General features: G+C 62.1%; 54 protein-coding genes, 3 tRNA genes and 1 riboswitch (1 of these 58 only partly in view). Of the genes, 24 read left to right on the plus strand and 33 right to left on the minus strand.

Features of this window, described 5'->3' with window-relative positions:
- The first annotated feature begins 398 nt into the window (after window positions 1-398).
- On the plus strand, window positions 399-1271 hold the full coding sequence (locus tag EU811_RS18065) for an NAD-dependent epimerase/dehydratase family protein (RefSeq protein ID WP_142939698.1): 873 nt from the start codon (window positions 399-401) through the stop codon (window positions 1269-1271).
- Between the two features lie 147 nt (window positions 1272-1418).
- Here EU811_RS18065 and EU811_RS18070 read toward each other — a convergent pair whose 3' ends face one another.
- Genes EU811_RS18070 through pdhA form a run of 3 tightly spaced genes read right to left on the minus strand, consistent with a single transcriptional unit; the run spans window position 1419 to window position 5064 of the window.
- On the minus strand, window positions 1419-2888 hold the full coding sequence (locus EU811_RS18070) for a dihydrolipoamide acetyltransferase family protein (RefSeq protein WP_142939699.1): 1470 nt from the start codon (window positions 2886-2888) through the stop codon (window positions 1419-1421).
- Window positions 2885-3895, minus strand: a complete 1011-nt coding sequence (locus tag EU811_RS18075) for an alpha-ketoacid dehydrogenase subunit beta (protein WP_024820294.1) — start codon at window positions 3893-3895, stop codon at window positions 2885-2887. Before EU811_RS18075 ends, EU811_RS18070 begins: the two co-directional genes overlap by 4 nt.
- Window positions 3895-5064: a pyruvate dehydrogenase (acetyl-transferring) E1 component subunit alpha gene (gene pdhA / locus EU811_RS18080; RefSeq protein WP_142939700.1), complete on the minus strand. Its 1170-nt coding sequence runs from the start codon at window positions 5062-5064 to the stop codon at window positions 3895-3897. The genes EU811_RS18075 and pdhA overlap by 1 nt, the downstream gene beginning before the upstream one ends.
- A 195-nt stretch (window positions 5065-5259) precedes the next feature.
- Between pdhA and EU811_RS18085 the strand changes: the two genes are divergently transcribed.
- The 5 genes from EU811_RS18085 to EU811_RS18105 all read left to right on the plus strand — a co-directional run bounded on the left by EU811_RS18085 (window position 5260) and on the right by EU811_RS18105 (window position 8909).
- The gene (locus EU811_RS18085) at window positions 5260-5730 is read left to right on the plus strand and encodes an Lrp/AsnC family transcriptional regulator (RefSeq protein WP_024820292.1); all 471 of its coding nucleotides are present in this window, start codon (window positions 5260-5262) and stop codon (window positions 5728-5730) included.
- Window positions 5731-5878: 148 nt separating this feature from the next.
- Window positions 5879-6607, plus strand: a complete 729-nt coding sequence (locus EU811_RS23815; protein WP_238703456.1) for a hypothetical protein — start codon at window positions 5879-5881, stop codon at window positions 6605-6607.
- A gap of 128 nt (window positions 6608-6735) precedes the next feature.
- Complete coding sequence (locus tag EU811_RS18095) at window positions 6736-7143, plus strand: DUF4383 domain-containing protein (protein ID WP_062067466.1); 408 nt, start codon at window positions 6736-6738, stop codon at window positions 7141-7143.
- Window positions 7144-7207: 64 nt separating this feature from the next.
- Window positions 7208-7813: a hypothetical protein gene (locus tag EU811_RS18100; RefSeq protein WP_142939701.1), complete on the plus strand. Its 606-nt coding sequence runs from the start codon at window positions 7208-7210 to the stop codon at window positions 7811-7813.
- Between the two features lie 76 nt (window positions 7814-7889).
- Window positions 7890-8909 (plus strand): PHP domain-containing protein, encoded by a 1020-nt coding sequence (locus EU811_RS18105; protein ID WP_142939702.1) that lies wholly within the window; start codon window positions 7890-7892, stop codon window positions 8907-8909.
- Window positions 8910-8988: 79 nt separating this feature from the next.
- On the opposite strand, the gene EU811_RS18110 is transcribed toward EU811_RS18105, so the two are convergent.
- Window positions 8989-10608, minus strand: a complete 1620-nt coding sequence (locus tag EU811_RS18110) for a solute symporter family protein (protein WP_142939703.1) — start codon at window positions 10606-10608, stop codon at window positions 8989-8991.
- Entirely contained in the window at window positions 10605-10985 is a 381-nt protein-coding gene (locus EU811_RS18115) for a DUF485 domain-containing protein (RefSeq protein WP_142939704.1), read from the minus strand. The genes EU811_RS18110 and EU811_RS18115 overlap by 4 nt, the downstream gene beginning before the upstream one ends.
- A gap of 208 nt (window positions 10986-11193) precedes the next feature.
- Here EU811_RS18115 and EU811_RS18120 point away from each other — a divergent pair, with 208 nt between their 5' ends.
- From EU811_RS18120 to EU811_RS18140, 5 genes are read left to right on the plus strand one after another with little or no spacing between them, the layout of a single operon-like run.
- Window positions 11194-12390 (plus strand): sensor histidine kinase, encoded by a 1197-nt coding sequence (locus tag EU811_RS18120; RefSeq protein ID WP_142939705.1) that lies wholly within the window; start codon window positions 11194-11196, stop codon window positions 12388-12390.
- A gap of 21 nt (window positions 12391-12411) precedes the next feature.
- A complete protein-coding gene (locus tag EU811_RS18125; RefSeq protein WP_142939706.1) occupies window positions 12412-13131 on the plus strand; it encodes a LytR/AlgR family response regulator transcription factor in 720 nt (239 codons plus the stop codon).
- Window positions 13128-13490 carry a hypothetical protein gene (locus tag EU811_RS18130; protein ID WP_142939707.1) on the plus strand — a complete coding sequence of 121 codons (363 nt, stop codon included), beginning with the start codon at window positions 13128-13130 and terminating at the stop codon, window positions 13488-13490. The genes EU811_RS18125 and EU811_RS18130 overlap by 4 nt, the downstream gene beginning before the upstream one ends.
- A complete protein-coding gene (locus EU811_RS18135; protein WP_142939708.1) occupies window positions 13487-14953 on the plus strand; it encodes a sodium/solute symporter in 1467 nt (488 codons plus the stop codon). The genes EU811_RS18130 and EU811_RS18135 overlap by 4 nt, the downstream gene beginning before the upstream one ends.
- 48 nt (window positions 14954-15001) lie before the next feature.
- A complete protein-coding gene (locus EU811_RS18140; RefSeq protein ID WP_142939709.1) occupies window positions 15002-15697 on the plus strand; it encodes a hypothetical protein in 696 nt (231 codons plus the stop codon).
- A 19-nt stretch (window positions 15698-15716) separates the two neighbouring features.
- On the opposite strand, the gene EU811_RS18145 is transcribed toward EU811_RS18140, so the two are convergent.
- The 6 genes from EU811_RS18145 to rpsB all read right to left on the minus strand — a co-directional run bounded on the left by EU811_RS18145 (window position 15717) and on the right by rpsB (window position 20622).
- Window positions 15717-16301 carry a DivIVA domain-containing protein gene (locus EU811_RS18145; RefSeq protein ID WP_142939710.1) on the minus strand — a complete coding sequence of 195 codons (585 nt, stop codon included), beginning with the start codon at window positions 16299-16301 and terminating at the stop codon, window positions 15717-15719.
- A 21-nt stretch (window positions 16302-16322) separates the two neighbouring features.
- On the minus strand, window positions 16323-17258 hold the full coding sequence (locus EU811_RS18150; RefSeq protein ID WP_142939711.1) for a phosphatidate cytidylyltransferase: 936 nt from the start codon (window positions 17256-17258) through the stop codon (window positions 16323-16325).
- The gene (gene frr / locus EU811_RS18155; RefSeq protein WP_011774219.1) at window positions 17258-17815 is read right to left on the minus strand and encodes a ribosome recycling factor; all 558 of its coding nucleotides are present in this window, start codon (window positions 17813-17815) and stop codon (window positions 17258-17260) included. The genes EU811_RS18150 and frr overlap by 1 nt, the downstream gene beginning before the upstream one ends.
- Window positions 17816-17931: 116 nt before the next feature.
- Window positions 17932-18669 (minus strand): UMP kinase, encoded by a 738-nt coding sequence (pyrH, locus tag EU811_RS18160; RefSeq protein WP_014921238.1) that lies wholly within the window; start codon window positions 18667-18669, stop codon window positions 17932-17934.
- A 121-nt stretch (window positions 18670-18790) separates the two neighbouring features.
- Complete coding sequence (gene tsf / locus EU811_RS18165; RefSeq protein WP_142939712.1) at window positions 18791-19627, minus strand: translation elongation factor Ts; 837 nt, start codon at window positions 19625-19627, stop codon at window positions 18791-18793.
- A gap of 122 nt (window positions 19628-19749) precedes the next feature.
- Window positions 19750-20622 (minus strand): 30S ribosomal protein S2, encoded by an 873-nt coding sequence (gene rpsB / locus EU811_RS18170; RefSeq protein WP_142939713.1) that lies wholly within the window; start codon window positions 20620-20622, stop codon window positions 19750-19752.
- Between the two features lie 407 nt (window positions 20623-21029).
- Between rpsB and EU811_RS18175 the strand changes: the two genes are divergently transcribed.
- A complete protein-coding gene (locus EU811_RS18175) occupies window positions 21030-21524 on the plus strand; it encodes a M23 family metallopeptidase (RefSeq protein WP_142939714.1) in 495 nt (164 codons plus the stop codon).
- 39 nt (window positions 21525-21563) lie between these two features.
- On the opposite strand, the gene EU811_RS18180 is transcribed toward EU811_RS18175, so the two are convergent.
- Window positions 21564-22754: an acyl-CoA dehydrogenase family protein gene (locus EU811_RS18180; protein WP_142939715.1), complete on the minus strand. Its 1191-nt coding sequence runs from the start codon at window positions 22752-22754 to the stop codon at window positions 21564-21566.
- Between the two features lie 242 nt (window positions 22755-22996).
- On the opposite strand from EU811_RS18180, the gene EU811_RS18185 reads away from it, so the two are divergent.
- Window positions 22997-25771: an AAA domain-containing protein gene (locus tag EU811_RS18185; RefSeq protein WP_142939716.1), complete on the plus strand. Its 2775-nt coding sequence runs from the start codon at window positions 22997-22999 to the stop codon at window positions 25769-25771.
- A 54-nt stretch (window positions 25772-25825) separates the two neighbouring features.
- Here EU811_RS18185 and EU811_RS18190 read toward each other — a convergent pair.
- From EU811_RS18190 to EU811_RS18210, 5 genes are all read right to left on the minus strand, one after another.
- A tRNA-Ile gene (locus EU811_RS18190) sits at window positions 25826-25899 on the minus strand.
- An 84-nt stretch (window positions 25900-25983) separates the two neighbouring features.
- Complete coding sequence (locus EU811_RS18195; RefSeq protein ID WP_142939717.1) at window positions 25984-27180, minus strand: glycosyltransferase; 1197 nt, start codon at window positions 27178-27180, stop codon at window positions 25984-25986.
- Window positions 27181-27275: 95 nt separating this feature from the next.
- Window positions 27276-28193: a DMT family transporter gene (locus tag EU811_RS18200; protein WP_142939718.1), complete on the minus strand. Its 918-nt coding sequence runs from the start codon at window positions 28191-28193 to the stop codon at window positions 27276-27278.
- On the minus strand, window positions 28193-28816 hold the full coding sequence (locus EU811_RS18205) for a CDP-alcohol phosphatidyltransferase family protein (RefSeq protein ID WP_142939719.1): 624 nt from the start codon (window positions 28814-28816) through the stop codon (window positions 28193-28195). Before EU811_RS18205 ends, EU811_RS18200 begins: the two co-directional genes overlap by 1 nt.
- 45 nt (window positions 28817-28861) lie before the next feature.
- Entirely contained in the window at window positions 28862-29710 is an 849-nt protein-coding gene (locus tag EU811_RS18210; RefSeq protein ID WP_142939720.1) for a phage holin family protein, read from the minus strand.
- Window positions 29711-29882: 172 nt separating this feature from the next.
- Between EU811_RS18210 and EU811_RS18215 the strand changes: the two genes are divergently transcribed.
- The 5 genes from EU811_RS18215 (at window position 29883) to EU811_RS18235 (ending at window position 35742) form a co-directional block, all read left to right on the plus strand.
- Entirely contained in the window at window positions 29883-31112 is a 1230-nt protein-coding gene (locus EU811_RS18215) for a multidrug effflux MFS transporter (protein ID WP_142939721.1), read from the plus strand.
- Between the two features lie 50 nt (window positions 31113-31162).
- Complete coding sequence (locus EU811_RS18220) at window positions 31163-31342, plus strand: glycine zipper domain-containing protein (protein ID WP_142939722.1); 180 nt, start codon at window positions 31163-31165, stop codon at window positions 31340-31342.
- Between the two features lie 143 nt (window positions 31343-31485).
- Window positions 31486-33984, plus strand: coding sequence for a bifunctional lysylphosphatidylglycerol flippase/synthetase MprF (locus tag EU811_RS18225; RefSeq protein ID WP_142939723.1), 2499 nt, complete (start codon window positions 31486-31488; stop codon window positions 33982-33984).
- Window positions 33985-34006: 22 nt separating this feature from the next.
- A complete protein-coding gene (locus EU811_RS18230) occupies window positions 34007-35290 on the plus strand; it encodes an alpha/beta hydrolase (RefSeq protein ID WP_142939724.1) in 1284 nt (427 codons plus the stop codon).
- Window positions 35291-35334: 44 nt separating this feature from the next.
- Window positions 35335-35742 (plus strand): hypothetical protein, encoded by a 408-nt coding sequence (locus EU811_RS18235; protein WP_142939725.1) that lies wholly within the window; start codon window positions 35335-35337, stop codon window positions 35740-35742.
- Between the two features lie 50 nt (window positions 35743-35792).
- Here EU811_RS18235 and EU811_RS18240 read toward each other — a convergent pair.
- The 9 genes from EU811_RS18240 to EU811_RS18280 form a co-directional block, all read right to left on the minus strand.
- A tRNA-Asn gene (locus tag EU811_RS18240) sits at window positions 35793-35865 on the minus strand.
- A 116-nt stretch (window positions 35866-35981) separates the two neighbouring features.
- Window positions 35982-36054, minus strand: a tRNA-Asn gene (locus EU811_RS18245).
- A gap of 53 nt (window positions 36055-36107) precedes the next feature.
- Window positions 36108-37970 (minus strand): DNA primase, encoded by a 1863-nt coding sequence (gene dnaG / locus EU811_RS18250; protein ID WP_142939726.1) that lies wholly within the window; start codon window positions 37968-37970, stop codon window positions 36108-36110.
- Window positions 37971-38029: 59 nt separating this feature from the next.
- Complete coding sequence (locus tag EU811_RS18255) at window positions 38030-39346, minus strand: deoxyguanosinetriphosphate triphosphohydrolase (RefSeq protein WP_142939727.1); 1317 nt, start codon at window positions 39344-39346, stop codon at window positions 38030-38032.
- A 64-nt stretch (window positions 39347-39410) separates the two neighbouring features.
- Window positions 39411-40592, minus strand: a complete 1182-nt coding sequence (gene dusB / locus EU811_RS18260) for a tRNA dihydrouridine synthase DusB (RefSeq protein WP_142939728.1) — start codon at window positions 40590-40592, stop codon at window positions 39411-39413.
- 113 nt (window positions 40593-40705) lie between these two features.
- Window positions 40706-42211: a YibE/F family protein gene (locus EU811_RS18265; protein ID WP_142939729.1), complete on the minus strand. Its 1506-nt coding sequence runs from the start codon at window positions 42209-42211 to the stop codon at window positions 40706-40708.
- A 115-nt stretch (window positions 42212-42326) separates the two neighbouring features.
- Entirely contained in the window at window positions 42327-43289 is a 963-nt protein-coding gene (locus EU811_RS18270) for a GNAT family N-acetyltransferase (RefSeq protein WP_142939730.1), read from the minus strand.
- A 2-nt stretch (window positions 43290-43291) separates the two neighbouring features.
- Window positions 43292-44677, minus strand: coding sequence for a glycine--tRNA ligase (locus EU811_RS18275; RefSeq protein ID WP_142939731.1), 1386 nt, complete (start codon window positions 44675-44677; stop codon window positions 43292-43294).
- Window positions 44678-44788: 111 nt separating this feature from the next.
- Window positions 44789-45793, minus strand: coding sequence for a DMT family transporter (locus tag EU811_RS18280; RefSeq protein ID WP_142939732.1), 1005 nt, complete (start codon window positions 45791-45793; stop codon window positions 44789-44791).
- Window positions 45794-45816: 23 nt separating this feature from the next.
- Here EU811_RS18280 and EU811_RS18285 point away from each other — a divergent pair, with 23 nt between their 5' ends.
- Window positions 45817-46044, plus strand: coding sequence for an RNA-binding S4 domain-containing protein (locus EU811_RS18285; protein WP_062067368.1), 228 nt, complete (start codon window positions 45817-45819; stop codon window positions 46042-46044).
- A 67-nt stretch (window positions 46045-46111) separates the two neighbouring features.
- Here EU811_RS18285 and EU811_RS18290 read toward each other — a convergent pair whose 3' ends face one another.
- Window positions 46112-46762, minus strand: a complete 651-nt coding sequence (locus EU811_RS18290) for an alpha/beta hydrolase (protein ID WP_142939733.1) — start codon at window positions 46760-46762, stop codon at window positions 46112-46114.
- A gap of 70 nt (window positions 46763-46832) precedes the next feature.
- On the opposite strand from EU811_RS18290, the gene EU811_RS18295 reads away from it, so the two are divergent.
- The 3 genes from EU811_RS18295 (at window position 46833) to EU811_RS18305 (ending at window position 49432) form a co-directional block, all read left to right on the plus strand.
- A complete protein-coding gene (locus EU811_RS18295) occupies window positions 46833-47696 on the plus strand; it encodes an SGNH/GDSL hydrolase family protein (RefSeq protein WP_238703455.1) in 864 nt (287 codons plus the stop codon).
- 29 nt (window positions 47697-47725) lie between these two features.
- Window positions 47726-48901, plus strand: a complete 1176-nt coding sequence (locus tag EU811_RS18300; protein WP_142939734.1) for a winged helix DNA-binding domain-containing protein — start codon at window positions 47726-47728, stop codon at window positions 48899-48901.
- Window positions 48902-48982: 81 nt separating this feature from the next.
- Window positions 48983-49432 (plus strand): hypothetical protein, encoded by a 450-nt coding sequence (locus tag EU811_RS18305; RefSeq protein ID WP_142939735.1) that lies wholly within the window; start codon window positions 48983-48985, stop codon window positions 49430-49432.
- A 54-nt stretch (window positions 49433-49486) separates the two neighbouring features.
- Here the strand turns inward: EU811_RS18305 and metX are convergent, their stop codons facing one another.
- Window positions 49487-50608: a homoserine O-acetyltransferase MetX gene (gene metX / locus EU811_RS18310; protein WP_142939736.1), complete on the minus strand. Its 1122-nt coding sequence runs from the start codon at window positions 50606-50608 to the stop codon at window positions 49487-49489.
- 15 nt (window positions 50609-50623) lie between these two features.
- A riboswitch (SAM riboswitch) is annotated at window positions 50624-50740 on the minus strand.
- A 163-nt stretch (window positions 50741-50903) separates the two neighbouring features.
- Window positions 50904-52244 carry a bifunctional o-acetylhomoserine/o-acetylserine sulfhydrylase gene (locus EU811_RS18315; protein WP_274595840.1) on the minus strand — a complete coding sequence of 447 codons (1341 nt, stop codon included), beginning with the start codon at window positions 52242-52244 and terminating at the stop codon, window positions 50904-50906.
- A gap of 200 nt (window positions 52245-52444) precedes the next feature.
- Here EU811_RS18315 and EU811_RS18320 point away from each other — a divergent pair, with 200 nt between their 5' ends.
- Window positions 52445-53083, plus strand: a complete 639-nt coding sequence (locus EU811_RS18320; protein WP_043469963.1) for a VOC family protein — start codon at window positions 52445-52447, stop codon at window positions 53081-53083.
- An 86-nt stretch (window positions 53084-53169) separates the two neighbouring features.
- Here the strand turns inward: EU811_RS18320 and EU811_RS18325 are convergent, their stop codons facing one another.
- Window positions 53170-53943 (minus strand): CPBP family intramembrane glutamic endopeptidase, encoded by a 774-nt coding sequence (locus EU811_RS18325; RefSeq protein ID WP_142939739.1) that lies wholly within the window; start codon window positions 53941-53943, stop codon window positions 53170-53172.
- A gap of 89 nt (window positions 53944-54032) precedes the next feature.
- On the opposite strand from EU811_RS18325, the gene EU811_RS18330 reads away from it, so the two are divergent.
- Window positions 54033-54713, plus strand: coding sequence for a histidine phosphatase family protein (locus EU811_RS18330; protein ID WP_142939740.1), 681 nt, complete (start codon window positions 54033-54035; stop codon window positions 54711-54713).
- Window positions 54714-54733: 20 nt separating this feature from the next.
- Here EU811_RS18330 and EU811_RS18335 read toward each other — a convergent pair whose 3' ends face one another.
- The 3 genes in view from EU811_RS18335 to EU811_RS18345 are tightly spaced (at most 24 nt apart) and all read right to left on the minus strand, a layout consistent with a single transcriptional unit that may run on beyond the window.
- Entirely contained in the window at window positions 54734-55525 is a 792-nt protein-coding gene (locus tag EU811_RS18335; RefSeq protein ID WP_142939741.1) for a DeoR/GlpR family DNA-binding transcription regulator, read from the minus strand.
- 24 nt (window positions 55526-55549) lie between these two features.
- The gene (locus tag EU811_RS18340) at window positions 55550-56404 is read right to left on the minus strand and encodes a class II fructose-bisphosphate aldolase (protein ID WP_142939742.1); all 855 of its coding nucleotides are present in this window, start codon (window positions 56402-56404) and stop codon (window positions 55550-55552) included.
- A protein-coding gene (locus EU811_RS18345) for a 1-phosphofructokinase family hexose kinase (protein ID WP_142939743.1) crosses the window boundary here: on the minus strand, window positions 56386-56589 show its end. Its footprint extends 765 nt past the window's final position; only the last 204 of its 969 coding nucleotides appear in the window; its start codon lies beyond the right edge, outside the window; the stop codon is at window positions 56386-56388. The genes EU811_RS18340 and EU811_RS18345 overlap by 19 nt, the downstream gene beginning before the upstream one ends.

Here is a 56589-nt window from a genome sequence, read left to right on the forward strand (position 1 = left end):
GCGGGGCCTGACCCGAGGGGACGGGCGCCTGACGCGGACTTTGGGGAGGGCGATCGGTGCATAGCCTGTACCGGGCCCTCATTTCCTCATCGCCGCTAGCAGCTGACTACCGCCTACTGCTCGCTGCCCACTGCCCGCCGCCCGCCGCCCGATGACTGCCGCCTCTGATTTGACGTGGGTTCTCCGGCAACACGCACGCCCGCGGGTTGTTCCGGTTTTCCTAGGACTCACAGGGCCTGCCTTAAGGGCTGCACTCAACAGATGTGCCACCTAGGCTGGAAAACCTAAGCCTTGCTGAACCGGCGAGGAATCGCGGGTTAGGTCCGGCCCCATAGCCAGGAGCACAAAATGTCCAGGAGCACCAAAAGTCTAGGAGCACAAATGTCGAGGAGCGGTAAATGAGGATTGCTGTCACGGGCGGAAGCGGGAAACTGGGCAGAAGCGTGGTTCGGCGGCTCACGCAGGACGGCCACCAGGTGCTCAACATGGACCGAGCCGGCATCCGCGGGAAGGGCTACGTAAGCGTTGATCTGCGCAACTATGGGCAGGTCGTGGATGTCATCCTGGGCTTGGACGACCAGCACCATGGCTTGGACGCAATTGTTCACTTGGCCGCCATCCCCGCTCCGGGTCTCGCCCCCGACGCCGCGATTTTCGAGAACAACATGGTGTCCACGTACAACGTGTTTCAAGCGGCACGAAGGGCAGGCATCAAGAAGGTGGTTTATGCCTCCAGCGAGACAGTCCTGGGGCTCCCTTTCGACATCGCACCTCCCTACATTCCCGTGGATGAGGAGTACGCGGCCCGTCCGGAAAGCACCTACTCACTGGTCAAGCATCTTGAGGAGCAGATGGCCATCCAGCTCACACGATGGGATCCGGAACTGAGCATCACGGCGCTGCGCTTCTCCAACGTCATGGACCCCGAGGACTACGATGCCTTCCCGTCCTTCGACTCTGACGCAAACCTTAGGAAATGGAATCTGTGGGGCTACATTGATGCCCGCGACGGTGCCCTGGCTGTGGTCAGGGCCTTGGAACATGGTGAACCGGGCTTTGAAACTTTCATCATTGCCGCGGCCGATACTGTGATGAGCCGGAGCAGCGCTGATCTGGCTGCGGAAGTATTTCCCGGCGTCGAGGTCCGCAAAGAACTGGGCGAGCACGAAACCATGCTGTCCATTGACAAGGCGCGCAGGCTGCTGAGTTTTGAACCGGAGCACAGCTGGCGCACGTACCACTCCAACCGGACGACCCCCACGGAAGACTGAGCCACCGACGACCGAGCCAGCGAAGAACCGACCCTCCGAAGACTGACGCGGGCTTTAGTTCAGGCTTAACGCGCGACGGCCCACCCCTTAGCTGCAGTTTCCTGCGAGCACTCGTAAAGGGATGGGCCGGCGCAGCTTCGGTTACCGCTAGATCATGGTCATCACCATTGCGGGGTCGGCAAGGATTGCCCCGAGGTCGGCAAGGAATCGCGATCCCTGTTCCCCGTCCACCAGGCGGTGGTCGAAGGACAGGCTAAGTGACATGACCTGCCGGACAGCGAGTTGGTCATTCACCACCCACGGCGCCTTCCGCACAGCACCCAACGCCACAATGGCGGCCTCGCCCGGGTTCAGGATGGGGGTGCCGGCGTCGATTCCGAACACGCCGATGTTGGTGATGGAGATGGTGCCGCCGGACAGCTCCGACGGCGACGTCTTGCCTGCACGCGCGGTATCCGTCAGTTCAGTCAGCGCCGTGGAAAGCTCACGAAGGGTAAGCCGGTCCGCATCCTTGATGTTCGGGACCGTCAGGCCTCGGGGCGTGGCGGCCGCTATGCCCAGGTTGACGTAGTTGAACTGGACAATTTCCTGGCTGGCGTCATCCCACCGCGAGTTCAGCGACGGGTTGTTCCGCAGCGCCACCAGGACCGCCTTGGCCGCAAGGGTCAGCGGAGTGAGCTTGTAGCCTTCGAACGCCTTGTTGCCCTTCAACCTTGCCAGCAACTCCATGGTGGCCGTGACGTCCACCGTGAGGAACTCGGTAACGTGCGGCGCAGTGAAAGCGCTCTGCACCATGGCCGCGGCCGTGAACTTCCGGACTCCCTTTATGGGAGTGCGGGTTTCGCGCTCAGCCCCTGCCTCAGAAACCCGGCCTTCGGCCGGGGCTGCGGCTGCCGTTGCACCGGAGAAGTTCTGAACATCCTCGCGGGTAATGAGCCCGCCCATGCCGGTTCCGGGGACGAGTTTCAGATCAATGCCAAGATCGCGCGCCAGTTTTCTCACCGGCGGGGTTGACCGCGGACGTTCGGAGGTGTCCCCCTCTGCCAGACGAGCCACCGCAGGCTCGATTGGCGCCGGAGCCGCGGGCGGTGCGGAATGCGCGGGCGGTGCGGAATGCGCGGCCAGAACGTGACCGCGGGCACGGCGGGCCGGGCGGCCGCTGTGCTCGACGACGGCGCCATACCCCACCAGGTTCGGCTCACGTTTCGCCGGGGTCCCCACCGCTTCAACGCCGGCGGTTGCCGCCGAACCATTGGCAGATGTTTCGACGGCGACGCTGACTCCAGCGGATGGAGCGCCAGCAGATCCAGCACCAGCAGACCGGTCACCGCTGTCCGGCAAGCTACGCCCGCTGGAGGACCCGGCGTCGTCAACCTCGAACGACACGATGGGCTTGCCAACTTCCACCACAGTGCCGGGCTGCTCATGAAGTTCTGCTACCACTCCCGCGAACGGAGAGGGTAACTCCACAACTGCCTTGGCGGTTTCAACTTCGGCGATGACCTGGTTCAGTGTGACGGTGTCCCCCACCGCTACCTTCCAGCTCAGGATTTCCGATTCGGTCAGGCCCTCGCCAAGGTCCGGCAGCCTGAATTCCTTGATCATGGTGGCGGTCATCCTTCCAGTCCACTCAAAGAGTTGCGCCGACCCAGGGCGCGGTCCACGCCGTCGAGAATCCTGTCCAGATCCGGCAGGTGGTGCATCTCGAGTTTCGAGTAGGGGTACGGAACATCGAAACCGGTGATGCGGACCGGGGCGGACTCCAGATAGTGGAAGCAGCGCTCCGTGATGCTGGCGGCGATCTCGGCGCCCAGGCCACCGGACTGCCCCGCCTCGTGGGTGATCACCAAGCGTCCGGTCTTGCGGACAGAGGCCTCCACTACCGGGTAATCCACGGGGGCCAGCGAGCGCAGATCGATGACTTCCACCGAGATGCCTTCGTCGGCGGCAGCCATGGCAGCATCCTTGGCAGTCTTCACGAGGGGACCGTAGGCCACCAGCGTGACATCCGAGCCGGCGGTCACCACGGCAGCCTTATCCAGGGGAAGGGCAGTGGAGAGGTCAAGGGTCTCGTCCACATCGCCCTTGTCGTGATAGCGGCGCTTAGGCTCGAAGTAGAGCACAGGATCATCGGAGGCAATGGCTTGCTGAATCATCGTGTACGCATCCTGCGGGTTGGAAACCGCCACCACACGCAACCCGGAAGTGTGCGTGAAATACGCTTCGGGTGATTCGGAGTGGTGTTCCGGCGATCCGATTCCGCCACCAAAAGGAACACGAATGGTGATGGGCATCTTCACCCGACCCTGCGTGCGGTAGTGCATCTTGGCTACCTGGCTGACAATCTGGTCGAACGCCGGGTAGATGAAACCATCGAACTGGATCTCGCACACCGGCCGGTAGCCGCGGTAGGCCAAGCCAACCGCGGTGCCGATAATGCCTGACTCGGCCAGAGGGGAATCGATGACCCGGTGCTTCCCGAAATCTTTCTGCAGCCCGTCCGTGACGCGGAAGACGCCACCGAGCGAGCCGATGTCTTCTCCCATGAGGACCACTTTGGGGTCGTTTTCGAGGGACTTCCGGAGACCGGCGTTGATGGCCCGGGCAAAAGTGAGCTTGGACATCAGAGTGCACCTTCCTCGGCGGGCTGGTTGAAGCTGTTCAGGTAGCGCGAATAGTGGTCCCTCTGGCGTTCAATCCAAGGGTTGGGGGTGCTGTAAACGTGGTTGAAAACGTCCAGCGGTTCAGGGTCCGGCATATCAATACAGCTGGATCGCAGTTCCGCGGCCACAGCATCGGCCTTGGACTTCACCCTGGCTTCCACGTCGTCAGTCAGCAAGCCCTTGGCTTCGAGCAGCTTGCGCAGCCTCAGAATGGGGTCCTTGGCGGCCCAGTCCTCCAATTCGATGGGGTCACGGTACCGGGTGGGATCATCGGCGGTAGTGTGCGGACCCATGCGGTATGTCACAGCCTCGATAAATGTAGGTCCGCCACCCTTGCGGGCCCGGTCCAACGCCACACGGGTTGCAGCCATGACAGCCAGCACATCATTGCCATCAACCCTCATACTGGGGATGCCGAAGCCGGTGGGCCTGTCAGCCAACTGGACGTGGGACTGCACGCGGACGGGCTCGGAGATGGCCCAATGGTTGTTCTGGCAGAAGAACACCACGGGAGCCTGGTAGCTCGCTGCGAAGACCATGGCCTCGTTGACGTCGCCTTCACTCGTGGCGCCATCGCCAAAGTAGGCAAGTACCGCGGTATTGGCACCATCCAACTGAACGCCCATGGCATAGCCGGTGGCGTGGAGACTTTGCGAACCAATAATGATCTGGGGCGTCGCTAGGTTGATGCGCATTGGATCCCACCCATAGGAGGCGTTTCCGCGCCATACCCGGGCAATCTCGGACAGGTGGGCGCCACGTACGTAGGCCACCCCGCTTTCGCGGTAGCTGGGGAAAACGAAGTCATCGTCCCGGAGCGAGCGGCTTGAGCCGATCTGCGCTGCTTCCTGACCCAGCAACGGCGGCCACAGTGCGAGCTCTCCCTGACGCTGGAGGGCCGTGGCCTCCGCATCGATACGGCGAATGACTGTCATGTCCTCGTACAAGGAGCACAGGTGTTCGTCGCCAATGTCCTTGACCCAGATATCGAATTCTGGATGGCTGATGCGTTCGCCCTCGGGCGACACCAACTGGAGCAGCTCTCCGCCAGTCCTCAAGGGAATTTGTGCACTATGTTCCGGGCTTGGAGTGTGGTGGTGCACTCCCTTGCCTGCCTGATCCGTCAACACAGGTGATCGCAACCTTCCGGCTCGTTTTTGTCGGCGCTGGCTGGACTTGTGATCCTGCCGCAGACCGGCCCTCCGGCACCTTCGCCGGAGTTAAGTGTGACCCTACTCACAACGGGCATCGGGTACAACTACCCTCGCCGAAGTTGAGCATTATGCCCTGTTTAGAGAAGCTCGGCCGTGCTAATCTTGCGCATTATGCAACCCTTGGATGGCACTGATACCCGTCTCCTTTCGGCCATGGCCAAGGATCCCCGAGGTACTGTAGTGGCCTTGGCGCAGAAGCTGGGCCTGTCCAGGAACACTGTCCAAGCCCGGATGGCACAACTGGAGAAGAAACACGCCTTTCTCTCCTTCGAGCGGCGCATCAATCCCGCGGCGCTGGGGTACCCGCTCACCGCCTTCATTACTGTCCATGTGCAACAACAAAAACTGGCCTCGCTCTCCGAAGACCTCGCAGACATCCCTGAAATCCTTGAAGGCTTCGGCCTGACCGGCTCCGCGGACTTGCTATTGCGCGTGGTTGCCCTGGACGCGGAGGACCTCTACCGCATCAACGGAAAGATCCTCGGCTGTGATGGGGTGGAACGGACAGACACGGCACTGGCTATGCGGGAGATGATCCCGTACCGGGTGCAACCGCTGCTGGGGAGACGCTCCGGCGAATGAAAATGACTCTTCACCTGCCGTAATGGGCGGTGCATCACTTGCCCGCAGAACCGGCATGCGATTTGATGCAAGTGGACGCATCGGGGGCCGGCCAGAGGTCCCCGGCCAGGTGGTGGCGCTGCCGAAGGCTACCGAAAGGGGCACTACCGTGAGCAACCCGCAACAACCCAACCAACCCGAGCCGAACAACCATGGCCAGAACCCGCCGCCGGTTCCCCCTGGCCCCGGGTATCCCCCGCAGACAGGCGGCCCGTATCCCCCACAGCCCGGGGCGTCGCCGCAGTGGCAACAGCCGCCGTCGTCCGCTTCTCCCCAAGGCGGCCCCCACTACGCTGCACCCGGCCACGAACCGTACGCCCAAAACCCCTACCCCCAGGGACAGAATGCGTATACCCAAGGCCAAACCCAGCCCGGGCAGTACCAACCCGGCCCGTACGGTCAGCAGCCCCCGAAGAAGAGCCGGAAAGTATTGTGGATTGTCCTCGGCATCGTCGCGGGAGTGATCGTCCTGGCAGTGGTGGGTGTACTGCTGTTGGTCAACCTGGTAGGGAATGCGACGTCCAAAGCCAGATCACTGGCGGACGAGTTCACTAATCTGGTGGTCTCGGGCCAAACAGAGCAGGCCTATGACACCTACCTGAGCCAGCCCTTGAAAGACGAGCTGGACAAGCAGTCCTTCCTAGACGGCATCGAAAGCCTGAACCTGGATAGCTCGTGCAAGCCGAACTACAACTCAGTCAACGTGAACTCGGAAAACGGAAACAACAAAGCCAACCTCGGGGGCACGTTGCAATGCGACGGCAAGACAATCGACCTCCAGTACGTTTTCGAAGGCACCGACGACCTCAAAATGACCAGCATCCGCCTCCGCCCCTGAACGTCCGGGAATTTATCCGGTCCACCACCCATCCGCCTGCGCATATGGTCCGAATCACTGCTTGAGAGCCCCAACCGGGGCTCAGCAGGACGGCCGGATTTTCCGGCCATCACCGGAAGGTTCGGACCATGCGTACTTCGCCCAATCGCCTGATCGCCACCATCTTCGGAGCCGTCTACCTCCTGGTAGGCGTCCTCGGATTCTTTGTCACCTCGGGAATCGGCTTCTTCGCCACTGAGGGCGCCAACCTGATCATCTTCGCCGTCAACCCGCTTCACAACATCATCCACCTGGCCATCGGCGCCGCACTGCTCTACGCCGGAATGAACAGCGTCACGCTGTCCAAGGGCGTCAATACTGCCGTGGGTGGCGTCTACCTCCTGGTGGGCATCCTTGGACTCTTCCTGGTGGGTTCCTCGCTGAACATCATTGCTCTCAACGGTGCGGACAACGTCCTGCACCTTGCCAGCGCCGTAGTCCTGTTGGGCGTTGCCCTGTCGCAGGACAAGGCCGCCGTAGCGTCCGCCCGCGCCTGATCAGCTTCTGAATCGTCTGAACATCATCTGATCACCGCTTGTTAAGCGAGAGGACTGCACAGCCATGGAACGCAAAAATCACCCCACGCTCAGCGCAGCGACCCTGCTGTTCGTGTACTTCGCAGCAATGGCCGCCGGGATGGTGGAGCTTTCCCTGGCAGCCGGATATCTCACCGGAACTGAAGCGGTGACACCCGGCCTGATTGTTGCCGGCGTGGCAACCCTCACAGGCGGCCTGGCATTTTTGGCTTGGTCCCTGTGGGGGCTGCACCGCAACACCTTGGTCCTTGCCCGCTATGCACTTCCTGTCCTCGCCCTGACTGCTGCTGCACACCTTGCAGTGACGGTGGCCGGGGTCAGCACCCAGCGCTCACTGAATGTGAGTCACTTTGCCGCTCTCGGCCTGACGCTCATGGCAGTTGCCGGGGCCGGCTGGCTGAGGCGGCAGCACAAGACCAACGACGGCGGCGCCCACGGCCAGCCAAGGACCGGGCGGCTTCTGGCAGCCGCGTTCGGAGCCGCCGTCGTTGTTGCCTCGGTAGCAACACCGGGCCTGGCCGCCTCGATGGCAGGGCAGCATGCTGTCCCGCACGGGGAGCACGGCCAGTCGCCCCACGAAGAAAACGGCCAGGGCTCCAATCCCGCCCTGGAACCGGGTCACCACCACTAGCTGGCAGTGACCGAACCGGCGCACCATCAACACTGCCCACTGTTGATGGTGCGCCTTGTTCGTGGATCATGGAGCCATGGATCCCCTTGAGGCGCTCGACGAAATCTCTTTCTGGCTTGAACGAAGCCAAGCCCCCACTTTCAAGGTCCAGGCGTTTCGGAAAGCAGCCGACGCCGCACGGCAGCTTTCGCCCGAGGACTTAAGGAAACTCGTGGGCTCAGGACGCATCACCAGTCTCAAAGGCGTAGGCAACCGCAGCGCCGAAGTCATCACCCAGGCCTTGGAAGGCCGGGTTCCCGACTATCTGGCTGATTTACGTGAGCGCGGCACTGAAGCGCTGGCCGCCGGAGGTGACACGCTGCGGGCAGCACTACGCGGGGACCTGCACAGCCACAGCAATTGGTCCGACGGCGGCTCCCCCATCGAAGCCATGGTTGCCGCCGCGCGCACCCTCGGACGCGAGTACCTGGCCCTGACTGATCACTCCCCCAACCTCACTATCGCCAATGGCCTCAGCGTGGAACGGCTGGAGAAGCAATTAAATGTGGTGGACGGCATCAATGCCTCCCAGGATGGCTTCCGATTGCTCAAAGGAATTGAAGTGGACATCCTTGAAGACGGAACCCTGGACCAGACCCCGGACATGTTGGACCGTCTGGACGTGGTGGTGGCCAGCGTTCACTCAAAACTCCGATCAGACAAAAAGACCATGACCACACGAATGTTGGGTGGCATCAGTGATCCGCACACCAATGTGCTGGGGCATTGCACGGGCCGTCTGGTCCAAGGCTCACGGGGCACCCGGCCCGAATCCGAATTCGATGCCCCCAGAATCTTCAAGGAATGCGCGGAGTGGGGTGTCGCCGTCGAAATTAACTCCAGGCCCGAGCGCCAGGACCCACCGGACAACCTCATCACCATGGCCTTGGATGCCGGCTGCCTGTTCAGCATCGACAGCGACGCTCATGCACCCGGCCAGCTCGATTTCCTCCAGTACGGGGCGGAGCGGGCCGAAGCCATGGGTGTGCCCAAGGAACGGATCGTCACCACCTGGCCGCTGGAGCAATTGAAGGAATGGCTGAGCCTGAAAAAGTAGGTCTTCGGCCCACAACAAAGGGCTCCCCTGCAATGCTTTGCAGAGGAGCCCTTCGTGTGATGGCGTTTTCGTGACGAGGCTAGTGGTCTACCGCCTTCTCAGCTCCAATGCCGGTCAGTGAGCGCACTTCCATCTCCGCCTGCTTGGCGGGATCTTCGCGCCGCTTGTCCAGGACCGTTCCGAGCCAGCCGAGGAAGAAGGCCAGCGGGATGGACACAATGCCTGGGTTGCTCAACGGGAAGAGGGCGAAGTTCGCTCCCGGGATCATGGAGGTCTTGGCACCGGAAACCACAGGTGAGAACGTGATCAGCAAGATGGCAGCAGCAAGGCCGCCGTACATGCTCCACACCGCGCCCTGGGTGGTGAACTTCCTCCAGAACAGGGAGTAGACAATGGTGGGCAGGTTGGCCGATGCTGCTACCGCGAAGGCCAGGGCCACCAGGAAAGCCACATTCTGACCGTTGGCGAAGATTCCTCCCAGAATGGCAAGTACCCCAATCACCACCACGGTGCGTCGGGCTACCTTGACCTCAGTAACCGCGTCGGCTTTGCCCTTGGCAATGACATTTGCGTAGATGTCGTGTGCGAAGGATGCCGCCGCAGTGATAGTCAGGCCGGCCACCACCGCCAGGATGGTGGCGAAGGCGACTGCGGAAATGAAGCCCAGGAGCAGCGGGCCACCCAAGTGGAAGGCCAGCAGGGGTGCTGCGGAGTTGACGCCGCCGGGTGCGGACTTGATGGTTTCTGCACCTACCAGGGCTGCGGCACCGTAGCCCAGTACCAGGGTGAACAAGTAGAAGAGGCCGATCAGCCAAATGGCCCAGACCACGGACTTGCGGGCTTCCTTGGCGGTGGGGACGGTGTAGAAGCGCATCAGCACGTGCGGGAGCGCCGCCGTTCCCAGGACCAGGGCGAGGCCAAGTGACATGAAGTCGAGCTTGGACGTTTCGGTCTTGCCGTACTGCAGTCCCGGGTTCAGGATGGCCGGGTTGTTGGCGGCCTCGGCTGCAGAGCCAAGCAGGCTGGACAGGTTGAAGCCGTAGATGGCGAGCACCATGGCCGTCATGACTGCGGCACCGGCGATCAGCAGGATTGCCTTGATGATCTGTACCCAGGTGGTGCCCTTCATGCCGCCAATCAGAACGTACATGATCATCAGGGCGCCGACGACCATGATCACCAGGGCTTGTCCGCCCCAGTCGCTGATGCCCAGCAGGAGCGAAATTAGGCTGCCCGCGCCCGCCATTTGGGCGAGGAGATAGAAGAAGCAAACCGCCAGCGTGGACAGTGCTGCCGCAATGCGCACAGGGCGCTGGCGGAGCCGGAAGGACAGCACATCGGCCATGGTGAACTTGCCGGTGTTGCGGAGCAGTTCAGCCACCAGCAGCAGCGCGACGAGCCAAGCAACCAGAAAGCCTATGGAGTAAAGGAAACCGTCGTAGCCGTTGATGGCAATGGCGCCGGTGATACCTAGGAACGAGGCGGCGGAGAGGTAGTCGCCGGCAATTGCCGTGCCGTTTTGGGAGCCGGTGAATGAGCGCCCGGCAGCGTAGTAGTCCGCCGCGGTTTTATTGTTCCGGCTGGCTCGGAAGACGATCACCATGGTGACCGCCACGAACAGGGCGAAAATGCCCATATTCAACAGGGTGGTGTCTTTGAGGGCTTCGACGTTCACTGCCGCCGGGACCATGGTGTTCATTTGGTTACCCCGCTGTTCACATTGCCGTCCTTATCGAATTCGTGGCCCTCGATCTCGTTGCGGATTTCAGCAGCGATGGGGTCCAGCTTCCTGTTGGAGTAACTCACGTACCAAGCCGTAATGCCGAAGGTGGTGGCGAACTGCAGCAGGCCCAGAATCAGGCCGACGTTGATATTGCCCCAAACTTTGATGGACATGAAGTCCACTGCGTAGGCGGCCAAGAGAACGTAAGCGAAATACCAAAGCAGGAATACAACTGCCATCGGGAAGACAAAGCTCCGGTGCCGCTTGCGCAGTGTCTTGAACCGTTCCGTCTGCTGGACTTCCTGGAAGTCCACGGACGCTGTTGCGTCCTGGGGTTGGGCCTCATTACCCATGGTTCCTCCTGATTGTGATGTGTCCACATCAGCTCCACGCGCCTTGCCAATGTGACTGCAATCACTATCGAACGCGGTGCTGTACCTGATCCAGAGGATCGCCGACCGCCGTCGCTCAGCGGTTATGATGCTGCGCCAAACGGCACCCGGGAGTGACCAACCGGGGCAACCGGCCGGCCGCGGAGGCGCATCCGGCTACGCTGGCCTCATGCCTGATTCCCCGCTCTTCACCGCAGCCGCGATCGCCGTGATCGCCCTGGCAGTCGCCGTCGTGGTGGGCGTTGGCCTCAAGGTGATCCGTTCCTTCAGGGATCTGGGCACGGACGCCGAGCGCGCAACCTACACCACACTCCATGCAGCTTCCCGGGCCGGGCAGCACCTTCGCGGCGGCCTCCACCCCGCCGGAGCAGCCAAGGCGAGCAAGCAACTGCGGGTCCTTCTGGGCTGCGACGCGTTGGCCATCACGGACACGGACTCAGTGCTCGCCTGGGACGGCGCCGCCGAGGAACTCCGGCCCACACTGATGCGGCTCGCGGCGGAAGTTCTGACCACGGGGCGCACGGTAGTGGTTCCCCGGGCCGGTTACCCTGCCACCTCCGACCATGGACACCACGACTTCAGCGCTGTGATCGCACCCATCCGGGCCGGATCCAAGGTGGTTGGCTCCGTGGCCGCACTGGCCCCTGCGGCGGGGGCCGGGCTGGTGAGGGCCACCAGCGAAGTGGCCGACTGGATTGCCGCGCAGTTGGAGCTGGCAGAGCTGGAATCTTCGCGCACCCTCCTCATGGAAGCCGAGGTCCGGGCACTTCGGGCGCAGATCAGTCCGCACTTCATCTACAACTCGTTGAACGCCATAGCCTCTTTCATCAACACCGATCCAGCAAGGGCCAGGGAACTCGTGGTGGAGTTCGCCGATTTCACCCGGTACTCGTTCCGGCGGCACGGGGACTTCACCACCGTAGCGGAGGAACTACGCTGCATAGATCGCTACCTGCTGTTGGAACGGGCCAGGTTTGGCGAGCGCGTTCAAGTGAGCCTTCGGATCGCTCCCGAAGTCCTCAGCACCGTCATCCCGTTCCTCAGCCTCCAACCCCTGGTGGAAAACGCCGTCCGGCACGGCTTGGAGGCCAAGGAAGGGCCGGGACACATCACCATTTGCGCGAATGACTCCGGCGCGTTCGCCGAAGTGACCATCGAAGACGACGGCGTGGGCATGGACCCGGAACATCTGCGGTCAGTGCTCGCCGGACATACAGACGGTGACCACGTGGGACTCCGCAATGTGGACGCCCGCCTCAGGCAGGTCTACGGCGACGAGCACGGGCTTGTCATCGACACGGCGCCGGGCGAAGGCACCATGATCACAATGCGGGTGCCCAAATCCCAGCCCGACCACGACGCCTGACGCTGCGGTTAGTCTTTAAACATGATCAACGTGCTCGTCGCCGATGACGAACTACCCGCAGTGGAAGAGCTCGCCTTCCTGCTGGGCCGGGATGACCGCATCGGCGTCATCCACCGTGCATCATCCGGCGCCCAGGCGCTGCGGACCCTGGAAACAGAGTCCGTGGATGCTGTCTTCCTCGATATCCACATGCCCGCGCTCTCAGGCCTGGACATCGCACGCGTCATTTCCCGCAGCGCCCGCCCGCCCGCCGTCGTATTCGTCACCGCAGATGAAGACTGCGCGCTCGAAGCGTTCGACCTCGCCGCCGTCGACTACCTGCTGAAGCCGCTCCGGGCGGAACGGCTTTCGCGTTCCGTGGACAGGATCAGCGATCTCATCAAGGATGGAACTCCAGCGCCGGAAATGATCACGGTGGACCTCGGCAGCACCACCCGCATGATCCGCCGCGACGACGTCACCTACGTGCAGGCCCAAGGGGACTACGCAAGACTGCACACCGCCGAAGCCAGTTACCTGATCCGGGTTCCCCTCAGCGATCTCGAACAAAAATGGGCGGGAGCCGGGTTCATCCGGATCCATCGCTCCTATCTCATCGCCCTGAACCACGTACAGCACCTCAAGCTGTCCGCCACAGGGCCGAGCGTCGCGGTGGCCGGCGCTGAACTGCCCATCAGTCGCAGGCACCTGCCCTCGGTCAGGGAAAAGCTGCACTCCACCCGCATCCGGCCGCAAGGATGACACGCGTCCGTGTCACGGCGCCACGGCAGTCGGCCACAGCTGCGCCGGGCAGGTCGCCCTATCCCCGGGAGGACAGCGAAGACTCCGACGCCGGACGTCTTTTCATCCGCTCCCTGATCCGGTCCCAACTACGGTTGGCCCTGGTGGTGGCCTGCGGGTTCCTGATTATCCTCGCCGTGCTCGCACTCTTTCTGGTCTACGGCCCCGGGGTGGCGGAGACAAGAATCGCAGGGATTCCCTTGGATTGGCTGGTACTGGGCGCCGGCATCTACCCTGTGATCGGGCTCAGCGCCTGGCTTTACAATCGTGCAGCAGCCCGCAACGAGGCACGCTACAGGGACCTTGTGGAGGACAAGTGAACCCAGCCGTTGGCCTCTTCGCTTTCCTCGCCGTTTCCATCGCGACGGCCGCCATTGGCTTCTACGGCCTGCGCATTTCACGGACCACCGGCGATTTCTATGTGGCCTCACGAACCGTTCCGCCCTGGTGGAACGCTTCTGCAATCGGCGGCGAATATCTCTCAGCCGCCAGCTTCCTGGGCGTCGCCGGGCTGATCCTGCTTTCAGGAACCGACGCACTCTGGTTCCCTGTTGGATACACGGCCGGCTACCTGATGCTGCTACTCTTCGTGGCCGCTCCCCTGCGTCGCTCCGGCGCCTACACCATTCCGGATTTCACCGAAGCACGGTTGGACTCACAGCTGGTCCGCCGGGTGACCAGCCTGATGGTGGTGGCCGTCGGCTGGCTATACATCGTGCCGCAACTCCACGGCGCCGCGCTCGCTATCCGGATCACCACCGGCCTGCCGTCCTGGGTCGGTTCGACGGCGGTAGTGGTGGTGGTGTGCTTGACGGTGGCTGCCGGTGGCATGCGCTCGATCACTTTCGTTCAGGCTTTCCAGTACTGGCTGAAACTGACTGCGCTGGCGGTGCCCGTCATGTTCGTCCTACTGGTGCTGGCAGGTAACGGCACGCAACCACAAGCACTCCTGCCCGTCAATCCCACCGGCCAAGGGGCTGCCGGGGCGTACCAGCACATATCACTTCTGGTGGCGCTACTCTTCGGAACCCTGGGCCTCCCCCACGTCCTGGTGAGGTTCTACACCAACCCGGACGGCCAATCGGCCCGCCGGACAACCCTCATTGTGCTGGGGCTGCTCTCCGTCTTCTACCTCTTTCCTACCCTGTCCGGGGCCTTGGGCAGGATGTTCGCGCCGGAACTGGCACAGTCCGGGCAAGCCGACGCCCTGGTCTTGTTGCTGCCCGGCAAACTCGTGGGAGGCATGGCCGGTGACCTCCTATCCGCCTTGGTAGTCGCCGGTGCGTTCGCCGCCTTCCTGTCCACGACGTGCGGGCTGGTTGTTTCACTGTCCGGCGTCATCAGCCAGGACCTCTTTGGAGGAAGCGTGAGGGGCTTCCGCCTCGCCGCGGTGCTGGCCGCCGTCGTACCTTTGGGTTTCGCGTTGATGACAGACACTCTTGCGCTGGCAGGAAGCGTTGGCTTGGTCTTTGCTTTCACAGCGTCCACCATCTGCCCGCTGTTGTTGCTGGGGATCTGGTGGCGCGGACTGACCGACGCCGGCGCCATCGCGGGCATGCTGACAGGGGCGCTCCTTTGCGGGGGCGCCATGGTGGTGGGCACCCTCATGGGCCCCGGGAATGCGCCGGCTTGGTTGGCTCAGCCTGCGGCGTGGAGCGTGCCTGCGGCCTTCGCGGTGACCGTGACGGTATCGATCATCACCAAGAACCGTGTTCCGGCCTCAGTGAACCGGGTGATGTCGCGGCTGCATGTGCCGGAGAGGCCCGTAGCGACCGAAAGGTAGCGGCGTCAAGCCGTTGTCCGCTGCCCCCGCAGGGTGGACAATGGCGCCATGTCCGAGGAACCGGGCGCCGCCGGTCCAGAACCGCCGCCCACACCGGAGTTATCTCCCAGCGTTCGCGCGCAGTTGTTGGCCACGGAACACTGGAGCCTGCTGGCATCAAGGAGCACCACCCAAGGTGAAGTCCTCACCCGCATCAGCATGTTCCTGACTTTCACCTCGGCAAGCCTGCTCAGTGTGGCACTGGTGGGCAATGCCACCCAGTTTTCAGACGCATTCAGGGCCTTCGCGCTGACCATCCTGTGCATCGACGTCATGGTCGGTTTTCTGACTCAGGTTCGCGTACTGAACGTCGGCATGGAAGACCTGATGTATGTGATCGCCATGAACAGGCTGCGGGCTGCGTATGTGGAACTCGATCCGGGGATGGCCCGCTATCTTATGGCGGCGTACCACGACGATTTGGCCGGCTCCGACCAGACCTACTACTTTCTGGGCCCGCGGAGCTCGTTGAGCCAACTGGCCGGCAGCAGCATGATCTTCATGATCACAGCCAACTCGGCCTTGATGGCGTTGTGGTCGGGGTCCGCGCTCCTGGCAATGGGACTCCCCATACCAGTCTTCGTCTCAATCGCGGTCTTTGTAGCCTTGGCCTTCTTCACCGGGTCCATGCTTGTGGGCAAGCGCGCCTACGACCAGGCTTACAAGAACAACCCGCCAATCTCGCCGACTCCCCGCAAGGCCTAAACCAACCCCGTGTTACTGATCAGTCGATGGCCGCCATGAGCTCCACAACCCGGGCGAGAAAAGCGTCCACCTGGGCTTCCTCGTACCCCTCGGCACCCTTGGCTGCCCGGAAAACAGCCCGGCGCACAGTGTCTACGCTCAGGGCCTGATCGTGTTCCAGGTACCCGATGAGCTCGGCGCACAGGGCATCGACATCCTCGACGTTGTAGCTGCGGGTCCGCTTCCCCGACGGGCGACGGAACCGCTCGCCGTCGGGCCTGTGAAGCCTGCCGCGGAGAATGCCGGAGAGTTTGCCGATCTGCCGCAGCCAGGCTTCTTCGCCCTGCTGGCTGATGAGGTCGTCCCTCTCCCTGCGCGCAAACGCGTCCTCCAACCGGTCCAGTGCGGCATCGACGCTGTTGGCATCGTAGCCGCCCTTGACGGGATCAAAAGCCACGGCCCTGACGTCCACGCTGGCCACTTGGTCCGCCGTGCCTACCGGGTTCTCAAACGATGTCCGGGCGCGCTGGAGGAACTGGTCCACCTGTTTGGCGTTATAGCCGTACTTGCTGCGCTCCACGCGCTCAAACGTTGCGGGGATCTGGCGTCGAATATCCAAGGCCACTAGTTTTCCTTCATTGGGTTGTCAGACGCCGCTCAGCAGCGCGAACAGAACATAGGCTACGGGGGCTGCGAACACGATGGAGTCCAGGCGGTCCATGATGCCGCCATGGCCGGGCAGGATGCTGCTCATGTCCTTGACGCCAAGTTCGCGTTTGACCATGGACTCGGCGAGATCACCGGCGGTTGATGCGGCTACCATTCCCACGGCCAGCACAAGACCCACCCACCAAGGCCTGTCAAGCAGGAAGATGCACGCAAGGACGCCAATCAGCATGGCCCCGGCGACGGACCCCGCGAAGCCCTCCCACGACTTCTTGGGGCTGATCTTTGGCGCCATGGGGTGCTTCCCGAAGGAGGCGCCAACAATGTACCCGAACGTGTCATTGGATACCACCAACAACAGCATGGACGCGATCTGCCAGGCGCCTTCGGGAATTCCGTCGGGCCAGAAACCCACAGGAGTGGGCCCGCCGGCGGTGTGCAGGGAAAGCGAGGCGAAACTGATGAGGAAAGGAATCCACGCCAGGGTGAAGACACCGGCGAACACGCTCCGCGGCGCCCCTGCAGCGCTCTCTATGGAGCGCCACAACAAGACGGCCACAGAACTCGCCGTCATAGTGAAAAGCAAACCTTCAAGTCCGCCGAAGTAGGCAGACACCGGCATAACCAAGCTGCCGATCATCACGGGGATGACCGGCATCCGGGTGCCCTGCGCCTCAAGGGCCCTATAAACCTCCCAGACACCCAGCACCGCAAAAGCGGTAGTGAGGAGGACGAATCCCAGCGGGAGGAACAGCAAGCCGCCCAAAACGGCCAAAAGCATGGCAAGCCCGACGCCGATGGCGGCCGGAAGATTCCGGCCCGCCTTGGGTGTGGGGTTCTTGCGCACGCGCCTGGCGCGCTTGGGGGTATCGCGTGTCGGGACCCGCTCAGCGGGCGCCGGCTCAGCCTGGTTCATCAGACCTCGAGCAGCTCGGCTTCCTTGCGCTTGAGCAGTTCGTCGATGCTGTCAACGTGCTGCTTGGTCAGGGCGTCGAGTTCCTTCTCAGCGCGTGCACCCTCGTCTTCGCCGGCTTCGCCGTCCTTGACGAGCTTGTCCAGCGAATCCTTGGCTTTGCGGCGGATGCTACGGATGGAAACCTTGGCGTCCTCACCCTTGCCCTTGACGATCTTCACGTACTCTTTGCGGCGCTCTTTGGTGAGTTCCGGGATGGTCACGCGAATGACGTTGCCATCATTGGAGGGGTTGGCGCCAACCTCGGAGTCGCTCAGGGCCTTCTCGATGTCACGCAGGGCGGTTTTATCGTAAGGGGTAATCAGGATGGTGCGGGCATCCGGCACCCCGAAGGAGGCCAGCTGCTGCAGCGGAGTAGGCGTGCCGTAATACTCGACGATCACCTTGTTGTAGAGGGCGGGGTTGGCCCGGCCCGTACGGATCGAGGCGAAATCGTCCTTGGCTACCTCCACCGCCTTGTCCATCTTCTCGCCGGCTTCGAGCAAGGTCTCTTCGATCACGGGTTTCTCCTCAGAAATAGTTGCTGCCCAACTACAGGCGGCAATGCACAGTAAAGCAATGCACAGTAAAGATCCGCCACCAGGGGCGGACGGTCCTAGAAATATCCTAGCCCTTGCTAGGGAGTAACCAGGGTTCCCAGCGTTTCGCCGAGGATGGCGCGGGTAACGTTGCCCTCGCCTTCCATGCCAAAGACCACCATGGACAGGCTGTTGTCCTTGCACATGGTCATTGCGGTCTGGTCCATGACGCGGATGTCACGGCGGAGGGCGTCGTCGTAACTGAGGACATCCAGCTTCTCGGCAGTGGGGTCCTTCTTGGGATCGGCGGTGTAAACGCCGTCCACGCCGCTCTTGGCCATGAGGACCACGTCGGCGTGCACTTCAAGGGCGCGCTGCGCCGCGACAGTATCAGTGGAGAAGTAAGGCAGTCCTGCACCCGCACCGAAAATGACCACACGGCCCTTTTCCATATGGCGGATAGCGCGGCGCGGAATGTAGGCCTCTGCAACCTGTCCCATGGTGATGGCGCTCTGGACGCGGGTTTCCACTCCGGCTTGCTCCAGGAAGTCCTGCAGGGCCAGGCAGTTCATCACGGTGCCCAGCATGCCCATGTAATCGGCGCGGGAGCGGTCCATGCCGCTTTGCGACAGTTCGGCGCCGCGGAAGAAGTTACCCCCGCCTACGACGATTGCCACTTCGACTTCAGTGACCGCGGCTGCGATCTGCTTGGCGATGGCGCGCACTGTCTCGGGATCGACGCCGAGCTTGCCTCCGCCGATGACCTCGCCGGAGAGCTTCAGAAGTACACGGCGGCGGGTCTTCTCGGGCTGGATAGCAGTGTTGACGGTTTCCATGGTGCCTTCCCGTTGGTGGACTCTGGCTAGATTATCGTGCTGTGGGTCCGCGCAGGTACTACCCGGACGGGTGCATGAAAAAGGGGCGGCCACCGAAGTGACCACCCCTTTTCATGTAGTACTAGTTTCCGACGCGGAAACGGGTTACTGCGGTTGCCTTGACGCCGGCTTCTTCGAGGACCTGTGCAACGGTCTTCTTGGAATCCTTGGCGAATGCCTGGTCAACCAGAACTTCGCCCTTGTAGAAGCCCGTCACGCGGCCTTCCACAATCTTGGAGAGCGCAGCTTCGGGCTTGCCTTCAGCCTTTGCGGTCTCTTCGGCGATGCGACGCTCGGACTCGACCAATTCGGCCGGGACATCCTCGCGGGTCAGGTAGTTCGGAGCCATGGCTGCAACGTGGACAGCGATGTCGTGTGCGGCGGTGGAAGCGGCTTCGCCTTCACCGTCAACAGCAAACAGGACGCCGACCTGGGCCGGGAGGTCCTTGGAGGTCTTGTGCAGGTAAGCGTCAACCGTGGTGCCCTCAACGCGGGAGATACGGCGGACAACAACCTTTTCGCCGAGGACTGCGCCCTCTTCGACAACAACCTCGGACAACGGCTTGCCGTCAACCTCGGTGGCCAGCAGGGTGTCGAGATCGGCTGCGCCGGACTCGACTGCAACGTTGAGGACCTTGTCAGCCAGCTGGATGAACTTGTCAGCCTTGGCAACGAAGTCAGTTTCGCAGTTGACCTCGATCATTACGCCAACGCCACCGTTGACCTTGGCAGCAACCAGGCCTTCAGCAGTGGAACGGCCTTCGCGCTTGGTAGCACCCTTGAGGCCCTTGATGCGGATGATTTCGATGGCCTTCTCGGCGTCACCGTTGGCTTCGTCAAGAGCCTTCTTGACGTCCATCATGCCGGCGCCGGTGCGCTCGCGCAGGGCCTTGATGTCAGCAGCAGTGTAGTTCGCCATGTGAACCCCTCTGTCTAGAAATTTGTGTGTTTACATAACTGACAGGACGGCAGCCCACCGTGTGAGCCGCCATCCTGTCAGTTGCCCCTGGTGCCGTTTCGGGTATCAGGGAAGGTCCAGATTTACTTGGCTTCTTCGGCTTCGCCGGCTGCAGCTTCAGTTGCCTCGGGAGCCTCAGCTGCGGGAGCTTCTGCTGCCGGAGCCTCGGTTGCCGCTGCTTCTTCGGCCTTGCTGCCTTCGAGGAGCTCGCGCTCCCACTCAGCCAGCGGCTCTTCCGGAGCTTCGGTGGTGCCGGTTGCGCGCTGGTTGCGGGCGATGAGGCCCTCAGCTACGGCGTCGGCAACAACGCGGGTCAGCAGGTTGACGGAGCGGATGGCGTCGTCGTTGCCCGGGATCGGGAAGTCAACTTCGTCGGGATCGCAGTTGGTGTCCAGGATGGCAACAACCGGGATGTTCAGCTTCTTGGCTTCGTCAACAGCAAGGTGTTCCTTCTTGGTGTCAACAACCCAGAGGACCGAGGGAGCCTTGGTCAGGTTGCGGATACCACCGAGGTTGGACTCGAGCTTGGTGAGTTCACGCTTGAGGAGCAGGAGCTCCTTCTTGGTGTAAGCCGAACCGGCGACGTCGTCGAAGTTGATCTCTTCGAGTTCCTTCATGCGCTGGATACGCTTGGCGACGGTCTGGAAGTTGGTGAGCATACCGCCCAACCAACGCTGGTTGACGTACGGCTGGCCGACGCGCGTAGCCTGCTCGGCAATTGCTTCCTGAGCCTGCTTCTTGGTGCCGACGAACAGGACGGTGCCGCCGTGGGCAACAGTAGCCTTGACGAACTCGTAAGCGCGGTCGATGTAGGACAGCGACTGCTGAAGGTCAATGATGTAGATGCCGTTGCGCTCCGTGAAGATGAAGCGCTTCATCTTCGGGTTCCAACGACGGGTCTGGTGTCCAAAGTGGACGCCGCTGTCAAGCAGCTGGCGCATAGTTACGACGGGCATGCCGACGCTCCTTCCGGCAGGTCATTCATGAGAGAGCCCATGGGACTGCTCTTACCCTGCCAATAGTTGACGGTTGTTTAGCCTTTGCCCGGATGGGCGCGGCTCCTGGCATCCATTGCGCTTCTCATCCGGCATGGAGCCTAAGCTCTGCCGGACCGCAAGAGGCACAATCCTCCGCAGCACAAAACCGTGAGGCTTCGCTGGTGGAGGGCTGGATACGCGTAGTCAGCCTGAGACCCCCACACATCTGAATGAGACATGCTCCTGAACTAGCTCGAGGGCACAGCAAACTGCTCCACCAAGTGTACTACAGCGACCCCACCGCTTTGACCGTAGGAAACCACGCGTTATCCACATACGGAAGCCCGGGGATCGATCCAGGGGGCGTTCGGCAGAAGGCTTGGTTCATGACCCTTTTGAAGGCCCTGATGGCCGCTGTTGCCGCCCTGACCGTCGTGGCGACCACTGCCATGACGCCCGCGCCGGTCAACCCACACTGGAGTTGGCCCCTCTCCCCCAAACCTGCCGTGCTGCGAACGTTCGACCCGCCGGACAAGCCCTGGCTCAGCGGGCATCGGGGTGTTGATTTAGGGCCAACGCCCGACGGCGGCCCGGTCACCGCGCCGTCGGATGGCGTGGTGACCTTTGTCGGCGTCGTGGTTGACCGTCCTGTAGTGACCATCGATCACGGCGATGGCCTCAAGAGCAGCTTCGAGCCGGTGAGCAGTGAACTCAAAGCCGGTGACACCGTGCGCAAGGGTCAGGTTATGGGCACCGTAGAGCCCGGTCACTGCAACAGCGCCGCATGCCTTCATTGGGGCGTGCGGCGCGGCGAGGACTATGTCAATCCCCTGGGTCTCGTGGAGGACATGCGGCCATCCGTCCTGTTGCCGCTGCACTGATCGCCGCCGAAGATGGGTCCCCGCCACGCAGCAAGCGTCTTAGACGATGGCAGAAACGCCCGTAATGGCACGGCCGGTCACCAAAGTGTTGATCTCATGCGTGCCCTCGTAGGAGTAGATGGCCTCCGCATCGGAGAAGATCTTGGCCATTCCGTAGTCCGTAACGATTCCGTTGCCGCCCAGGATGCTGCGTCCCAGCGCAACGCTTTCGCGCATGCGTGCCGTAGTGAAGGCCTTCGCCAGAGCCGACTGCTCGTCCTTGGCCACACCCGCGTCTTCGAGTTGGGCCAGGCGAACCATCATGCCCATGGAGGCTACGGTGTTTCCGAGAATCTGGACCAACTGGTTCTGCACCAACTGGAACGCCGCCAGCGGCCGCCCGAATTGCTGACGCTCCACGGCGTAACTGCGGGCGACATCGAAGGCAGCCATCTGCAGTCCCACAGCCTGCCAGGCCACAGCCAGACGGGTCACTTTGAGCACCTTGTTGGTATCACGGAAGCTGTTGCCGTTGGCAAGCTTGAAGAAGTCCGGCACCACCACGTTGTCCAGAACGATATCCGCGTTCTGGACCGTACGCAGGGAGATCTTGTTCTCGATCTTGCTGGCCGAGTAGCCCGGAAGTGCGGTGTCCACCAGGAACGCCTTGACCTGGTTGTCCTCCACGTCCTTGGCGTAGATGACCACCCAGTCGGAGAACGTGGCATTGCCGATCCAGCGCTTGGCGCCGTTGAGAATCCAGTTGTCGCCGTCCCGCTTGGCGGTGGTGCGCGTTCCACCAGCGACGTCGGAGCCACCCAGGGGCTCGGTCAGTCCGAAGGCGCCGATCTTCTTCAGGGAGTAAATGTCCGGCAGCCAGGCATCCTTCTGCTCCTGCGACGCCAGGGCCTCAATCGAGCCCGTGAAGAGCCCGTCGTGGACACCCATGAACGTGGCGATCGAAGCGTCAGCACGGGTCACTTCTGCGTGGAGCATGCCGGCGAACAGGTTGGAGTACCCCTGACGCCGAACCGGGCTGACGAGATCCAGTTCGCCAAGCTTGGGGATGAGGTCCATGGGGAACTCGCTACGGTTCCAGCAATCCACGGCAATGGGCTTGACTTCGCGGGTGAGGAATTCGCGGACTTCCGCCAGACGGTCCTGCTCTTTTCCTGTCAGCATCTGCTCGAAGGCGTAGAAGTCGCCGTCGGCATACGGGAGGTTGGTGGCGTCGAATGCAGCGTTGGACATATTCGCTCCTTCAAGGGTGGTCGCCTGCGACCACATCAGGTCCGAAAGAACTGCACAGCCTCGATGGGAAACGGTGCAGCCAAGGTACCGGCAGGTAGTAAGTTACTGCTCAGTAACATACCGCACGTTCTACGGTCCCCGCAATGGAGGGCATCCCATTCCCGGTCACCAATGCACTGTTCCCACGCGACCGTTCTGTAACGTCGGTTGTGATGCGCCGCACTCAACTGGGGGACTTTCCGATGATCAATCCACGACGCGAGGCGATTCTGGTCCGTAGCCGCCACCACAAAGGTCTTGATGACAAGACCTCTGAGGTGGTGGAGTACCGTGCCGACGGCGCCTTCGTGCGGCTGACCTTTGGTTCCGGAAAGAGCTACAAGTACTCAGCGGAAAACGTCATCATCCTGCGGAATCCGGCGTCGACAAACCTTGGGCGCCAGGACACGGTGACCATTCGGGGCAGGGTGCTTGACGGCGTTACAGAGGTTCTCCGCTTCGAGTCGCCCCAGGGAACATGGTGGCGTGTTTTTCACGCGGCTGGTTCGGGAATCGGGTATCAAAGTTGTCAGGACACTGAGATAGCCATCGCCCGGCCGTCCGATGAAGAACTAAAGGCCCAAGCAGTCCTTGATTACTGGCGGGATGTGTCGTCGAAGCTGCGGGAGGATGACCCACTCCGCCGGCAGTATGAGAATTTTCGGAACATCCCGAAAGGAAGCGCGCTGGAACTTTACCTCCAGGGTCAGTCCATTGATTCCGCAGGGCAGGATCAACAGCACCCCATCCTGCCCTTCCCCTCTAACATCAGCCAACGTGAGGCCCTGCTGAAGGGCTTCAGCCACCGAATCTCCGTGATCGACGGTCCGCCCGGAACAGGAAAGACGCAAACCATACTCAACGTCGTCGCCAACATTGTCGCCGTTCCGGGCAAGACGGTTGGAGTCGTCTCCTTCAATAACGCCGCAGTTGAGAACGTTCGCGACAAACTCGTGCAAGAAGGTGTGGGCTACATCGTGGCGGACCTTCGACGCAAGGAGAAAATGGACGAATTCTTCGCCCGTCAGGAAAGCAGAAATGCCGATGTCGATCGCTTCCTCAGCAGACCCCGCCACGAAGCGCCTCCAGCGGAGCAGGTAGCTGCCCTCGACAAACGCTTGCGCGGCTTACAGGAGACGGCCCTGCAGCTGGCGCAGTGGAAGCAGGAGTTGGAAGCGTTCAAACTCGAGAGGCGCCATTTCTTCCTTCACGCGACCCACCCTGACTCCGATGGACTGAGCGCAGTACCGACCCTGCCCGGCTCGTCCCGCCGCATCCTCGAATTTCTGGCCGAGACGTCCTCCGTCCCTCAGGATGAGGGTCCGCTGCGCAGGTTCTTCAGACGCATGGGACTTCGACTGCGATACGGGGCACTGGGCAAAGCGAACAGCAGCGACACTGATGTTGTCCTGGGTCTGCAGGGCGCCTATTACCATAAGAAAATCGCAGAGCTGGGGCGCCTCATTGATAGAGGGAATGAGATTCTGGCTGCCGAGGACTACCCGGCTCTGGAAGAGGACCATCAGCTGGCCTCCAGGCAACGGCTCGACGCGGCACTCCATCTTCGATATGCCCGGAAGCGGAGAAGGACCTACACGGAAAGCAGTTACAAGACTGCCTTCGCAGAATTCACCTCCGACTATCCGGTAGTACTCAGCACCTGCCACTCCTTGCGAAGAAACGTTCCCACGGGAACGCTCCTGGATTACTTGATCATCGACGAAGCGTCCCAGGTTGATCTGCTCGCTGCCGGTCTGGCGCTCTCATGTGCCCGGAACGTCATCGTTGTGGGCGACCTGCAGCAGCTCCAACACATCACCGACGAAAAAGCCTCAAGGAACGCCTTGAAAGCACCGTCACCAAACGTCGATTACACGCTGCACAACATTCTGTCCTCGATGATCGGGCAATTCGGGGCCGACCTTCCGCGCACCATGCTCCGGGAGCACTACCGGTGCGATCCTGCGATCATCGACTATTGCAACAGGAAGTTCTACGGCGGGCAACTCGTTCCCTATACCACCGGCGACGCTGAGGGCCGGCCTCTCGTCGTAGTCCGTACTGCTGCCGGGAACCACATGCGTCAGCACCTCAGTGGTGGCCGAACCAACCAGCGCGAGGCAGACGTCATTGCCAAGGAAGTACTCGACCAGTTCTGTTCAGGCATTCCTGACCACGACATCGGCGTGGTCACACCCTATCGGCGGCAAGTGGACAAGGTCACAGAGGCACTGCTCAATAACATCCAGGCCGATACAGTCCACAAGTTTCAGGGGCGGCAAAAGTCCGTAATCATCATGAGCACTGTCCTGGACGAAACGAACAGCGGGCAATCTGGCATTGGCTTTGTGGACGACCCCCATTTGGTCAATGTCGCAGTTTCCCGCGCAGTGAAGCGGTTCGTGCTGGTAACCAACCATGAGATGCTTCCAACAAGTCGCCACCTTCGGGATCTGGTTCACTTCATCCGATACCGAAACCCGGACGATGGTGTTTTTGACAGCAGTGTGTTGTCTGTCTTCGACCTCTTGTACACGGAGTATTCGACTCTTTTGAGGCCCTTTGCCAGCAGGGTCCGGGGCACCTCACAGTTCCCCTCGGAAAACATCGTATGGACGCTGCTGACTGAACTGATCGGGGATGAGCCTTTCAGCGACTTGGCCATAGCTCCGCAGGTCGTGCTGAGGAGCCTGCTGCCGGACCTGTCGATGCTCACGCCCGACCAGCATTCCTACGTCCAAAACCGCGCAACTTTGGACTTTGTGGTCTACAACCGCATCAGCAACATTCCCGTTCTTGCCGTTGAGGTGGATGGTTATGCGTTCCATGAGAACAATCCGATGCAGCGCGCGCGGGATGCACTCAAAGACGCCATCTGCCGCGCCCACAAGATCCGCCTCGTGCGTTTACCCACCACGGGCAGTGGCGAGGAAGCACGCCTTCGCCACGAGTTGTCAGCGGCTCTTAGCGACCAGTGACAGCAAGAGCCGTGGCCGACGATGGATCATCGGCCACGGCTCCTGCATGAAATGTAGGGCTACTCGGACTTGAACCGAGGACCTTAGGATTATGAGTCCCGCGCTCTAACCAGCTGAGCTATAGCCCCTTGATGCCCGGTCCGGCCACCGCAAAGCAGCAGTTCCGGGCAAAGCACTCCAGCAATTCTAATAGGTCCTGGAGAGTGCTTTTGTCACACCACCATGTCCTCGTACGTAGCGCCCCGGTAGAGGTCCTCGAAGGTCTGAAGGGTGCTGTTGATGCTGTGCGGCTCCACCATCTCGCGGCTCAACTTGCCCATGGCCTCAAGCTCGTCCCGGGGAAGTTCCACCAGTTGGGTGATCCTTGCCGCCAACTCGTTGCTGTCGTTGGGGGTGAAGAGGTAACCGTTCTCCCCGTCGCGAACCAAATGCGGCAGCGCCATGGCGTTGGCCAGCAGCACAGGAGTGGAAGCAGACATGGCCTCCAGCGTCACCAGTGACTGAAGCTCGGCTGTCCCGGGCATGCAGAAAATGTCGGCCTTGATGTAGGCCTCACGCAAGTCCTCGTCGCTGGCCAGCCCGAGGAACCTCACCCGGTCCCCCAGCCCAAGCTTAGCTACCTGGGCTTCAAGGGCTGGGCGAACTTCGCCGCCACCCACGATTTCGAGGTTCACGTTCAGTTCCCGTGGAGTCTTGGCCACGGCATCGATCAGCACGTTGATGTGCTTTTCTTCGGCAAGCCGGCCCACGAACAGGACGGTGGGGTTGGCATGCGGCTCAATGACTTCACCTGGCTGCAGCTCGTACGCGGACGAGTCGATGCCGTTGGAAAGGGGCAGGACCTTCCGCAGGAAAGCGTGCTGGTGCATGGCCTTGGCAGCGAGCGGTGTGGGTGTGGTGACCACGTCGGCCTGGCCCATGACCTTGCCCATGTCTTTCCACGAAACTCGTCCCACAATGTCCTTGAACCACTGCGGGAAGGGCAGGAACGGGTTGAGGTTCTCGGGCATGAAGTGGTTGGTGGCCACAACCCTGATTCCGCGTTTCACGGCCTCGTAGAGGACGTGTTCACCGATCATGTAGTGGCTCTGGATGTGAACGACGTCAGGCTGGACTTTGTCGAAGAGGAGGCTGATTTCCTTCTTGATTTCCCACGGGAAGCAAATACGGAAGTACTCATGGGTGAAAACGCCATGCGAGCGGAGCCGGTGAACGGTGGCTTCATCGCGGAACTCGGTATAGCTCTTGCCTGTGTCCGGACGGCAGGCCAATACGTGCACGTTGTGTCCGCGTGCCGTCATCCCCTTGGCCAGGCGGTAGCCGAACTGGGCGGCACCGTTGACATGCGGCGGGTAGGTATCCGCGGCAATCAGAATAGTGAGGGGCTTGTTGGTGTCGGGAATGGTCACGTGGAGAACTCCTGATGGTCACGGTGCGGACAGCACTGCTTGTGGCAATGCTGCGGTGTCGCCGGGTTGCCGCCCGCAACAGCGGTGGCGCAAGGTCAAGCTTTGCCCTGGGCTTTCCGGTTGGCAGCCGCCTTTGCATCCTTCTTGCGTTTGGTGACTTCCGGATGGTGCCGGCTTAGGGCAATAACCCCCACGATAGCAAGCGTAGCGGCCGCCGCCATGGCGATGGCCATCACGGCGTGGACATCGGGACGAAGCTCACCCAGAATCACAATGCCAATTGCGATGCCCACCATGGGGTCGATCACGGTCAGGCCGGCAATGACCAGGTCCGGTGGGCCGCCGGAATAAGCGCTCTGAACGAACCATGACCCCAGTCCCCCGGCGGCCACGATCGCTATCAGCGTGTACCACTGAACGTTCAGCAGGAACAAGCCGTTGGGGTCCAGCAGGTGCTTGCCGATGATGCGGGTCAAAACGGCGACGAAGCCGAACAGGACACCGGCTCCCAAAATGTAGATGAAGGCACTCATCCGGTGTTTGAACAGAACCGCAAGTGTCCCAAAAATGCCCACCGCAAGGGCCAGGAGGAGAACGATTGTCAGTTCGTCGTCGCTGTTGACGTGATGGTTCTCCTGCGTGACGTTGACGGCCAGGAGCACGAACAGCGCCGAACCAGTCACACAGGCACTGATGGCCACCACGGTTGCACGGTTGATGCTCAAACCTTGGTCCTTGGCATTGACCACTGTGGTGATCACCAGCGCAATGGCACCAATAGGCTGCACCACCGTGAGAGGTGCTGAGACCAAGGCGATGGCGTTCATCACCATTCCGAGGGCGAGGAACAGCAGGCCCAGCATCCATCGGGGATTCCGCAGGAGCCGCAGGAAACCGTTGGAGCTTAGCGCCAAGCCGCCGGTGTCGGCTTTCACGGCGCTGCCCTGCCGCTGGGCGCCGATGGCGAGGAAGAAGGCACCAAGTACCGCGAGAAAAACCGCCAGCCAGACCATCAGCCTCGTCCGCCGTCGTCGGTTTTCAATTCTTTTCCTTTGCGCAGGATGGCCCAGTAGTAGTTGTAAGCGGCTATCCAGTGGCCGATCAGGCCCAGGCCCAGGAACGTCCAGGCGGCCACGAAGTAGACGTCGGTGAAAGCAATGGGCAACTTGGACAGGACCAGCAACGGCGTACCAATCAGCAGCAGCCCCGTGCGGATCTTGCCGATGATGCTCACCGGAAGGTCCGGGTGGCTCCGGAAGTAAATCAGGGATGCAACAGCCAGGACGGCGTCCGGCACCAGTAGCGCGGCCAGGTACCACCACTGCACGACGCCGGCAATCGCCAGTGTGAAGGCGACCGCCAGCAGTGCGGCCCGGTCTGCCATGGGATCCAGGATCCGGCCAAGCTTGGAAGTCTGGTCGAAGCGTCTGGCGATGTAGCCATCCACCCAGTCGGTACTGCCCATGATGACGAGCACCAGGACCGCGAAACCGTACTCCTGTTCGGACAGGACGAGCCAGACGAACAGTGGCACACCCATGAAGCGAAGTACCGTGAGGATGTTGGGGACAGTGAAGATGAGGTCGTGATCAACCTGCGGCCGGTCAGGGTGCGACCCAGCTCCGATCAATCTCATCTTCTCCCCCTTCCTCGTCTTCAGTGTTGGTGGCGCCGCTGGCTGCTACTTCTTCAGTAACTTCCGCAGTGCAACAACGAACACCACTGCAGCCGTGGCAAACGCAGCAAGGTCCTTCCACCGGGCGGCAAGCCGTTCGGTGAGACTCTCAGGGACGGAGTCTCCAAGGTCGGCAAACTTCGCCGCAGCGAATTCCCTGCTCTCCTGGAACTTTCCATTGGCGCTCTGCAGCAGGGCCTGGCCCTGTTTCTTGACGTCCAGCTGCTCACCGAGCTCGTCGCGAACGCCCGTGAGGTGTTCGCGGCGGCGCTTCAGGCGCGAGCGAAGCTCGGCTTCGGTGGGCGCCTTGACGGCATCGGCTTCCTTGGCGGCTTCCTTTGCAGCCTTCTCTGCCTTGGCCTTCTGCGCAGCCGCTTCCTTTTCGGCCTTGGCTGCCTTGGCGGCGGGCGAGTTGGGATCGAGGATGGACTCGTCGAAGTCAGAGCCTTCCTTGGCGATTCCCAGATCATGTTTGATCCCCCGGATGGTGTCCTCGGGGACCAAGGGCATGGCCTTCTTGAACTTGGCAATACCAATCAGGGACGCGATGGCCACAATCACCAGGAAAAAGGCGGCAACAATCAGAGCCGCCAGCCAGCCGGGCATAATAGTGGCCAATCCCAGGATCGCCGCGACAACCAGTGCAATGACCAGGAGCGCCATGAACACAAGCGCTACTCCGAAGAAGGCACCGGCGATGCCAACCTGCGTGGCTTTTCGCTTAAGTTCAACCTTCGCCAAGGCTATTTCGTCGTTGAGTTGCCTCGGAGCCAGCCTTGCTACGAGCTTGAGGGTCTTCGGCAAAGTACGAATGGCTGGTCCTTGACTGGGCCGGCCGGTGTGACGTCCACTCATGGGTTCCGCCTAACTGCTTCCTCTGGGCATCGTGTAAGGCGAACGCGGCGAAAAACCATCCCCGCGGACACCTGTCCTCAAAGCTATCATTCAGGTTCCTGCTGAACTTTCGGCATCATGCCCCGGCGCGCCCGTCATACGTCCAATAAATATGATCCGGGCCATAGGATAGATGATCGTGACCTCTCCCATTGCTCCGGGCGATTCTCTGAGCCGACGCGAAAAACTCGTCTACATTCTCTTGTTGGGTGCACTGACCGCCCTCGGTCCTTTCACCATCGACCTCTATCTTCCGGCGTTCCCCGCTTTGGAAGAGAGTTTTGATGTCTCGGCGGCGGCGATCCAGCTCACTCTGACCGGTACCACGGTTGGCTTCGGGCTCGGCCAACTGCTGGTGGGACCCTTCAGTGACAAGGTGGGGCGTCGGCTTCCGCTCATTCTGGCCACAGCCGTGCATATCGGCTCATCGCTGGGTGCGGCGCTTGCCACAGACATCGGGATGTTGTCGTTATTCCGCGTGCTCATGGGGATCGGTGCTGCCGGAGGTGGCGTGGTGGCCATGGCCATGGTCCGGGATCTCTTCCACGGCTACTCCATGGTCCGGATGTTCTCGCGGATGTCGCTGGTTAACGGATTGGCCCCCATCCTGGCGCCGGTCATCGGCTCCCAGCTGCTGTTGGCTTTCCCTTGGCCGGGCATCTTTTTCTTCCTGGCCGCTTATGGACTGCTGGTCATCCTTGCTTCGATCTTCTTCATCCGGGAAACACTTCCGGCTGAGCAGCGGGGAAAATCCACTGTCACCGTGCGCCAGCGCTACAAGACCGTCCTGACGGACAGGATCTTTGTGGGCATGGTGCTGGTGGGAAGCCTGAATTTCGGTGGACTTTTCGCTTATCTGTCAGCATCGACCTTTCTTTTCCAAAACGTCTACGGCTTTTCGCCGCAGGAATACGGCATCCTGTTCGGTATCAACTCCTTGGGCATCGTGGCAGGCGTACAGATCAGCTCCCGACTGATCCGACGGGTGGCTCCGCAGTGGATCGTGGCCGGTGCTACGGCCTTCATGCTGTTCATCGCCCTGCTGATCGTGGTGCTTGACCTGTTCCATGTGGGTTTGTGGGGCATCCTCATCCCTCTGTGGTTCTACATTTGCGCCACTGGCTTCATGTTCCCGTGCGTTCAGGTCCTGTCCCTGGCCAACCACGGCGCGCAAGCGGGCACCGCTGCATCGCTCCTGGGCGCATCCCAATTCATGATGGCCGGTATTGTCCCGCCGGTGGTGGGTTGGCTGGGCGTCAGCTCCGCTGTACCCATGGGCGCGGTCATGGCCGTCTGCATCACTGGCGCTATTGCGGCGCTTTGGCTGGTTGTGCGGCCGCGGTCGGTTCCGTCTATTCATTAGGCCGACTCCTGAGGACCGGCTCTTGAGAACCGGCCCCGTAGGCTGTGACCATGACTAATAAACCGCACCGCAACGGCAGGGGCCTCTTCCTTGGCGCCTTGCTTGGAGCCCTGGCCGGTGCTCTTCTCGGTCGCGCCGCGGGAAGCGCACTGTTCGGCGCCATCCTGGGCGCCGTGATCGGCGCCGCTGTGCTCTACCGCGTGAACCCCGGCCCTTGGAAGCGGGACTAAGCCAGCTGCAAGCATGACTAAGCCGGCCCCGCAGGCGACCCGCCGACGTCGGGAACCACCAACCCCTCCCCTAACCGCGTACCGCAGGGCAGAATGGTGGCCAGCCGGGTAACCGGTGCTTGAACCGGTGAAGGGGACATCACATGAGCACGGCTGTTGTATTCCGGGGCAGTGTTCGCGGCTTGGCAACCTTACGGAGGTTGCCGCTGACGCTGGCGCTGGTGGTGCTCCTTTGGGTGCTGGGCGCTATCTCCGGCAGCCTCGTCAACGGCCCCGGACAAGATCTGCTGGATCAAGTGGGAATTGGCTTGGCAGTGGAGCCAGGACCGTGGTGGTCAATCTTCACCTCGGGGTTCTTCGCCTCCTCCTTGCTCGACTACCTGGCCTGCACAGCGGCGATCCTGGTGGGTGTGGGCATCGCCGAACGCGTTATGGGGCCTTGGCTGGCCCTGGCTGCTTTCATTGCCGGTTCAGCCCTCAGTGCCCTGGTACTTGTGGTGCTGGTGACCTTCGGAACGGATGCCAGCGACCAATGGCTAAGTTTCCTGGGCGGCGAATATGTAGTGGGCGCCTATGGTGGCGCCGCCGCAGCGCTGGGATGTTCGACGGCGGCGCTTGATGCACTGTGGCGTCGGCGCCTGCGGACGTGGTTGCTGGCCGCCACGCTGATGTTTGCCTTGTTCGTTGGGGTCGCCCAAACCCTGCAGGCGCTTGCCGGGGCCGTGATCGGCATCCTGGCAGGTTGGGCCATCCAGTCGCTGGTCCTGCGCCGCAGGGCAGGCTCGTTGCACTCCTCAAGCCTTCGCGAAACACGGTTCCTGGTGGGCACCGTGGTGGGTGTCTTCGCGGTGGGACCTTTGCTGACGCAACTGACCGGAACGTGGGAAGTCGGCCCCCTGTCGGTGGTTTCCGAGGTGATGCTTCAGGCAAGTCCCGACGCCGATGAGGTTCAGGAAGCCTGCAATAACGACAACAACTGTGTCACCCTGCAAAGCATCGTGGGTGTCCAGAGCTTCGGCGCGGCCATTCTGACGCTGATTCCTGTGCTGCTGTTGCTGGTCTGCGCTGAGGGTCTGAGGCGCGGCCGGCGGCTCGCATACCGGCTGACCCTTGTGATCCAGCTGTATCTGGCAGCCGTAACTGTCCTCTCCATCCTTCAGTACGTGACCGATCCGGGGGTCACACTAGGCGATGACGACTTCGCCTACCTCCTGCTGTACGCGGTCCCCGCAGTCCTCGCGCCTGTCATCATCGCGGTGCTGCTTCTGGTGAACCGGCATAAGTTCCGCGTCGAATCCAGCGACGCCGGGTACCGGGTTCTTGGCCGGACCTCGCTCGTTCTGGCTGTGGCCGCTGTGATCTTCTATGTGATCTTCTGGTTCCTCGAAGGCAACCCGGGCCGCTCCACCCTGTTGGACCTTGCCGGGCAACTGACCCACATCCTGGTACCTTTCCCGGTCCCCTTCGTGGTGGCCCTGCCCCAGGGCCTGCTCAGCACAGTGCTGTACGGCCTGGGCGGGGACATCATCTGGCTCTGCATCCTGGTGCTGGTCCTGAACAACTTCCGGCGGTTCAGGATGCTGGCCACCGATCCGGCGGCGGATCTGGGACACGCCAGGGAACTGCTGCATGATGGCGGCGGCACGTTGTCCTGGATGGCTCTCTGGGACAACAACCAGTACTGGTTCACCCCGGACAGGAAAGCTGGAATCGCCTATCAGGTCCATAACGGGGTGGCCCTCACCGTTGCCGGCCCTTTCGGCGCTGAGGAGCACCATGCCGAGGCAGCGACGGGTTTCGTCAAGCACTGCGCCAACCTGGGCCTGATCCCGTGCTTCTATTCGGCAACGGCAGAGCTGGATGTCCCACTGCTCCCCCACGGCTTCAGGAAATTGGAAGTAGCTGAAGAGACACTCCTGAACGTCCAGGCCATGACCTTCAAGGGGAAAGAGTGGCAGAACGTCCGGACCGCACTTAACCGCGCAGACAAACTTGCCATCAAGGATCACTGGTACCCCTACCCTGAGATGCCTCCGGGAATCAGGGCGCAGCTGGCTGAGATCTCCGAAGAATGGGTGGCCGATAAGGCCCTTCCGGAGATGGGCTTCACCCTGGGCGGCTTGAACGAGCTCAAAGATCCCGAGGTGCTCTGCTGCGTGGCGGTGGATGACGACGGATTGGTCCACGGGGTAACCAGCTGGCTCCCGGTCTTCACCCACGGGGTCATCTCAGGGTGGACCTTGGACTTCATGCGCCGCCGCACCACAGGCTTCAAGGGCGTCATGGAATTCCTGATCGCCTCTGCCGTGACCCACTTCAAAGAAGAAGTACCCCAAATCTCCCTATCCGGCTCACCGCTCGCCACTGCAGGGGCCGGTGCCGGCGATGGAGACCGCAGCGCTTTGGACCGCGTCCTTGCGCTCCTGGGAAACGCCCTGGAACCCATGTACGGTTTCAAATCCTTGGCCGCTTTCAAATCGAGGTTCCAGCCCGAACACAGGACGCTATACATGTACTACCAGGACCCGTTGGCCTTGCCTTCCATCGGCATCGCGGTGGGTTCGGCCTACCTGCCGGGGCTGTCCCCCACGCAGAGCGCCGGGCTGTTGCGGCAAATGGTAGCCAAGGAGCCAGCCGCATGAGGCACGAGCGGACCTCCCGGTCATGAACGAGCTCTTGAAGCTCGAGATCAGCGGCCCCGTCGTCATGATCATCGCCGGGGTGATCGGCGTCGGCTTTTTCCTGCTGTTGTTCCTGAGACCGTCAGCGCGTTGGGCCCGTACCGCGATCACGGCGATTGTGGTGGCGGGACTGTTCGGGTGGTTGACCGTGTGGCTCGTGGAGGACGTCATGGACGTCTTTCATGTGGGGCTGACGCCGCGGGTGTGGTTCTGGGCGATTTCCTGCTTTGCCGCCGTGGGTCTGGCCGTAGTCAGTTTCCGCCATAGTCAGCGCTGGCGGAAGGTAGTGGCGGCTCTCTCGATTCCGGTGTTCGTGGTGGTGGCCGGTCTGGGCATCAACACCGAGTTCGGGCTCAACAAAACCTTGGGCTCAGCGCTGGGAATCTCCACGGAGGACGCCATTCAACTGGCTAAACCTGACCCGGACGCCCCTGTCCCGGCCGGTCCGCTATGGCAGAGCTGGAAGCCCCCTGCCGACCAGCCGGCGAAGGGCGAAGCAGGAACCCAGGTCATACCAGCCACCGTCTCCGGTTTTGTCGCCAGGCCGGCGGGCATCTACCTGCCCCCTGCCGCCCTCACGGCACATCCGCCCAAGCTGCCCTTGTTCGTCCTCATGATGGGCCAGCCGGGACTCCCTGATCCGCAATACGTGTCGGCGGCCCTGGACGAGTTCGCAGCCAGGAACAACGGTCTTGCCCCCATCGCAATCGTGGCAGACCAGATCGGCCCCGACCAGAATGACACCCTCTGCCTGGACACCGCCAAGTACGGCAACGTTGAGAAGTACATCAACCAGGACGTGGTGAATTGGGCCAAAGCGAACTTGAACATCCTCGAGGACCGCGAACACTGGACCATAGCCGGCTACTCCAATGGCGGCCAATGCGCAATCTCGTTCGCGGTCAAATACCCGCAGATGTGGGGCAACGTGGTGGACATCTCCGGCGAGGAATTTCCCGGCGCGGAGGACCCGGCCGGCAACCTTGCATCGATCTTCGATGGCAACCAGGCTGCCTACGATGCCCAGAAGCCCATCAACATCATGAAAGGCAAGCAGTTCCCTAACACAACGGCAGTTTTCACCGTAGGCTCGGACGACACCACGTACGTGGCAGCCGCCAAGGCAGTCTCCGCTGCCGCCCGGGATGCTGGGATGACCGTGACGTACTACGAAGTGCCTAACGGCGGTCACGTTGGCTTGGCGTTGAACGCAGGCCTGACCAAGGGTTTCGACGTACTGTACCCAAGGCTTGGACTCTCAAAATAGCCTTTGCCCTTTTGCCAGCCCGGGACCGGCGATAAAGTTGAGCTGTGCCACATGGGCAAGAGCTGCAGCCGCTTCCGGCACCGTGGCAGCGTCGGGATGAACGCATCCTGCCGCTGTGGTGGGACCGCCTGTGCTCGGTGACCAGCCCTCAGTCGGCTGCACTATACGCCGCCGGGCTCTTTACCGATGACCGTCGCAGACCCATTGCCCAGTGGTACAATCCCGAAACCGACGCCGCGCTGTTGGTCGCACCGGAGACCTCGCCGGAATGGCCGGTCCAACGCTTTGGCATCTTCTATGCCCCGCCAGGAGGCGGCTTTACCCGCGTTTACTCGGCGCCCCACGAATGGCATCCCCGCGAACCCCGGACTCCGCCCACCGAGCAGGATTCGTTCCTGGCGGCGGTGGTCGAGGCGGCCCGGTTCCTGCAAGTGGAGATGGATTTTGTGTGATCAAAAAGCAGACCCCGCACCAGCTGAAAAGCCGGTACGGGGTCCCGTTGCTCCTCCGACTGGACTTGAACCAGTAACCCTTCGATTAACAGTCGAATGCTCTGCCAATTGAGCTACGGAGGAATGAAGCGGTTATGACTTTAGCAAAGGTTCTACCGGAATGCGAAATCGACTCACCATACCCCTCGGGGGTATAAAAATACCCCCGTTTCGAAGGCTCGAAACGGGGGTATTGCGCGCTCCTCCGACTGGACTTGAACCAGTAACCCTTCGATTAACAGTCGAATGCTCTGCCAATTGAGCTACGGAGGAATGAAGCGGTTACTAGCTTAACAGGGGCCCGCCGGAAAGTGAAATCGGCGCTTTCAACCGTCCGAACGCAGCGACCTGCGCTCCATTTCGAGTTGCATCAGCTCCCGGTTCAGCCGCTGGAACTCCTCCGGATTGGCACCTGCATCCAAGCGCTGCAGCTGACCCATCTTGTCTGCCTTGATCCTGGTGATCTGCAATTCGAAAAGACGGGCCAGGATGTCACGGCAGTACCGCTGCATGGCCTCCGCAGTGCTCGCCGGCAGGGGCGTCACTGCCAACTCCGAGACCAGTGGCCTCAAGGGCTCGGGAACTTCCTGACGGACCTGCTCCACCCACGCCACGGGGTCATCCGAGTGTGCCAGACCGGCAGCCCGCACGGCAGTGTGGACGGCGGCGTAAGCAGGAGTGGTGAACTGCGAGGCCTCGAAACGCTCCCAGGCTCCCCCGCCCAGCACTGATGGCTCCTGGAGGACCACTTCAAGCGCTTGGCGTTCCATACCGGCTATGGGGTCCCGGGGATCGGGCCGTTGGAAGACGGGACCGCTCGACGCCGGTGCCGTCGACTGTTCTCCCGCGCCGCCCGCGGCGGCGCGCTTGGCAGCTCCGCCAACGAATCGACTGACCTCTTCGATGGGCATGCCCAGCCACCCGGCAAGTTCGCGGGTGTAGCCCGGCCGCGCGGCAGAGTCCCTGATTTGCGCCACCACGGGGGCGGCTTCGCGCAAGGCGGCCACACGCCCTTCCACGGTGTCGAGGTTGTGCCTGCGGAGCGAGGCCTTGATGGCGAACTCAAAGAGGGGTTTCCGGCTGCTGATCAGATCCCGCACCGCGGAATCGCCCTTGAGTTGACGAAGATCACAGGGATCGGCGCCGCTGGGTTCAACAGCGACATACGTCTGGGCTTGGAACCGCTGGTCTTCTTCGAATGCCCGCAGGGCAGCTTTTTGGCCGGCGGCATCGCCGTCGAAGGTGAAGATGACCTCTCCCCCGCTGCCGTCGTCCGAGAGCAGCCGCCGGGCCACCTTGATGTGCTCGGTACCGAAAGCAGTACCACAGGTGGCCACCGCCGTCGTAACTCCGGCGAGGTGGCAGGCCATGACGTCCGTGTACCCCTCGACCACTACCAATTGACGTTCCTTGGCGATGTTCCGTTTGGCGATGTCGATCCCGTAGAGGACTTGGGATTTCTTGTACAGCGTGGTTTCAGGAGTGTTCAGGTATTTGGGGCCTTGGTCGTCCTCGTAGAGCTTCCGCGCGCCGAAGCCGATGGTGTCGCCTGCGATGTCCCTGATGGGCCAGATCAGCCTTCCACGGAAACGATCGTAGATTCCCCGGTTTCCTTCCGAGAACATGCCTGTGAGCTTCAACTCAGCATCAGTGAACCCACGGCCGCGGAGATGCTTCAACAGTGCGTCCCAGCCCTGGGGCGCGTATCCGACGCCAAAATGTTCGGCGGCGGCGCGGTCGAAACCGCGGCCGTCCAGGAAGTTCCGCCCCTCGGCAGCTCCCGGCGTCAGCAACTGCGCACGGAAGAACTCATCGGCGATCTTGTGAGCGTCCAACAGGCGTTGGCGCTTGCCCACCTCTTCACGGCTGGGACCGGTGCCGCCGTCCTCGTAGCGCAGCTCGTAGCCGATTCTGGCAGCCAGTTTCTCTACGGCCTCGTGGAACGAGCTATGGTCCATTTTCTGGACAAAGGAGATGGCATCGCCGTCTTCCCCGCACCCGAAACAGTGGTACCGGCCCACTTGCGGGCGGACAGTGAACGAGGGTGAGCGTTCGTCGTGGAACGGACACAGGCCCTTAAAACTGCCTAGCCCGGCGCCCTTGAGGGTGACGTAACCGTCAACGACTTCCTTGATATCCGTGCGCTGGCGTACTTCGTCTATATCTTCACGTTTGATCAGGCCAGCCACGTCACCATCCTAGTCGCTTGCCCGGGGCGTCCCCGCCGTTAACGGCAGGGTTCCGCGGGCTACCAGAGCGAGGGAAGGCTTCCCACAAGCCGCTCATACATGGCCAACGCGGAGACGTCCGTCAGCGAGGCGACTTGGTCGATCACCACGCGCAGCCGCGCACCGTCGTCGACGGCGTCGCGCCAGTCAGAGGCAAACATCGGCTCCAGGTGACGGTCACCTGTGGCGTTCAAGACGCCGACCAGTGCGTGCAGCACTTCGCGTTGACGCTCGTACACCGGCTGGCGATGGTCGGTGGAGATCACGAACGTGGTGGCCAGGCCCTTGAGGACCGCAATCTCAGTGACAGTTTCTTCAGGAACCATGAGCTCGGCGTCGTACCGGGTCAGGTTGGCCGGGCCGAAATGAGCGCGGGTGGTTTCCATGGCGCTCTGGCAGAACCGGCCGATCAACTGGCTGGTCATATCCTTCAGCGCAGCCATGGATTTCCGGCTGCCGTCAGCTTCGCGCACCCAAACTTTGGTGGCTTCCAGGCGGGCAAGGGCAGCATCAATCTCGGCGGGATCGTTATGCGGCAAATACCACTGCTTGGTGTAGCCCACCACGCGCGCCCGGTGGTCCGGGTTCTCCATCCATTTGAGCTGGAAATGACCGGCGACGATCGCATCCTCAACATCGTGGACCGAGTAGGAAATATCGTCTGCAAGGTCCATCACCTGGGCCTCGATGCAGGAGCGGTTGCCCGGAGCGCCTTCACGCAGCCATTCAAAGACGGGAAGATCGTCCTCGTAGGCGCCGAATTTGCTGGTGCGGTGCCCATGAATGACAGGAGCATCGACGGCGGACCACGGGTACTTGGACGCGGCGTCCAGGCTGGCACGGGTCAGGTTGAGTCCTGCAGGCCTGCCGTCCTCTGCCAGTACCTTGGGTTCCAGGCGGGTCAGGAGCCGCAGGGTTTGGGCGTTGCCTTCGAAGCCGCCAATGGTGTGCGCAACTTCATTGAGCGCGGACTCACCGTTGTGGCCGAAGGGCGGATGGCCGAGATCGTGGCTTAGGCATGCAGTGTCCACCACATCAGGATCACAGCCGAGGGACCGGCCCAGTTCGCGGCCTACCTGCGCCACCTCCAGGCTGTGGGTCAACCTGGTTCGGACAAAGTCATCCGTGTCCGGGGCAACTACCTGCGTTTTTGCGCCGAGCCTGCGCAACGCCGAGGAGTGCAGGACCCTGGCGCGGTCCCGTTCAAAGTCGGAGCGATAGTTGCTCTTGCGGGGCTCTTCGACCCACCGCGCGGAATCTGCCTCGGCGTATCCGGGGATGGCCAGCACAAAATCGTGGGCCGTCCCGTCGTGGCCAAGAATCGCTTCGGTTCCCATGGGTATCTGCCTCCTTCAAGCGCCGGGGTGTGGAGCTTCTTGAGTCAGTCTTACACGTGTGAGGCTAGCCGCCCGAAACGTCCAGCTCTGCGGCCGAGATATCCGCGCTCTGTTCAGCGTTCAGCTGACGGCTCTCCAGCCAGTCCTTGGGCAACGCAGGCTTCTTGGGCGAACCAGCCCGGCCGCGGGGGCCCTCGGAATCGACTCCCGGGTAGGGCGAGTCCATATCCAGTTCATCAAGGTATTCGCGCAGCACCTCGAGGGTGGGAACGGTGGCCAGTTTGGCGCGGAGTTCGCCACCCACAACATAGCCCTTGAAGTACCAGGCCATGTGCTTGCGGATCTCACGGAGTGCCTTGTATTCATCGTTGCCGAAGGTCTCCACCATCAGCTCAGCATGGCGGTAGACGCCCTCCGCCACTTCCCGGAGCCCGGGGCGGTGCCGCTGGTCGCTGCCCTCAAACGCTGCCTGGAGGTCGCCGAACAGCCAGGGGCGGCCCTGGCAACCGCGGCCCACTACGACACCGTCCACACCGGTTTCCCGGACCATGCGAACTGCATCCTCGGCAGACCAAATGTCGCCGTTGCCCAGCACCGGGATGTCCGGCAGAGCTTCGCGGAGGCGGGCAATGGCGGACCAGTCGGCCTGGCCGGAATAGAACTGCGCGGCAGTCCTGCCGTGAAGTGCGACGGCGGCTACTCCGGCGTCGCGGGCGATCCGGCCGGCGTCGAGGTACGTCAGGTGATCCTCATCAATGCCTTTGCGCATTTTGATGGTGAGCGGGATATCGCCCTTGGCGGCTTCCTTGACTGCTGTATTGACGATTGAGGTGAACAGATCGATCTTCCAGGGAAGCGCTGAACCGCCACCGCGCCGGGTGACCTTGGGCACGGGGCAGCCGAAGTTGAGGTCGATGTGATCGGCCCGGTCCTCTTCCACCAGCATCCGCACCGCGGCGCCCACCGTCACAGGATCCACGCCGTAGAGCTGCACGGAACGGACTTTCTCGTCCTCATCATGGGAGATGATGCGCAACGATTCCGGCGTCCGCTCCACAAGGGCACGGGACGTCACCATCTCGGCCACGTACATGCCGCCGCCGTATTCACGGCAGAGCCTGCGGAAGGCCGAGTTGGTGATGCCGGCCATCGGGGCAAGGATCACGGGTGTGTCCACGGTGATCCTGCCAAGCTTCAATGGCGGGAGCTCAAGCTTTGGTGCGGGGGGCGTTGCTACAACAGTCACCTAACCATTGTTGCAAATCCGGGCAAATCGGCGGACGGCCCGCCGAATCCCCTGCTTGATCGTCCAGCACACCGTACTCAGGCGGGCCCTGGGGGCAAGATCCAGACCCGGCGTCAGGTGGTGTTGTCGGTGCTTCCGCCGCGGCGCTCCGCTTCCCGTTGTGCACGGCGGCTACCCGGGCGTGCCGGCTTGCCGTGAGCGTCAAGGCGCGTGTCGGCGTCGTGCGTGTCCTCCGACCCTGAACCCGCGACGACGGCGGCTGCTGCCAGCGAACCGGTGTCCTTAAGCTCATCGGGACTCACCGAGGCCCCGCCTGCGGCGGCAAGGCGCTTTATGCCGGTGGCCTTCACCACCAGGACAGCGATCAGGGTGGTGACGGGGATGGCAAGAACCAGGCCGATGGAGCCCACCAAGGTGCGGATGACTTCCTCGGACAGCTCGGCACTGGTCAGTGCTTCCGCGAGCGGGCGGTCATAGAGCATCACAATGATGAGAATGGGAAGTGCGGCGCCCGCGTAGGCAAAGGCGATGGTGTAGACGGTGGAAGCGATGTGGTCCCGCCCGATCCGCATAGCCGAGGAGAACAGCTTGCGGGCACTGGTGTTGGGCGCCAGTTCGTAAAGTTCCCACACTGCGGAGGACTGCGTGATGGTCACATCGTTGAGAACGCCCAGGCCGGAAATGATGAGGCCGCAGAGGATGATCCCGGAGATCGAGATCTGCGGGGACATGTTCACCAGCGTTGAAGCGTCGTGGTTCCCCACTCCGGCCAAATTAGCCGCGTCCGTAGCCCACGCCGCCAACAGCGCAGTGATGCTGAGCCCAAAGATCGTGCCCAGCAGGGCCGTAGACGTTCGCGCCGAGAACCCGTGCGCAAAGTACAGGACCCCGATCATGATCACCGTAGAGCCCACCAGAGCCAGCAGGAGCGGCGGTTTTCCTTCCACCAAACCCGGCAGAATGAAGCTCACCAGGACAAAATAGGCACCCACCAGGCCAAGAAGCGCCCGGAAGCCGCGCCAACGGGCCACCGCGATGACCACCGCTGCGTACAGGACAGCCAGGAGGGCGATGGGAATGCTGCGGACAAAGTCCACAAATACATAAGCCGGGGCGCCGCTTCCAGCACTTGCCCCCTGGACGGCGGACAGGTTGAGGTATCGGATGGAGTCCCCCACATCCACGCCGTGGGACATGGCCACGTCAGGGTTGATGACAACCTTCACTACGTCCCCGCCCTTATCCGGCTCCGTGAAGGCGAACGTGCACTGGGATCCGCCGGACTGGCTGTTCTGGCCCGTGTCAGTTTGGCCCGTGTTGCTTTGGCCGGTGTTGCCCTGGCCCGTGTTGCTTTGACCCGTCTGCGTGCAGCTTTCCACCACCACGCTCTGAATCCTGCCAGTGTCGAACGTGACTCCGGGGGCGGGTTGGTATGGGCTTGAAAACGTGATGCCCTCGCGGCTGCCGGAAGGCCACAGGACCATCATGGCCACGAGCGTCAGGACGCCCACCGGAACAAGAATGGCCGCGAGAATCCAGTTGGCCCGCTTCCGCGACGCAATGGCCTGCGGGGTTGGCTCGGAATTTTCAGAATGACCGTGGGAGTGACCGTGGCCCATCAGCAGCAAAACCTCATGCCTTAACCCTACGCGGGCACAGCTGCATTTAAACGCAGGATCCCACGCGGCCCGCGGGATGCGGGCAACGTGGGATCCGGGCGTGCCGAAGATGTGGTCAGTCGCTGACAATCAGGGTGTCTGCGCCCCGCACATGGGCTTTTCCGGATTCCAACAGCGGATCAAGAACCGTGCGAAGCGCCGTCATGGACTCGTCAACTTCCAGCAAGACCGGATGCTGGTAGGCAATGAGTGCCAGCAGGTCCCGGACCGCGGCCGCTGCTTCCTCGGCGGACAGCAGGGGATCGTGTCCAAGGAAGACATCAGACGGCTCGTCGGAATTGCCTTGGGCGTAGCTGATGGCGAACGCCTGGATCTTACCTTTCCGGCTGGCAGGAACGCCTTGGCCGAACGCACTCGCTTTGGGTGCGCGCAGGACGATTGCCCCGTGCGCGCCGGTCAGGTCATGCAGGAACAAACGCTGCACTGTGGCAATGCTCAGCTCTCCGGGGCTGTCCCAGTGGTGGACGTGGGAGTAGTACTTGCCCACCACGTCGCTCAGTTCCACCGAACCTGTAGCCAGGTCTTCCACGCGCTCTGAGGCGGCTTCCTCGGAACCGTCGCCAAAACGCGGCAGGGACAACGGCTCTGGCTTCACCACCACCAGTTGCGAGCGCTGAATGGGCGAAAGTCCCGCTGCCGCAGCAAATGCAGCACCGGCAGTGTCCGGCTCCACCTTGCTGCGCAGTTTCGAAACGCCCGACGGCGAGTTCCCGGCTTCCCGGCGGAGCATGGTCAGCAGGGTTGCACCAACGCCTTCACGGCGGTGATCCTTTGCAACCTCGACGTACGCCCAGAGCCGTTCCGGGTGCAGCGAAGCCTCATGGACAACACCTGCAGCGACGGGAATCCGTACGCCATCCACCACGTCCTCGGCCACGATGCAGCGGCGCCAGGGCTGGTTGCTGGAAGGTGCCAGGGCTGCACGGAACTGCTCTGCGGGGAGTGTTTCCGGGCCGCCCCAGATCTCCAGGAGGGCGAGGTCATCGCCTTCCTTCCATTCGCGGTAATCCAAAGCCACGGCTAGGCGCCGATCAGGCGTGCTGCAAGGTAGCCCTCAACCTTGTCCAGGGACACACGTTCCTGGCTCATGGTGTCGCGCTCACGAATGGTGACGGCCTGGTCTTCCAGGGTGTCGAAGTCCACGGTGATACAGAACGGGGTACCGATTTCGTCCTGGCGACGGTAGCGGCGGCCGATGGCGCCGGCGTCGTCGAAGTCGATGTTCCAGTTCTTGCGCAGCTGGGCGCCCAGTGCCTTTGCCTTCGGGGACAGGTCCTCGTTACGGCTCAGCGGCAGGACGGCGGCCTTGACCGGAGCCAGGCGCGGATCCAGTTTCAGCACGGTGCGGACATCGACGCCGCCCTTGGCATTGGGTGCCTCGTCCTCGGTGTAAGCGTCGATCAGGAAGGCCATGAAGGAGCGGGTCAGGCCGGCGGCGGGCTCGATCACGTACGGGGTGTAACGCTCGTTGGTGGCCTGGTTGAAGTAGCTCAGGTCCGTGCCGGAGGCCTTGGCGTGGGTGGAGAGATCGAAGTCCGTGCGGTTGGCGATGCCCTCGAGCTCGCCCCACTCGGAGCCCTGGAAACCAAAGCGGTATTCGATGTCCGTGGTGCCCTTGGAGTAGTGGCTGAGCTTCTCCAGCGGGTGCTCAAAGAATCGGAGGTTGTCTTCACGGATGCCCAGGCCCGTGTACCAGGACATGCGTTCCTTCATCCAGTACTGGTGCCATTCTTCGTCCGTGCCGGGCTCGACGAAGAATTCCATTTCCATCTGCTCGAATTCGCGGGTACGGAAAATGAAGTTGCCCGGCGTGATTTCGTTACGGAACGACTTACCGATCTGGCCGATGCCGAACGGCGGCTTCTTCCGGGATGTGGTCAGGACGTTGTTGAAGTTCACAAAAATGCCCTGGGCCGTTTCGGGACGAAGGTAGTGCATGCCTTCGTCGCTGGCCACCGGGCCGAGGAAGGTCTTCAGCAGACCGGAGAATTCCTGGGGCTCTGTCCACTGTCCGCGGGTGCCGCAGTTTGCGCAGACGATGTCCGCCAGGCCATTTTCTGCCGGGCGGCCCTTCTTTTCCTCGTACTCTTCCTCGAGGTGGTCGGCACGGTAGCGCTTGTGACAGGAAAGGCACTCAACCAGGGGGTCGGAGAAAACCTCCACGTGGCCGGATGCTTCCCATACCTGGCGGGGAAGGATGACCGAGGAGTCCAGGCCTACAACATCTTCGCGGCCGCGAACCATGCTCTGCCACCACTGGCGCTTGATGTTTTCCTTCAGCTCCGCACCGAGGGGACCGTAGTCCCACGCAGAACGGGAGCCACCATAGATTTCACCGGCCTGGAAGACAAAGCCCCTCCGCTTGGAGAGTGAAATGACCTGGTCAAGGACGGATTTTGCTGCCATGGGTAACTCCATTTGTTCTACAGGGCCGCTGGGTGCGGTCCGCGGTGGTTTGCCCCGGAATCCGGACGAGGTTGTCCGGCGGGGTGCTGGGGGAAAGTTGTTCCTCTAACCCTACCGGCCTTTGGCCGTTGATCTTCGTGCGAATGCTCCCTTGGGCCAGGGCAACGTGGCCACGATGATCGCAATGAGCGTCAGCACCGTACCCAGCACCGTGGGCAAGGCGACCACCGCTCCGGGACTGGGGATCACGACGTCGAGCACCAACGATCCCACCAGTTGCCCGGCGATCATGCCCAAACCCGTGATCAGGACGCCCAAGCTGCGGACCAGCAGGGCCGCCAGTCCAATGAAGAGGCAGCCCATGGGGCCACCAAGGTAGTACCACCACTCACCGGGCAGCGGATTACCCGGCCCGGCCACGGACAGCTTGATGATCCACGCGATCCACAAGATGGCTGACCCGGCAATGAAGTTCACCAGGGTGGCGGCGATGGGCGTCCCATAATGCACTGTGGCAGTGCCGTTCATCGCCTGCTGGAAGCTCATGAAGAAACCGGCGGCCAACGGCAGGAGGACCGGCAAAACGAGCGAGGCGACGTCGGCGTCGCCGCCGAACCGCGGTGAAACAGCCCAGGCGACGGCCGCCACGGTCAGGACACTGCCAAGGACCCGAACTCCGGTGATGGCGCGTTTTCCTCCCGGGCCGATTCCCATGCGGTCCACGAGCAAGCCACTGAGCGTTTGTCCCGTAACGGCCGCGACCGTGAACAACGCAACGCCCAACAGGGCAACCGTGAACGACTGGGCAAAGACGAACAGTGCGCCAATGGCACCGGCCATGACATAGAAGCGGGGAAAACTGCGGTTCCGGACAGCAGGAATGATCCGCTGCAGGCCGGCCCTGCCCCTGGGCGTGGCAAGGGAGATGGCGCTGATGAGCAGGAGCCCTGTGGTGAAGCTCACCACAGATGCGGCGATGCCGTCGTCCAGTTTCGCGCCGAGGGCCCCGTTGATCCTTGCTTGAAGCGGGATGACCAGGCCTGTCGCTACGGCAATAGGGAGGCCAATGACCAGCGGGAGGGTGGGACGGGGAGAAGGCTGCGGCACCGTCACCACACTACTTCAGGCATCATTGCTCTATGAGCAACCCCGAAATTGAAGAGATCCCCATCCGCGACGACATGATCCGCCTGGGCCAGCTGTTGAAGCTCGCCAATCTGGTGGAGGACGGCGTTGAAGCCACGGAGCTCATCAAGAACGGGTTGGTTAAGGTCAACAACGAAATTGATGACCGCCGCGGACGCCAACTCCACGTCGGAGATACCGTCACCGTCAACGGCCAGACGGTCCGGATCACCGCAGCCTGACGCACTGAGATTTTGTACAGATAACGCCCTCCAGAACGGCTCTTAGGGGCGTTATCTGTACAAAAACTCAATCAGTGAGGACCTTATGGGTGAGGAACTCGCCCACGTGTCCGATCTCCTGCTGGTTGATGCCGTGCCACATCCCCGTGTAGAGCACTTTGGTGAGGTCAACGTGCTTGCGCACCCAACCCATGGTGTATTCGATCTTGTCTTGGGTGATGACGGGATCCTGCTGGTCACGGCCCCAGAACATGGGCAACGATCCGTCCAGTTCACTGTCCCGGAAGGCGGCGTCAGCGCCGGCGTCGATCACGAAGCCTGAAAGCCCGACGACGGCGGCGAAGTCCGCGGGACGGTAGCGGAGCATGGTGGTAGCCATCGCCATGCCCATGGAGAAGCCCAGCAACGTCACTGACGAGTGGTTTGCTTTGACCGTGTCCAGCCATTCGAGCGCATACTCGGCTGCGTGCTTCACGGCGTCCAGTGAGTAGTCGATCGATGCTGTCAAAGGGAACCACGTAAAGCCCGGCCCCATGGGCATCGGCGCGCGAAGGGCAGCCACTACGAAGCCTTCGGGAAGCAACCCGGCCAAGCTGAAGAGGTCCTCCTCGTTGGAGCCGTAGCCGTGCAGCAGGACCAGGAGGGGCTTGCCTGCGCGCTCGGCTTCATCGTGGGACCACAGGACAACGGGGGCTGGAAAGGCGGGTGCTTCAGTCATGGCTCCATTCTTGCAGTTACCCACAAGTAACAACCTACGGTGGCGTAGGGTCGACGTCACGGTGCAGGATATGAGCGTGAGTGAGAACAATCCTTTACTGAAGCCGGGCGAGCCCGTCCCGGAGCCCCACGAACCCGTTCAAAAGCACCCATGGACCCGCTATGTGGCCTTGGGTGACTCCTTCACCGAGGGCATCGGCGATCCCGAACCCCGGAACCCCGGCGGTCACCGTGGTTGGGCGGATCGAGTGGCCGAGGAATTGGGCCGCGGCCAGGACGACTTCGCCTATGCCAACCTTGCCATCCGTGGCAGGCTGTTGCAGCAGATCATCGATGAACAAGTGGGCCCGTGCTTGGAGCTGCAGCCTGACTTGGTATCCATTTCAGCTGGCGGCAACGACCTCATCCGCCCAGGCGGCGATCCCGATTTGTTGGCTGAAAAACTCGACGCCGCAGTGGCGGAGCTGAGCTCCGGCGGCGCTACCGTGGTCCTTTTCAACGGCCCGGACACGGCAGCATCGGTTCTGGGGCGTATCCGCGGCAAGGTTGCCATTTACAACGAGAACCTCCGGACCGTGGCTGCACGCCACGACGCCATCATCGCGGACATGTGGTCCTTGCGGCAGCTGGCAGACCCCCAAATGTGGGATGCCGACCGCCTGCATTTCTCCCCGCTGGGCCATCACACCATCGCCATGATGGTGCTGGACGCACTGAACGTCCACCACACTCTTGAGCCCCTGATGCCAAAGTCCCTGCCGCCGCGCACGTGGCGTGAGGCGAGGTCTTCGGACCTCGTCTGGGCCCGCGAGTACTTTGTCCCATGGGTGATCCGGAGGCTTCGGCATCGGTCCTCCGGCGATGGCATCAGTCCAAAACGTCCCACGCCGGGTCCCGTCTTCGGTTCCACCGGCACCCTGTTGCCACGCCGCTGACGTGACGCTTCTTCGCTGCGAGGTCCGCCATGCCGGGTGGTAGCTCCCTGTCCGCGGAGAGCGTCCGGCGGATACGGCTCCGGCGGCAACAACTGCGGGCCCCCCACGCCGGAGGCCCCGCGGACGTGGTCCGTAACCTCCTGGCCGTCCAGTCACAGGAGTTCGCTTATGCGAGGTGGACCCTTGCGCAGAGAAGCTCCGCCGGCTCGCCACCGGTGGTCACGGCCGCGGACGTGGAGCAGGCCGTAGCGGACGGAACCATCCTGCGGACACACATCCTCCGCCCCACCTGGCACTTCGTGCACCGGGACGACCTCGGCTGGTTGATGGGATTGTCCGCAGAGCGCCTCCACCAAGGCAACAAAGGCATGTACCGCCAGACGGGAATCGATGAGGACGCTGCTGCCGCAAGCGGCCGGATCCTGGCCGCGGCCGTGGCGGACGGGGCCCACAAAACGCGGGAGGAACTGGCCGCAGTCCTGGGACAAGCCGGCTTCCCCAGCAAGGGCCTGGGCTTCATCTATCACCTCATGCACGCAGAAATCAGCCGTGTCCTGGTCAGCGGCTCCCCCGTCCGTTCCGCCGGCGGCGCCCTGAAACAAACGTATGCCTTGCTCGAGGAACGCGTTCCCGGGTTCCTAACCTCACCGTTGGCCGGGGAGGATCGTGAACAGGCACTTGGGCAATTGGCGCTGCGATACTTCAGCAGCCGGGGCCCCGCAACAGTCAAAGACTGTGCGGTGTGGTCCGGGTTGACCATGAAAGACGTGAAGCGGGGAATCGATGTGGCTGAGGAGATCTCCCCCGGGAGCCTGGGCACTGTTCACTTTGATGGCCTGGAGTTTTATCTGGCATCTGAAGAAGTGGGGGCTCTCACCAACGGCCACCATTCTTCAGCGATCCAGGACGGCGGGCTCCCCCGCCTGGACCTCATCCAGTGCTACGACGAATACGTGATGGGCTACTCACAGTCCCGGCACTTCCTTGGTGGAACGGCTCCCTACTTCCCCGAGGACAACGGACCCATGCACGTGGTCCTGGTGGACGGCAGGCTGGCCGGATGGTGGCGCCACGGTTTCTCCGGAAGGGCCTGCGAACTCGATGTCCGCATGAACCGGCCGGCAACTGCAGCAGAGCAGGACGCCTTGCAGGCCGAGGCGGATCGTTACGGCCGGTTCCTGGGCATGGAGACCAAGCTGGTGTGAAATAGCCGGGGCTTGTTCCGGGAGACGGGCCGCGTCCAGGTGGCAGGACTAAGCTGGGTTAAGACCTAGGAGGCCTGCACTGTGAACAATCTGATCTTCTGGATCATCGTCTGCTCGTGGCTGATTCCCCTCGGAATCCGCATGTACAACCGCTCCCGGGCGCGCCGGATCCAGAACGACACCTTCCGCGGCCCGGGGTACCCGCCGCAGAACCTGCCGGGACCGGGGTATCCGCCGCAGAATTACCAGCAGCAGGATTACCCGGGACAGGGCTACCCGGCGCAAAGGTACCCTTCACCGGGCTACCCGGGCTACCCGTCCGAGCCCACCGTCATCCGCCCTGTGGATGACGCGCCGCAGTCCGTGTCGCCGTCGAACCCGTCATCCCCCACCCCGTTCGCCTCGACGAGCGGGTCCGAGCCGCAAGGATACCGGGCTCGCAAGCTGGCCGAGCTGGATACAAAATTCAGCAACGGCGAGATCGCCATGGAGGATTACATGCGGCAGCGCGGCGAGATCATGAATGGCTGAACTGCCTGGCATCGGACGTTCCTTGCCGTTTAAGCAGGGTCAGCACACCAGCGTTTAGGCGAAAAACGCTTCGCGGAGCTGGGCTGAGAGCTGGCCGATTTCGGTGAGGAAGCCATCATGGCCGATCGGCGCTTCAATGACGTGGACCGGCACCTCGCCAGGGAGCGCAGCGGCCAGTTCCCGGGACTGGGCCGGGAAGTAGAGCCTGTCACTGTCCACAGCCGCCACGAAGAACTCCGCCGTGGCACCCGAAAGCGCCGCTTCCAACGATCCGCGCCCCCTGGTGACGTCGTGGGACATCAGTGCCTCGGTGATGGCGATGTAGCTGTTGGCGTCAAAGCGGCGGACCAGTTTGGTTCCTTGGTGGTCCAGGTAGCTTTCCACCTGATACCGACCCCGGTCGCCCAATGCTGCGGCGGCGAGCGGAGTCTCCTGGTGCTGGGCTTGCCGGCCAAAGCGGACGTCCAGCTCCAGTGCCGAGCGGTAGGTGATGTGGGCGATGCGCCGGGCCAAAGCCAAACCGTGCTCAGGCGCGGGGCCACCGTAGTAGTCGCCGTTGTTGAAATTCGGGTCCTGCCTGATGGCCAGGGTTTGTGCCTGGGCAAAAGCAATCTGCTCGGCCGTGCTGTAGGCGCCTACGGCGATGACTGCGCAGCGTTTGACCCGATGGGGGTATGTCACAGCCCACTCAAGGGCGCGTGCGCCGCCCATGGATCCGCCCAATACGGCGTGCCAGGCGTCGATTCCCAGGGTATCGGCGAGGCGCGACTCTGCCTCTGTGCTGTCGCGCAGGGTGACCAGCGGGAATCGCGAGCCCCACGGGCGTCCGTCCGGGGCTTCGGATGATGGACCGGTGCTGCCGTAACAGCCGCCCACGATGTTGATGGAGATGACAAAGAACTTGTTGGTGTCGATGGTGGCACCCGGACCAACGAGTTGCTCCCACCATCCTTCCTCGTCCGTGGCTCCGCGGGCTACGTGCGTACTGCCGGTGAGTGCGTGCTGGATGAGCACCGCGTTGGAGGCATCCGCGTTCAGCTGCCCCCAGGTCTCATAGGCGAGTACGACGTCGGGGAGGAATCCGCCGGCTTCAAGTTCCAGTGGGCCGATGCCGGCGTACTTGACGGTTCCGTCTTCTTCTCCGGATTTTGGAAGGGCTGTAGCAGTAATGGTCATTCCTTTGACACCTTAACCTCGCGCTTGCCCGTCGCCTTGCGTGCGAACAGGCCAGGTCTTCACCCGGGGCACCCCACCGCGGAGGAGGGTTGCCGGCCAGCAAGCCGGGGCTGTGTGCTGGCACTCATGACCTAATACGAAGAGTCTAGGAAACACAGGGGGGTTCTGGCGAAGAATGTGACAACAGTGTGACGGTCAAAGGTCATTTCGTTCGCCTACGAGCACCCGCCACTGCCGCCCGGCGAATTTTCGTCGGCGCGGGCGGCAGTCGGTCTGGTGCGTTGGGCCGTGGGCGTCAGGCGCCCTTGGCAGCCCGGAATCCGGCTTCGAGGTCCGCGATGATGTCATCTACGTGCTCGATACCGACGGACAAGCGCACCAGGCCCGGGTTGACGCCGGCAACAAGTTGCTGCTCCGCGGTCAGCTGACTGTGCGTCGTCGACGCCGGGTGGATGACCAGCGAGCGGACGTCACCTATGTTGGCAACGTGCGAGTGCAGTTCCAGACCATCCACAAAACGCTTGCCCGCTTCCACGCCACCCTTGATGTTGAAGGCAACGATTGCCCCCGTGCCCTTGGGTCCGTACTTCCGGCCACGGTCATACCACGGGCTGGATGGCAGGCCCGCGTAGGCGACCGATTCGACGTCGTCGTGGCTTTCAAGCCACTCAGCTACCTTGGTGGCGTTCGCTACGTGACGCTCCACGCGCAGGCTCAAGGTCTCCAACCCTTGGGCAATGAGGAAGGCGTTGAACGGAGACACGGCCGAGCCGAGATCACGAAGCAACTGGACGCGGGCCTTGAGGATGTAGGAGAGGTTGGCACCCAACGCACCGTCCTTGCCGAGGTCCCTGGCGTAAACCAGCCCGTTGTAGCTGGGGTCCGGGGTGTTGAAGCCGGGGAAGCGTTCCGGGTCCTTGCCGAAGTCGAAGTTGCCGGAGTCCACAATCACGCCGGCAATTGCGGAACCGTGACCGCCCAGATACTTGGTTGCCGAGTGGACCACAATGTCAGCGCCCCACTCGATGGGACGAATGAGGTACGGCGTTGACAGGGTGTTGTCCACGATCAGGGGCACGCCGGCCTCGTGGGCGACGCGTGCGATGCCCTCAATGTCCAGCACGTCCTGCCGCGGGTTGGAGACAACCTCGCCGAAGAACAGCTTGGTGTTCGGCTGGACGGCGTCACGCCACTGATCCAGCTTGTCCGGGTCCTCCACGAAGGTGACGGAGATGCCGAATTTCTTCAGAGTGTGTGCAAGCAAGTTGTAGGTGCCGCCGTACAGGCTGGGGCTCGCCACGATGTGGTCGCCGGCCTCAGCAATGTTCAGGATGGCGAACGTCTCCGCGGCTTGTCCTGAGCTAAGCAGGAGTGCTCCCAGGCCACCTTCCAGGCTCGCGATCCGCTGCTCCACGGCATCCTGCGTCGGGTTGCCGATCCGGGTGTAGATGGGTGCGAGCTCCGCCAGGGCGAAGCGGTTGGCAGCGCTCTCGGCACTGGGGAACACGAAGGACGTGGTCTGGTAGATGGGAAGCGAGCGCGCTCCGGTGGCTGAGTCCGGCTCTTGGCCTGCGTGGATTTGGCGGGTTTCGAAAGACCATCCTTGGGACATGGAGTTCTCCTGTTCGTGACGCATGGGTTTGGCAGCAGTGTGGTGCAGCTGAACTGGGGCCAGTCTAGGAACTGTCCGGAAGTCAGAACAGCTTTATGACGCCGATGGAATCTTTCGGTCTCTTCGCGTCCTCGCATGACGCCCATAGCGAAAGTTACACAGATCCCACCTTAGTTAGGCTTGACTTAGCTGAGACACTGATCACAAAGTGCCAAGATGAAGCCATGCGCATGGATCACGTCTCTTACGCCTGTGAACGAGATGGCCTTTTGGCCACTACCGAACGAATTTCCGCGGCATTGGGAGTGGACGCTGTCCGGGGCGGAGTGCACCCGCGCTTCGGTACCCGGAACATGATCATTCCCCTCGCGGATAACAAATACCTGGAAGTTGTGGAGGTCCTGGACCACCCTGCTTCCGACAAAGCACCCTTTGGCCAAGCCGTCCGTGCACGGTCGGCTGCCGGTGGAGGTTGGATGGGCTGGTGCGTCGCCGTTGATGACCTCGCCCCGTTCGAGGACCGCCTTGGCCGCTCCGCCGTTCCGGGCAACCGCAAGTTCCCTGACGGCCGCGAATTGGTGTGGCAGCAGATTGGTATCCTCGGCTTGATCGCCGATCCCCAGGTGCCGTACCTGCTCAAGTGGGAGGGCGACCCCTCACTTCACCCGTCCAGGATTTACGAGAGCGACGTCAAGATGTCCAGCCTCACCATTGCGGGCTCGGCTGAACGCGTCACCGAGTGGTTGGGTGAGCCGGTGGAAAAGCCGCTTGAGGATGTCGCAGTCCAGTGGATGGCACCGCACGGCACCCCCGGCATCCTGGCTGTCACTTTCGAAACCGCTACTGGAGCCGTCACCATCTAAAGCAGTTCCCTCCAAACTTCGGCCGCCATCAGCGGGTGCCAATGACGTCACCCAGCGATGGCGGCCGAATACCTTTAACGTGCGCTCTAACCGAGGCCTATAGCCTTGCCGAACAGGCTGAAACCTACGAACGCTACGATGTCCAGCAATGCGTGGGCAATCACCAAGGGCATGACCCGCTTGGTCTTGGTATAGATCCACGCGAACACCAACCCCATGACCACGTTGCCGATGAACGGCCCAAAACCCTGGTACAGGTGGTAGCTTCCCCGCAGGAGGGCACTGACCACAATGGCTACCGGCATGCTCCAGCCGAACTTGCCAAAACGATCCATGAGGTAGCCCACCACGATCACTTCTTCCACGATCGCGTGGCGCATGGCCGAGAGGATCAGCACTGGCACCGTCCACCAATAGGCGTCCAGGCCGCTGGGCACAATCGCCGTGGTGATGCCCAGGGCGCGGCCGGCGGCGTACAGGCCAAGCGAGGGGATCCCAATCACAGCCGCCAGGCCAAGACCCTGAAGAAGGTCCTTGCCGGGACGGGCAAAGTTGAAGCCGAGCCGTGCGAAGGCTGAGCCACCGCCGCCGTCCTTGTGTCCGGGTGCGTGGGTGGACAGGAAGTAGAACACCAAGGCCACCGGCACCAGAGCGAACACGATGTCCAGGAGTTGGTACGTGAGGTCAAAGTACTCGCGCGTGCTCTGGGAGCGGTTCAGCGTTGATGTGGCATCTGCCAACGGTGACCGGGTCATTTTGTCCAGCAGCTGCACTACGGAGTAAACGGCCGACTGACCCAGGGACAAACCCAGCACTATAAGTACTTCGGCTCGCAGCCGTCGACGGGAAGCAAGGAACATGTTCCTATCTTGCCCTTACTCCCTGCTACTTTGCCGGGAACAGCGCATCTTGCCGGACCTGGCACGGCAGCCACCCTATGCTTGGTGAGATGGGCGCCCCTGAGAGAATCTTCATGATCCGGCATGGACAGTCTGCCGCTAATGCCGACACCTCCATCTACAACCGTGTGCCGGACTACCGCATCCCGCTGACGGACTTAGGCGTGGAGCAGGCGAGGATCGCCGGGGAACACCTGCGCCGAAAGCTCGATGGTGAGCAGGTCTGCGTCTACGTCTCCCCCTACCTGCGTGCCTATCAGACCCTTGAAGCCATGAACCTCGGCTCCCTGGTGGAGAGGGTCATAGAGGAACCCAGGCTTCGCGAGCAGGATTGGGCAAACTTTCAAATCGCCGGGGAGATCGAGGACCAAAAGGAACTGCGCAACCTCTACGGCCACTTCTTCTACCGGTTCCGCGAGGGCGAGTCCGGCTCGGATGTGTACGACCGGGTGTCATCCTTCATGGAGACGCTGTACCGGCACTGGCAGAAGCCTACGTACGCCCCCAACACCCTCCTGGTGACTCACGGGCTGACCATGCGCCTGTTCTGCATGCGATGGTTCCACTGGACCGTGGAATACTTCGAATCGCTCAACAACCCGGACAACGCCGAGCTACGCACCTTGATAAAGAACGACGACGACCAGTACAGCCTGGATATACCGTTCAGCCAGTGGGTGCCCAGGGAGGTAGACGACTCGGTCCTGCACGCACCAAGGATGCGCTTCTAGCTTCTCCTTGCGGCCAAATATCAGCTGGCTGGCGCGACGATGACTTCCGTTCCCTTGACTTCAAACGCCGCTTTGTTTTCGGCGCTGATGCCGGAGTCCGTGATGAGGTGCCTGAAATCGTAGCCGGCCATGGCGGCGAAGGAACGGCGGCCCACTTTTGAGGAATCGGCCACCACATAGGACTCTGTTGCCCGGCGTGCCATCACGGTGTTGACCATGGCTTCGCCTTCGTCCGTAATGGTGGGGCCAAGATCCGGGTCCACGCCGTTGACGCCAATGAACGCAATATCCAGGGCAACTTTTTGCATGATGACGTCCGTGTACGGACCCACCAGTTCATAGGAGCGCGGATTGAGGATCCCACCGGTGACCATGATTTTGATGTTCGGCCGGACAGCCAACTGTGAGGCGATGTTGATCGCATTGGTGACCACGGTAAGGGTGGGTGTGTGGGATGGCGCGTTGAGGTCTTCCCGTGTGGAGAGCACCTGAGCCAATGCCGTGTTGGTGGTACCGCCGCTGAGGCCAATGACTGCACCGGGACGGATCAACGCTGAAGCGGCCAAAGCAATCTCCTGCTTGGCCTCGGCGTGGTCGTCCCGGTTGTACCGGCCGGGAAGGTCGTAGGCGACGGACCCGGTGGTTGCACCGCCGCGGGTGCGGCTCAGCAGCCGCTGCTTGGCCAGGCTGTCAAGATCCCTACGGGCCGTGGCAGGTGACACGCCCAGGCGGGTCACGATGTCCTCGACTTCCACGTGGCCGGACTCGGCCAGGAGGTCGAGTATGGCAGTCAGCCGATCGGTGCGGGTCATGACAAGCCTTTCGCGGGTTCGGCGCTAATTCGCTTTAGCGAACAGCGTCAGCATACGTGCAGACTCCAGCACAAGGGCTTCACGGCCGGCCTTGATGTATTTCCGGGAATCCACCACTGCAGGATTGGCATCGAGATACTCACGGACGGCGCGGGTAAAGAACCCGTTCAAATGTGTGGATACGTTGATCTTAGTCATACCCGCGCGGATAGCGGCTATGAGCATGTCATCTGACACACCGGATGAGCCGTGGAGGACCAGTGGTTTTCCCACCGCTGTCTTCAGCCTGGTGATGAGGTGCAGATCCAGGGCGGCACTGCGTTCGGTCATGGCGTGGGATGAGCCAACCGCCACGGCCAGGGCGTCCACGCCGGTTGCCTCGACGAACGCCCGGGCTTCGTCGGGGTCTGTTCTGACACCGGGAGCGTGTGCTCCGTCTTTACCACCCACTTTTCCCAGCTCGGCCTCTACGTAAACACCGCGTTTGTGGGCGTAGGCGGCAACCCTTCGCGTGACTTCTACATTCGAACCGTAGGGCAGATGCGCGCCGTCGTACATGACGGAACCGAAACCGAGGTCCACAGCGGCCAGCGCAAGGTCTTCGGATTCTGCGTGGTCCAGGTGGAGGGCAACAGGGACAGCGGCTGAGCGGGCGATGGCCAGTGCCGCCGATGCGATGGGCTCAAGTCCGCCATGGTACTTGGCGCAGTTCTCGGAAATCTGCAGGATCAACGGCACGCCGGCTGCCTCAGCCCCTGCCACCAGGCCTTCGGCGGTTTCGATGTGAATGATATTGAAGGCGCCCTGGCCCGCGCCAGCTGACGCGGCCCTGTCCATGAGTTCCCGTGTATTGACCAGGGTCACCGGGTCTCCTTCCATGTGACGATCAATTGCTCTTGAAGTTCCTGGTACCGCGGTGAGATTTCGCCTGCGGCGGGCATGAGAACGGCCGCGGCCGACCATGCGGTGGCACGGCGAAGAATGTCGCGGGGCTCGGTAACGCCTTCGGCGAGTGCGACGGCGGCAGCCGCCACACCGGCGTCGCCCGCCCCTGTGGGGTTGCC

The organism is Arthrobacter sp. TS-15 (genome assembly GCF_006964045.1).
GTDB lineage: Bacteria > Actinomycetota > Actinomycetes > Actinomycetales > Micrococcaceae > Arthrobacter.

What these genes read in the sequence shown, in the direction of transcription:
- EU811_RS18180 (WP_142939715.1), bottom strand. Translation starts at nt 22,754, where the DNA reads ATGTCCAACGCTGCATTCGACGCCACCAACCTCCCGTATGCCGACGGC.
- EU811_RS18300 (WP_142939734.1), top strand. Translation starts at nt 47,726, where the DNA reads ATGCCGGGTGGTAGCTCCCTGTCCGCGGAGAGCGTCCGGCGGATACGG.
- EU811_RS18100 (WP_142939701.1), top strand. Translation starts at nt 7,208, where the DNA reads ATGGAACGCAAAAATCACCCCACGCTCAGCGCAGCGACCCTGCTGTTC.
- EU811_RS18130 (WP_142939707.1), top strand. Translation starts at nt 13,128, where the DNA reads ATGACACGCGTCCGTGTCACGGCGCCACGGCAGTCGGCCACAGCTGCG.
- EU811_RS18210 (WP_142939720.1), bottom strand. Translation starts at nt 29,710, where the DNA reads ATGAGTGGACGTCACACCGGCCGGCCCAGTCAAGGACCAGCCATTCGT.
- EU811_RS18215 (WP_142939721.1), top strand. Translation starts at nt 29,883, where the DNA reads ATGATCGTGACCTCTCCCATTGCTCCGGGCGATTCTCTGAGCCGACGC.
- EU811_RS18265 (WP_142939729.1), bottom strand. Translation starts at nt 42,211, where the DNA reads ATGGGCCACGGTCACTCCCACGGTCATTCTGAAAATTCCGAGCCAACC.
- EU811_RS18205 (WP_142939719.1), bottom strand. Translation starts at nt 28,816, where the DNA reads ATGAGATTGATCGGAGCTGGGTCGCACCCTGACCGGCCGCAGGTTGAT.
- EU811_RS18230 (WP_142939724.1), top strand. Translation starts at nt 34,007, where the DNA reads ATGAACGAGCTCTTGAAGCTCGAGATCAGCGGCCCCGTCGTCATGATC.
- rpsB (WP_142939713.1), bottom strand. Translation starts at nt 20,622, where the DNA reads ATGCCCGTCGTAACTATGCGCCAGCTGCTTGACAGCGGCGTCCACTTT.
- tsf (WP_142939712.1), bottom strand. Translation starts at nt 19,627, where the DNA reads ATGGCGAACTACACTGCTGCTGACATCAAGGCCCTGCGCGAGCGCACC.
- EU811_RS18105 (WP_142939702.1), top strand. Translation starts at nt 7,890, where the DNA reads ATGGATCCCCTTGAGGCGCTCGACGAAATCTCTTTCTGGCTTGAACGA.
- EU811_RS18115 (WP_142939704.1), bottom strand. Translation starts at nt 10,985, where the DNA reads ATGGGTAATGAGGCCCAACCCCAGGACGCAACAGCGTCCGTGGACTTC.
- EU811_RS18295 (WP_238703455.1), top strand. Translation starts at nt 46,833, where the DNA reads ATGAGCGTGAGTGAGAACAATCCTTTACTGAAGCCGGGCGAGCCCGTC.
- EU811_RS18225 (WP_142939723.1), top strand. Translation starts at nt 31,486, where the DNA reads ATGAGCACGGCTGTTGTATTCCGGGGCAGTGTTCGCGGCTTGGCAACC.
- EU811_RS18285 (WP_062067368.1), top strand. Translation starts at nt 45,817, where the DNA reads ATGAGCAACCCCGAAATTGAAGAGATCCCCATCCGCGACGACATGATC.
- EU811_RS18335 (WP_142939741.1), bottom strand. Translation starts at nt 55,525, where the DNA reads ATGACCCGCACCGATCGGCTGACTGCCATACTCGACCTCCTGGCCGAG.
- EU811_RS18075 (WP_024820294.1), bottom strand. Translation starts at nt 3,895, where the DNA reads ATGTCCAAGCTCACTTTTGCCCGGGCCATCAACGCCGGTCTCCGGAAG.
- EU811_RS18320 (WP_043469963.1), top strand. Translation starts at nt 52,445, where the DNA reads ATGCGCATGGATCACGTCTCTTACGCCTGTGAACGAGATGGCCTTTTG.
- EU811_RS18120 (WP_142939705.1), top strand. Translation starts at nt 11,194, where the DNA reads ATGCCTGATTCCCCGCTCTTCACCGCAGCCGCGATCGCCGTGATCGCC.
- EU811_RS18290 (WP_142939733.1), bottom strand. Translation starts at nt 46,762, where the DNA reads ATGACTGAAGCACCCGCCTTTCCAGCCCCCGTTGTCCTGTGGTCCCAC.
- EU811_RS18220 (WP_142939722.1), top strand. Translation starts at nt 31,163, where the DNA reads ATGACTAATAAACCGCACCGCAACGGCAGGGGCCTCTTCCTTGGCGCC.
- EU811_RS18125 (WP_142939706.1), top strand. Translation starts at nt 12,412, where the DNA reads ATGATCAACGTGCTCGTCGCCGATGACGAACTACCCGCAGTGGAAGAG.
- EU811_RS18340 (WP_142939742.1), bottom strand. Translation starts at nt 56,404, where the DNA reads ATGGAAGGAGACCCGGTGACCCTGGTCAATACACGGGAACTCATGGAC.
- EU811_RS18330 (WP_142939740.1), top strand. Translation starts at nt 54,033, where the DNA reads ATGGGCGCCCCTGAGAGAATCTTCATGATCCGGCATGGACAGTCTGCC.
- metX (WP_142939736.1), bottom strand. Translation starts at nt 50,608, where the DNA reads ATGACCATTACTGCTACAGCCCTTCCAAAATCCGGAGAAGAAGACGGA.
- EU811_RS18150 (WP_142939711.1), bottom strand. Translation starts at nt 17,258, where the DNA reads ATGAACCAGGCTGAGCCGGCGCCCGCTGAGCGGGTCCCGACACGCGAT.
- pyrH (WP_014921238.1), bottom strand. Translation starts at nt 18,669, where the DNA reads ATGGAAACCGTCAACACTGCTATCCAGCCCGAGAAGACCCGCCGCCGT.
- EU811_RS18085 (WP_024820292.1), top strand. Translation starts at nt 5,260, where the DNA reads ATGCAACCCTTGGATGGCACTGATACCCGTCTCCTTTCGGCCATGGCC.
- EU811_RS18175 (WP_142939714.1), top strand. Translation starts at nt 21,030, where the DNA reads ATGACCCTTTTGAAGGCCCTGATGGCCGCTGTTGCCGCCCTGACCGTC.
- EU811_RS18140 (WP_142939709.1), top strand. Translation starts at nt 15,002, where the DNA reads ATGTCCGAGGAACCGGGCGCCGCCGGTCCAGAACCGCCGCCCACACCG.
- EU811_RS18095 (WP_062067466.1), top strand. Translation starts at nt 6,736, where the DNA reads ATGCGTACTTCGCCCAATCGCCTGATCGCCACCATCTTCGGAGCCGTC.
- EU811_RS18315 (WP_274595840.1), bottom strand. Translation starts at nt 52,244, where the DNA reads ATGCGTCACGAACAGGAGAACTCCATGTCCCAAGGATGGTCTTTCGAA.
- EU811_RS18325 (WP_142939739.1), bottom strand. Translation starts at nt 53,943, where the DNA reads ATGTTCCTTGCTTCCCGTCGACGGCTGCGAGCCGAAGTACTTATAGTG.
- EU811_RS18185 (WP_142939716.1), top strand. Translation starts at nt 22,997, where the DNA reads ATGATCAATCCACGACGCGAGGCGATTCTGGTCCGTAGCCGCCACCAC.
- EU811_RS18110 (WP_142939703.1), bottom strand. Translation starts at nt 10,608, where the DNA reads ATGAACACCATGGTCCCGGCGGCAGTGAACGTCGAAGCCCTCAAAGAC.
- EU811_RS18070 (WP_142939699.1), bottom strand. Translation starts at nt 2,888, where the DNA reads ATGACCGCCACCATGATCAAGGAATTCAGGCTGCCGGACCTTGGCGAG.
- EU811_RS18200 (WP_142939718.1), bottom strand. Translation starts at nt 28,193, where the DNA reads ATGGTCTGGCTGGCGGTTTTTCTCGCGGTACTTGGTGCCTTCTTCCTC.
- EU811_RS18065 (WP_142939698.1), top strand. Translation starts at nt 399, where the DNA reads ATGAGGATTGCTGTCACGGGCGGAAGCGGGAAACTGGGCAGAAGCGTG.
- EU811_RS18255 (WP_142939727.1), bottom strand. Translation starts at nt 39,346, where the DNA reads ATGGGAACCGAAGCGATTCTTGGCCACGACGGGACGGCCCACGATTTT.
- EU811_RS18275 (WP_142939731.1), bottom strand. Translation starts at nt 44,677, where the DNA reads ATGGCAGCAAAATCCGTCCTTGACCAGGTCATTTCACTCTCCAAGCGG.